The organism is Helicobacter sp. L8, assembly GCF_003660355.1.
Classification (GTDB): Bacteria; Campylobacterota; Campylobacteria; order Campylobacterales; family Helicobacteraceae; genus Helicobacter; species Helicobacter labacensis.
The window spans coordinates 56,607-114,277 of the sequence record NZ_QXQR01000004.1 but is presented as its reverse complement, the minus strand read 5'-3'; the positions used below and the strand labels follow the sequence as shown (position 1 = coordinate 114,277).

Annotated in this window: 56 protein-coding genes and 2 pseudogenes (2 of these 58 cut by a window edge); 31 read left to right on the top strand and 27 right to left on the bottom strand. The window is 47.7% G+C overall.

The window, feature by feature from the left end; translation table 11 throughout:
- The 12 genes from EAO37_RS03695 to EAO37_RS03640 form a co-directional block, all read right to left on the bottom strand.
- A protein-coding gene (locus EAO37_RS03695; protein WP_120951588.1) for a cytochrome bc complex cytochrome b subunit crosses the window boundary here: on the bottom strand, positions 1-861 show its 5' portion. The gene continues 372 nt to the left of window position 1, outside the view; the window shows 861 of its 1,233 coding nt (coding positions 1-861); the start codon lies at positions 859-861; the stop codon falls past the left edge of the window.
- A gap of 10 nt (positions 862-871) precedes the next feature.
- The gene (petA, locus tag EAO37_RS03690) at positions 872-1,375 is read right to left on the bottom strand and encodes a ubiquinol-cytochrome c reductase iron-sulfur subunit (protein WP_120951627.1); all 504 of its coding nucleotides are present in this window, start codon (positions 1,373-1,375) and stop codon (positions 872-874) included.
- A gap of 115 nt (positions 1,376-1,490) precedes the next feature.
- Positions 1,491-2,333, bottom strand: a complete 843-nt coding sequence (locus EAO37_RS03685) for an energy transducer TonB (RefSeq protein WP_120951586.1) — start codon at positions 2,331-2,333, stop codon at positions 1,491-1,493.
- On the bottom strand, positions 2,299-2,688 hold the full coding sequence (gene exbD, locus EAO37_RS03680) for a TonB system transport protein ExbD (RefSeq protein ID WP_120944274.1): 390 nt from the start codon (positions 2,686-2,688) through the stop codon (positions 2,299-2,301). The genes EAO37_RS03685 and exbD overlap by 35 nt, the downstream gene beginning before the upstream one ends.
- 2 nt (positions 2,689-2,690) lie before the next feature.
- A complete protein-coding gene (gene exbB, locus EAO37_RS03675; RefSeq protein WP_120944276.1) occupies positions 2,691-3,137 on the bottom strand; it encodes a TonB-system energizer ExbB in 447 nt (148 codons plus the stop codon).
- A gap of 83 nt (positions 3,138-3,220) precedes the next feature.
- Entirely contained in the window at positions 3,221-4,219 is a 999-nt protein-coding gene (locus EAO37_RS03670) for an outer membrane beta-barrel protein (RefSeq protein ID WP_120951624.1), read from the bottom strand.
- Positions 4,219-5,208, bottom strand: coding sequence for a tRNA-dihydrouridine synthase (locus EAO37_RS03665; protein WP_205589738.1), 990 nt, complete (start codon positions 5,206-5,208; stop codon positions 4,219-4,221). The genes EAO37_RS03670 and EAO37_RS03665 overlap by 1 nt, the downstream gene beginning before the upstream one ends.
- A gap of 73 nt (positions 5,209-5,281) precedes the next feature.
- Entirely contained in the window at positions 5,282-7,129 is a 1,848-nt protein-coding gene (dxs, locus tag EAO37_RS03660) for a 1-deoxy-D-xylulose-5-phosphate synthase (RefSeq protein ID WP_120944280.1), read from the bottom strand.
- A gap of 1 nt (position 7,130) precedes the next feature.
- Entirely contained in the window at positions 7,131-7,922 is a 792-nt protein-coding gene (fliH, locus tag EAO37_RS03655; protein WP_120944282.1) for a flagellar assembly protein FliH, read from the bottom strand.
- A complete protein-coding gene (fliG, locus tag EAO37_RS03650) occupies positions 7,915-8,943 on the bottom strand; it encodes a flagellar motor switch protein FliG (RefSeq protein ID WP_120944284.1) in 1,029 nt (342 codons plus the stop codon). The genes fliH and fliG overlap by 8 nt, the downstream gene beginning before the upstream one ends.
- Positions 8,944-10,647 carry a flagellar basal-body MS-ring/collar protein FliF gene (fliF, locus tag EAO37_RS03645; protein ID WP_120944286.1) on the bottom strand — a complete coding sequence of 568 codons (1,704 nt, stop codon included), beginning with the start codon at positions 10,645-10,647 and terminating at the stop codon, positions 8,944-8,946.
- A 12-nt stretch (positions 10,648-10,659) separates the two neighbouring features.
- Entirely contained in the window at positions 10,660-11,313 is a 654-nt protein-coding gene (locus EAO37_RS03640; RefSeq protein ID WP_120951621.1) for a phosphatase PAP2 family protein, read from the bottom strand.
- A 199-nt stretch (positions 11,314-11,512) separates the two neighbouring features.
- Between EAO37_RS03640 and napA the strand changes: the two genes are divergently transcribed.
- The 4 genes and pseudogenes from napA to EAO37_RS09560 all read left to right on the top strand — a co-directional run bounded on the left by napA (position 11,513) and on the right by EAO37_RS09560 (position 16,638).
- Positions 11,513-14,329: a periplasmic nitrate reductase subunit alpha gene (gene napA / locus EAO37_RS03635; protein ID WP_120951582.1), complete on the top strand. Its 2,817-nt coding sequence runs from the start codon at positions 11,513-11,515 to the stop codon at positions 14,327-14,329.
- 3 nt (positions 14,330-14,332) lie between these two features.
- Positions 14,333-14,973: pseudogene (gene napG / locus EAO37_RS03630) on the top strand (ferredoxin-type protein NapG); the annotation flags it as partial.
- 88 nt (positions 14,974-15,061) lie between these two features.
- Positions 15,062-15,874 carry a quinol dehydrogenase ferredoxin subunit NapH gene (gene napH / locus EAO37_RS03625; protein WP_120944292.1) on the top strand — a complete coding sequence of 271 codons (813 nt, stop codon included), beginning with the start codon at positions 15,062-15,064 and terminating at the stop codon, positions 15,872-15,874.
- On the top strand, positions 15,874-16,638 hold the full coding sequence (locus EAO37_RS09560; RefSeq protein ID WP_235852976.1) for a hypothetical protein: 765 nt from the start codon (positions 15,874-15,876) through the stop codon (positions 16,636-16,638). The genes napH and EAO37_RS09560 overlap by 1 nt, the downstream gene beginning before the upstream one ends.
- On the opposite strand, the gene EAO37_RS03615 is transcribed toward EAO37_RS09560, so the two are convergent.
- Positions 16,635-17,903: an SEL1-like repeat protein gene (locus EAO37_RS03615; RefSeq protein ID WP_120951580.1), complete on the bottom strand. Its 1,269-nt coding sequence runs from the start codon at positions 17,901-17,903 to the stop codon at positions 16,635-16,637. The genes EAO37_RS09560 and EAO37_RS03615 overlap by 4 nt on opposite strands.
- Positions 17,904-17,987: 84 nt before the next feature.
- Between EAO37_RS03615 and EAO37_RS03610 the strand changes: the two genes are divergently transcribed.
- The 12 genes from EAO37_RS03610 to EAO37_RS03560 all read left to right on the top strand — a co-directional run bounded on the left by EAO37_RS03610 (position 17,988) and on the right by EAO37_RS03560 (position 28,855).
- Positions 17,988-18,548 carry a YceI family protein gene (locus EAO37_RS03610; protein ID WP_120944296.1) on the top strand — a complete coding sequence of 187 codons (561 nt, stop codon included), beginning with the start codon at positions 17,988-17,990 and terminating at the stop codon, positions 18,546-18,548.
- Between the two features lie 12 nt (positions 18,549-18,560).
- Positions 18,561-20,540, top strand: coding sequence for an ATP-dependent helicase (locus EAO37_RS03605; RefSeq protein WP_120944298.1), 1,980 nt, complete (start codon positions 18,561-18,563; stop codon positions 20,538-20,540).
- 59 nt (positions 20,541-20,599) lie between these two features.
- Complete coding sequence (gabT, locus tag EAO37_RS03600; protein ID WP_162982951.1) at positions 20,600-21,868, top strand: 4-aminobutyrate--2-oxoglutarate transaminase; 1,269 nt, start codon at positions 20,600-20,602, stop codon at positions 21,866-21,868.
- A complete protein-coding gene (locus EAO37_RS03595) occupies positions 21,865-23,295 on the top strand; it encodes an NAD-dependent succinate-semialdehyde dehydrogenase (RefSeq protein WP_120951578.1) in 1,431 nt (476 codons plus the stop codon). Before gabT ends, EAO37_RS03595 begins: the two co-directional genes overlap by 4 nt.
- A gap of 273 nt (positions 23,296-23,568) precedes the next feature.
- Positions 23,569-24,528 carry a glutarate dioxygenase GlaH gene (gene glaH / locus EAO37_RS03590; protein ID WP_120944302.1) on the top strand — a complete coding sequence of 320 codons (960 nt, stop codon included), beginning with the start codon at positions 23,569-23,571 and terminating at the stop codon, positions 24,526-24,528.
- Positions 24,529-25,527 carry an L-2-hydroxyglutarate oxidase gene (gene lhgO, locus EAO37_RS03585; protein ID WP_240451715.1) on the top strand — a complete coding sequence of 333 codons (999 nt, stop codon included), beginning with the start codon at positions 24,529-24,531 and terminating at the stop codon, positions 25,525-25,527.
- Positions 25,484-25,729, top strand: coding sequence for a hydroxyglutarate oxidase (locus tag EAO37_RS09555; RefSeq protein ID WP_240451714.1), 246 nt, complete (start codon positions 25,484-25,486; stop codon positions 25,727-25,729). Before lhgO ends, EAO37_RS09555 begins: the two co-directional genes overlap by 44 nt.
- Before the next feature lie 68 nt (positions 25,730-25,797).
- Complete coding sequence (locus EAO37_RS03580) at positions 25,798-26,289, top strand: PAS domain-containing protein (RefSeq protein WP_120944304.1); 492 nt, start codon at positions 25,798-25,800, stop codon at positions 26,287-26,289.
- 9 nt (positions 26,290-26,298) lie between these two features.
- Positions 26,299-27,438 (top strand): methyl-accepting chemotaxis protein, encoded by a 1,140-nt coding sequence (locus tag EAO37_RS09810; RefSeq protein WP_120944306.1) that lies wholly within the window; start codon positions 26,299-26,301, stop codon positions 27,436-27,438.
- Positions 27,439-27,458: 20 nt separating this feature from the next.
- Positions 27,459-28,175, top strand: coding sequence for an SIMPL domain-containing protein (locus tag EAO37_RS03570; RefSeq protein WP_120944308.1), 717 nt, complete (start codon positions 27,459-27,461; stop codon positions 28,173-28,175).
- Between the two features lie 202 nt (positions 28,176-28,377).
- Positions 28,378-28,521, top strand: coding sequence for a hypothetical protein (locus EAO37_RS09230; RefSeq protein ID WP_162982161.1), 144 nt, complete (start codon positions 28,378-28,380; stop codon positions 28,519-28,521).
- 64 nt (positions 28,522-28,585) lie between these two features.
- Positions 28,586-28,855, top strand: coding sequence for a hypothetical protein (locus EAO37_RS03560; protein ID WP_162982162.1), 270 nt, complete (start codon positions 28,586-28,588; stop codon positions 28,853-28,855).
- 50 nt (positions 28,856-28,905) lie between these two features.
- On the opposite strand, the gene EAO37_RS03555 is transcribed toward EAO37_RS03560, so the two are convergent.
- Positions 28,906-29,802: a tetratricopeptide repeat protein gene (locus tag EAO37_RS03555; RefSeq protein ID WP_162982950.1), complete on the bottom strand. Its 897-nt coding sequence runs from the start codon at positions 29,800-29,802 to the stop codon at positions 28,906-28,908.
- Between the two features lie 101 nt (positions 29,803-29,903).
- Between EAO37_RS03555 and EAO37_RS03550 the strand changes: the two genes are divergently transcribed.
- A complete protein-coding gene (locus tag EAO37_RS03550; protein WP_240451713.1) occupies positions 29,904-31,898 on the top strand; it encodes a methyl-accepting chemotaxis protein in 1,995 nt (664 codons plus the stop codon).
- A gap of 208 nt (positions 31,899-32,106) precedes the next feature.
- Positions 32,107-32,655 carry a YtfJ family protein gene (locus EAO37_RS03545; protein WP_120944316.1) on the top strand — a complete coding sequence of 183 codons (549 nt, stop codon included), beginning with the start codon at positions 32,107-32,109 and terminating at the stop codon, positions 32,653-32,655.
- Between the two features lie 521 nt (positions 32,656-33,176).
- On the opposite strand, the gene EAO37_RS03540 is transcribed toward EAO37_RS03545, so the two are convergent.
- The 3 genes and pseudogenes from EAO37_RS03540 to EAO37_RS09225 form a co-directional block, all read right to left on the bottom strand.
- Positions 33,177-33,689, bottom strand: a complete 513-nt coding sequence (locus EAO37_RS03540; RefSeq protein ID WP_120951574.1) for a hypothetical protein — start codon at positions 33,687-33,689, stop codon at positions 33,177-33,179.
- Positions 33,668-34,267: pseudogene (locus EAO37_RS03535) on the bottom strand (hypothetical protein); the annotation flags it as partial. The gene EAO37_RS03540 and the pseudogene EAO37_RS03535, both read right to left, overlap by 22 nt.
- A 111-nt stretch (positions 34,268-34,378) precedes the next feature.
- Positions 34,379-36,277 (bottom strand): hypothetical protein, encoded by a 1,899-nt coding sequence (locus EAO37_RS09225; protein ID WP_162982949.1) that lies wholly within the window; start codon positions 36,275-36,277, stop codon positions 34,379-34,381.
- 28 nt (positions 36,278-36,305) lie between these two features.
- On the opposite strand from EAO37_RS09225, the gene EAO37_RS03525 reads away from it, so the two are divergent.
- The gene (locus tag EAO37_RS03525; RefSeq protein WP_120951570.1) at positions 36,306-37,073 is read left to right on the top strand and encodes a hypothetical protein; all 768 of its coding nucleotides are present in this window, start codon (positions 36,306-36,308) and stop codon (positions 37,071-37,073) included.
- A gap of 342 nt (positions 37,074-37,415) precedes the next feature.
- On the opposite strand, the gene EAO37_RS03520 is transcribed toward EAO37_RS03525, so the two are convergent.
- From EAO37_RS03520 to feoB, 4 genes are all read right to left on the bottom strand, one after another.
- Complete coding sequence (locus EAO37_RS03520) at positions 37,416-37,901, bottom strand: hypothetical protein (protein ID WP_120951568.1); 486 nt, start codon at positions 37,899-37,901, stop codon at positions 37,416-37,418.
- A 3-nt stretch (positions 37,902-37,904) separates the two neighbouring features.
- Positions 37,905-38,453: a hypothetical protein gene (locus tag EAO37_RS03515; protein ID WP_162982948.1), complete on the bottom strand. Its 549-nt coding sequence runs from the start codon at positions 38,451-38,453 to the stop codon at positions 37,905-37,907.
- A 210-nt stretch (positions 38,454-38,663) separates the two neighbouring features.
- Positions 38,664-38,894 (bottom strand): hypothetical protein, encoded by a 231-nt coding sequence (locus EAO37_RS09545; RefSeq protein WP_235852879.1) that lies wholly within the window; start codon positions 38,892-38,894, stop codon positions 38,664-38,666.
- Between the two features lie 11 nt (positions 38,895-38,905).
- Positions 38,906-40,807: a ferrous iron transport protein B gene (gene feoB / locus EAO37_RS03505; RefSeq protein ID WP_162982149.1), complete on the bottom strand. Its 1,902-nt coding sequence runs from the start codon at positions 40,805-40,807 to the stop codon at positions 38,906-38,908.
- 146 nt (positions 40,808-40,953) lie between these two features.
- Here feoB and EAO37_RS09895 point away from each other — a divergent pair, with 146 nt between their 5' ends.
- Genes EAO37_RS09895 through dcuC form a run of 5 tightly spaced genes read left to right on the top strand, consistent with a single transcriptional unit; the run spans position 40,954 to position 43,810 of the window.
- Positions 40,954-41,169, top strand: coding sequence for an ATP-binding cassette domain-containing protein (locus EAO37_RS09895; RefSeq protein WP_162982947.1), 216 nt, complete (start codon positions 40,954-40,956; stop codon positions 41,167-41,169).
- Positions 41,142-41,657 (top strand): hypothetical protein, encoded by a 516-nt coding sequence (locus EAO37_RS09890; RefSeq protein ID WP_162982946.1) that lies wholly within the window; start codon positions 41,142-41,144, stop codon positions 41,655-41,657. Before EAO37_RS09895 ends, EAO37_RS09890 begins: the two co-directional genes overlap by 28 nt.
- 9 nt (positions 41,658-41,666) lie before the next feature.
- A complete protein-coding gene (locus EAO37_RS03495; protein WP_120951564.1) occupies positions 41,667-42,203 on the top strand; it encodes an ABC transporter permease in 537 nt (178 codons plus the stop codon).
- A complete protein-coding gene (locus EAO37_RS03490; protein ID WP_120943893.1) occupies positions 42,172-42,420 on the top strand; it encodes a multidrug ABC transporter permease in 249 nt (82 codons plus the stop codon). Before EAO37_RS03495 ends, EAO37_RS03490 begins: the two co-directional genes overlap by 32 nt.
- Positions 42,421-42,433: 13 nt before the next feature.
- Positions 42,434-43,810: a C4-dicarboxylate transporter DcuC gene (dcuC, locus tag EAO37_RS03485; protein ID WP_120951562.1), complete on the top strand. Its 1,377-nt coding sequence runs from the start codon at positions 42,434-42,436 to the stop codon at positions 43,808-43,810.
- Here dcuC and metK read toward each other — a convergent pair.
- The 5 genes from metK to EAO37_RS03460 form a co-directional block, all read right to left on the bottom strand.
- Positions 43,807-44,961 (bottom strand): methionine adenosyltransferase, encoded by a 1,155-nt coding sequence (metK, locus tag EAO37_RS03480; protein ID WP_120951560.1) that lies wholly within the window; start codon positions 44,959-44,961, stop codon positions 43,807-43,809. The genes dcuC and metK overlap by 4 nt on opposite strands.
- Positions 44,961-46,022 (bottom strand): translation elongation factor Ts, encoded by a 1,062-nt coding sequence (gene tsf / locus EAO37_RS03475; protein WP_120951558.1) that lies wholly within the window; start codon positions 46,020-46,022, stop codon positions 44,961-44,963. Before tsf ends, metK begins: the two co-directional genes overlap by 1 nt.
- Positions 46,009-46,794 (bottom strand): 30S ribosomal protein S2, encoded by a 786-nt coding sequence (gene rpsB, locus EAO37_RS03470; protein ID WP_120951556.1) that lies wholly within the window; start codon positions 46,792-46,794, stop codon positions 46,009-46,011. Before rpsB ends, tsf begins: the two co-directional genes overlap by 14 nt.
- A 124-nt stretch (positions 46,795-46,918) precedes the next feature.
- The gene (locus EAO37_RS03465) at positions 46,919-48,496 is read right to left on the bottom strand and encodes an SLC13 family permease (RefSeq protein WP_240451712.1); all 1,578 of its coding nucleotides are present in this window, start codon (positions 48,494-48,496) and stop codon (positions 46,919-46,921) included.
- 52 nt (positions 48,497-48,548) lie between these two features.
- Entirely contained in the window at positions 48,549-49,391 is an 843-nt protein-coding gene (locus EAO37_RS03460; RefSeq protein ID WP_120951554.1) for a HugZ family heme oxygenase, read from the bottom strand.
- 81 nt (positions 49,392-49,472) lie between these two features.
- Between EAO37_RS03460 and EAO37_RS03455 the strand changes: the two genes are divergently transcribed.
- Positions 49,473-50,849: a sugar phosphate nucleotidyltransferase gene (locus EAO37_RS03455; RefSeq protein WP_120943875.1), complete on the top strand. Its 1,377-nt coding sequence runs from the start codon at positions 49,473-49,475 to the stop codon at positions 50,847-50,849.
- A gap of 9 nt (positions 50,850-50,858) precedes the next feature.
- On the top strand, positions 50,859-51,953 hold the full coding sequence (gene gmd / locus EAO37_RS03450; RefSeq protein WP_120951552.1) for a GDP-mannose 4,6-dehydratase: 1,095 nt from the start codon (positions 50,859-50,861) through the stop codon (positions 51,951-51,953).
- Here gmd and EAO37_RS03445 read toward each other — a convergent pair.
- Complete coding sequence (locus EAO37_RS03445) at positions 51,950-53,269, bottom strand: MATE family efflux transporter (RefSeq protein ID WP_120943859.1); 1,320 nt, start codon at positions 53,267-53,269, stop codon at positions 51,950-51,952. The genes gmd and EAO37_RS03445 overlap by 4 nt on opposite strands.
- A gap of 109 nt (positions 53,270-53,378) precedes the next feature.
- On the opposite strand from EAO37_RS03445, the gene EAO37_RS03440 reads away from it, so the two are divergent.
- The 5 genes in view from EAO37_RS03440 to EAO37_RS03420 are tightly spaced (at most 24 nt apart) and all read left to right on the top strand, a layout consistent with a single transcriptional unit that may run on beyond the window.
- Positions 53,379-54,404, top strand: coding sequence for a ribonucleotide-diphosphate reductase subunit beta (locus EAO37_RS03440; RefSeq protein WP_162982155.1), 1,026 nt, complete (start codon positions 53,379-53,381; stop codon positions 54,402-54,404).
- Positions 54,404-55,036, top strand: a complete 633-nt coding sequence (locus tag EAO37_RS03435) for a protein-L-isoaspartate(D-aspartate) O-methyltransferase (RefSeq protein WP_120943854.1) — start codon at positions 54,404-54,406, stop codon at positions 55,034-55,036. The genes EAO37_RS03440 and EAO37_RS03435 overlap by 1 nt, the downstream gene beginning before the upstream one ends.
- Positions 55,037-55,060: 24 nt before the next feature.
- Positions 55,061-56,086, top strand: coding sequence for an LptF/LptG family permease (locus EAO37_RS03430; protein WP_120951548.1), 1,026 nt, complete (start codon positions 55,061-55,063; stop codon positions 56,084-56,086).
- A complete protein-coding gene (gene truA / locus EAO37_RS03425; RefSeq protein WP_120943851.1) occupies positions 56,086-56,808 on the top strand; it encodes a tRNA pseudouridine(38-40) synthase TruA in 723 nt (240 codons plus the stop codon). The genes EAO37_RS03430 and truA overlap by 1 nt, the downstream gene beginning before the upstream one ends.
- Positions 56,809-56,827: 19 nt before the next feature.
- Positions 56,828-57,671 carry the 5' portion of a lipid A deacylase LpxR family protein gene (locus EAO37_RS03420; protein WP_120943847.1) on the top strand. Its footprint extends 170 nt past the window's final position, so only the first 844 of its 1,014 coding nucleotides appear in the window; its start codon is at positions 56,828-56,830; its stop codon lies beyond the right edge, outside the window.

Genomic DNA, 57,671 nt, shown 5'->3' with positions numbered 1-57,671 from the left:
GCGCTCAAAGTTAATAGGATCCATAGCAAATTCGTAATGGTAGCACACCAAGTAAAAGAAAAAGACCATGAAGGCGCACACCACAAAAATGTCCTTAGAGAGAAAGACGGGCCAAAAGGGGATGACCTTAGATTCTTTCTTTTTACCCTCTTTAAACTTCTTTTCTTCGGCTTCAAAGTCCAACACTTCGCCCTCTTGGTTATTGACATGGGGGATACGCAAAGAATAAAAGTGCATGCCCACGATGGTTAAGATCACCACAGGCAATAAAAAGACATGCAACATAAAAAAGCGCGTGAGTGTCGCGTCTGCTACGACATAATTACCCCGAATCCACACCAACAGATCAGGACCAATGACCGGGATTTTGCCAAATAACTCCGTGATGACTGAGGCTGCCCAGTAGCTCATTTGCCCCCAAGGCAACATGTAACCGCTAAAGGCTTCTGCGCTAAAGATCACAAACAAGAGCATCCCGCTAACCCAAATCATCTCACGACCCTTTTTATAAGAGCCATAGTAGATCGCCACAAACATATGGATATAAAGGATCACAAAGATCATGCTAGCAGCTGTGGCGTGGATGTGGCGCCATAGCCACCCGTAGGCGACCTCTTGCATGATGGTAAAATTCACGCTGTCATAAGCTAATTTAGCATCGGGCTTATAATACATCAAGAGGAAAATCCCCGAGATGACCAATAAGCCAAAGAGGGTGAGCAAGATCACCCCCATCGCCCATAAAAAGTTAATGTTTTTGGGAATCCAATACTCTGTCGCCAATACTTTGGTGAGTTTCTTCACCCCTAAGCGTTGATCTAGCCAGTCCACAACCCCCGTTGCTTTTTTGATTTCTGCCATTCTCTATCCTTTATGCGTGCGCGACCATATTTTTATACTCTGGACCCACTTCGCCAAAGGTGATCTTAGAGCCCTCAAGTTTAAAGGGGGGGATCTCAAAGGGGCGAGGCGGAGGGGTGCCCGGGATATTCACCCCATTGCTGGTAAAACGCCCGCCATGGCAGGGGCATAAAAAACCTTTTTGGATGGATTCAAAATTGGGAATACAACCCAAATGGGTGCAAATTTGCACCCCCACAGTGAACACCCCGCCTTGAATCTTAAAATCGCGCTTGGGATCGAAGGCATCCTTAGGGTCTTTTTTGATGATGTAGACCGGTTTACCCCGCCACTCCACACTAGAAAACTCCCCATCTTTCATATTGCTCACATCCACGCTAGTAAAACCTGCGGATACCACGCTAGGCAAGGGGTCCCAAGTCTTTTTCATAGCCACCAAGCTAGCTAGCGCACCTGCGCCCGCTACCCCAGCTAAAGCCATGCTCAAAAAGTCGCGCCGATTCATCTCCGCCATCATCACTCCTGCTTAAATTATTGCAAAAGGCGATTTTACATGAAAAAGTTTAATACTATGCTTTTGGGGGATGGCTCAAAGCCCCTCCAAAGTGGCGCGTAACCAGCGCGCCTGCTCATTCTTCTTTGATCGTGTAGGCAATGGGGATTTTCAAATGCACGGTCTGTTTGGGGGTGGGGAAGAGTCTAGCTGCTTCTTTTACTGCCTGCACCGCTGCGCGGTTGAGAATCTCTGAGCCTGAACTCTTAGCCACCCTGATGTCTGTGGTGCTACCATCGGCATTGAGAGTAAACTCCACCAAAACTTCCCCCTCAATCCCACGCACCATTGCCATTCTAGGGTATCTATTTTTTGAAGAAATCGCCATTTGGATCTTCATCAAAAATTCATTGCTCACCCCGGGGTTGTAGGCTTGCGCGCTAGCTTGCGCCCCCTCAGATTTTTGGTTGGATTCCTCGCGTTTTTGCTGTTTGGGCGTGGGTTCGCTAGGCTTGTTAGCCTCTTCTTTAGCCGGTTTAGCAGGTTCTGGTTTGGGCTCTGGTTTTACCTCTGGTTTGGGCTCTGGTTTTACCTCTGGCTTAGGCTTAGGCTCAGGTTTTGGGGTTGGCTTAGGCTCTGGTTTAGGTTTAGGTTTAGGTTTAGGCTCAGGCTTGGGCTTATGCTGGATTTTGTGGTGGACATTGTGGTGGGTTTTGGGCTCTTCTTTGGGTTTCTCTTTAGGTTTTTCTTGGGGGGGAGTTTGGGGGGCTTGTTGGGCGTGCTGGAGCTGGTTGGAGTGGGTGTTGATGCTGGCTAAACTCATGGTGAGAGTTTTGGTGCCTGATTGGGCTAGACTCTCCACTTTTTCATAGCTAGCAAAGGCTATCCACAATCCCACGGCGTAGATCACCGCCGTGATCGCGAAACTCACCCCCGTAGAAAATCTACTTTGTTTCTGTAGAGATGGAGAAGTTTTCATGGTTTTGGGCTTTGAGAATGTCCATGATCTCAACAAAAGTGCCAAATTTGGAGTCTTTGTCGCTACGCAGATCCACGAGGGTTTTAGGATCGGTTTTGGCGATCAAGGCTTTGAGATCGTCTAAACTTTGGGGCTTGTCGTTGACATAAATCCCATCGGATTTATCCACCACGATCGTAACTTTCTTTTCGGGTTGCTCCATTTTTTGCGCGCTAGCCGCGCTGGGAAGATTGACCTTGATCTTACCTTCCGCAATGAAAGTGGACACGCTTAAGACTAAAGCCAGCAATACCAACATTACATCAATGAAAGGCACAATATTCAGACCATCTCCCCGGCGTAGTCTAACTTTCATCGTTACGCCTTACGACTCAATTTGAATTGTTCAGAGAGAACATCTACTTTGCGCAAGAACATATTGTAAACCATCAAGGTGGGGATAGCGACCACCAAACCAAAGGCGGTTGCCTTCAGGGCTAAAGAGAGCCCTAAGGTGATCGCCTTAGCGTCCAGCCCAGTCGCGCTAGTGCTCATGTCGTAGAAAGTTACCATCACCCCTAAAATAGTGCCCAATAACCCCACATAAGGGGCGTTAGAAAAGATGATGTAAAGCATGGTGAGATTCTTCGTCAGGTCTAGATCCAATCTATCGGGATCGTCATAAAGTTTGAAATCAAGGCGCGCGTAAAAGATAATGCGTTCAATGGTGAACCAAAGTGCTAAAAAGCCCATCAGCCCTAACACGCTAAACACCCCAATATCCACATACTCCCCAATGAGTTTAACAGAAAAACCTTCGCCCATACCAAGCCTTTAGTGTAGTGTAAAGGGTGTTGATTGTATTGATTTTGTAATAAAAAGTCAAGCTAAAAATTTTTCGTGTATGTTTAAAATAAATAGGCATAGCCCACATAAAACTCACTATGGGGCACGATGCTAAGACTTTGTTTGAGAGTTTGCTGGGTGCCCACATTGCTGTTGCCATAATTATACCAATTTTGCGCACTGAGCTTGTAATAGGGGAATTTCCACCCCACGATCACGCGGTTGTGCTCGCCCACATACATCTGTGTCCCCACATTGACAAAAAAGCCACTTCCGGCCGCAAAAAAGCGCGTCTTACGCCCTAGGACTTGGTTGACAAAGCGATCGCTCCAAAACATCGTATACTCCACACCTCCGCCCACAAACAAGCCCACTTTGAAAAAGAACATCTTGGAGTAAATTTTCTTGATCCAAAAATCCAATGGGAGATTTAAAAACATATCTACATTAAACCCAAAACTCAAGGCATGCGCGCTGTGCCCTAAAAGACTACTCTGGGGGTTGGGTGTGGGGCAAATACCCAAGGGGTTATCAGTGCTCAAGGGCGCGCAGGGCGAGCTATAGCCACTTGGCACGGCTAAATCCCCCCCCACATTTTTAAACCCACTGGGCACATTGCCATGGCTAATGCTTTGGGGGATCACCCCCCCTGTAGAAGGGTCAATGGCTTTGATGTATTTGGGGTTGTAGTTTTGCCCCCCCTGGTTAGCGATACTGGTCAATCTGCCTAAATTAGCGCTGACATACTCTAGCGTGCCATAGACACGCAACCCGCTAATGGCAAATTTGTCAAAGAAGATTTCATCGCCCAAAGTGTAGGTAAAGGCAAAATTCGCGTTTTTATCCGTGCCATAAGTGCCCTTTAGCAAATCGCCTTGACAGAGATTTTGGGGGCATACAGGCGCGCCATTGGGCATGACACTAGGGTTATGCATGCTCACTTGCTGGCTAAAAGTGCTAGAAGACCCCTGGGCTGATCCTAGGCGCACCCCCGTATAGACATGGTTTTTTACCGCTCCTAATACCTGCGTGGCTAAGAAGATCGCAACGGCTAAGCGCATTAACAACTCTGGTTGTTTAAGGAGATAATCTGGGGGAGATCGTGCAAGACTTGCGCGTGGCTGAAAAATTCTTCGACTTGGGCGCGTGCGACTAGCGGATCACCCATGCAATTGACACACTCTTTAAATGCGCTCGCGCCCACATGTCCTTTAGCATAGGCATGTAAATTTTTGCGAAACATCACCACACCCCTAGCCCCGTAAAAATCCACCATCTTATCAAAGTGTTCTAAAACCAAGTCTTTTTTAAGCACGGGGGGTAACTCTTGTGTATCATGCTTGATTTGCCAGAAGATCCAAGGTTTAACTAAACTGGCACGCCCAATCATCACTCCTTGCGCCCCTGTGTAAGCGCGCACCTGTTTAGCCTTCTGCACGCTGTCAATCTCGCCATTGACGACCAAGGGTTTGTTTAAAATCTGGCGCATCAAGCGCACACTCTCATAGTCAATCCTCTCTTTCTTGTAGCGATCGGCACGCGTGCGCGCATGCACCACTACAAAATCCACCGGCGCATCATTGAGCGCGTGCGCGATCTCTTCTGGGATTTTGCGCTCAAAACCCAAACGCACTTTTACACTGGTGTAGGGCTTATTGGTGTGTGTGCGCACCACCCTCAAGAGCTCAACTAGGTGGTTTAAATCCTTGAGTAAGCCACTTCCATTACCATGGTTGGCTACCTTAGGGGCGGGGCAACCGCAATTAAAATCCAAAATATCGATCCCCTCTATGGCATTGAGCAATTCCACCGCCCTTTGCACGATCTCCACCTTAGAGCCTGCGATTTGCACACTAAAGGGATTTTCATCGGGGGATTTCTCCAGCATCTTGGCGTTTTTCTCAAAGGCATACACCAGCGCATGGGAGCTTATCATCTCGCTCACGGTTACATCCACCCCAAAGCGTTTCACCACACTCCTAAAAGGCAGATCGGTATAACCTGCCAAAGGGGCTAAAAATAATAAGTTATCAAATTCAAGTCTCGCCATCGCGCGCATGTTAGCTAATTTTCTCTTAACGCGCGCCATTGACAACACCCTAAAAAGATCGCCACAAAACGCTTTAAATGCTTAAATCCTCTAACACTCTTTGGGCTAGGCTGGGGGGGTCTAGCTTTAAACTTTTCTCCACTAAAGCCGTGTTGCCATGCCTGATGAAGAGATCGGGCAGTTCAAAACTCTTGAGTTTGGGAGAGTGATCTATTTGCGCTAGGTATTCTAATAGTGCGCTCCCCACCCCATTGATCTGGTAGGAATCGCTAAAGACATAAATGCGCGCATAGCGGGGTAAAATGTCTTTTAAGTGGGTGTCTAGGGGTTTTAAAAAGCATAAATCCAAGAGCGCGATTTGTAAATCCTTAAGAATCTCCAGGGTTTGGTAAGCCCGCCCCACCCCATTGCCATAGCCCACAAAGAGCACCTCCTGCCCTTCTTTTAATAGCACGCTCTTGGCATGCTCATAGGGCACAGCTTCAAATACCCCCTCAGGCAATAGCCACCCCCCCCGTGGGTATCTAAAGGCGCAGGGTCCGCTGGCATGATCTCGAGCAAAGGCGATCGCCTGCTTCAAAGTGGCGTTATCTCTAGGGGCTAGCAAGGTCATATTAGGGATGGGGCGCAAATAGGCGATGTCTAGCAAACCTTGATGGGTTTCCCCATCTTCGCCCACAATCCCGGCTCGATCGATGGCAAATTTCACAGGTAAAGTCATGATCGCTGTGTCATGCACAATCTGATCAAAGGCGCGCTGTAAAAAGGTGGAGTAAACACTCACGAAAGGTTTAAATCCCTCCTTAGCTAGAGCAGCCATGGAGGTTACCGCGTGCTGTTCGGCGATCCCCACATCCCAAAAGCGATCCGGATAGGCTTCAATGAGCTTACCTAACCCCGTGCCCCCGGGCATCGCCGCGGTTACACCCACGATTTTAACATCCTTAGTAGCGTAGTCTAAGAGGGTTTGGGAGTAGACCTCTGTGGGGCTTAGGGGTTTGTTGCGATCTTTAGCGCTTGTAGGTAAACCAGTGGCTAGATCAAAGGGTCCCACGCCATGCCATTTTTCATAAGGTCCTTCGGCAATCTTGTAGCCCTTGCCCTTAGTGGTTTGGGCGTGGATTAACAAGGGTCCCTTGGTTTCTTTAGCCAATTTAAGGGCTTGGATAATGGCTTCTATGTCATGCCCATCTATGGGACCCATGTAGCTAATCCCCAACTCCTCAAATAAAATCCCGGGGGTGATGAGTTTGAAAGATTCTTCAAAGCGGTTTGCCAAATAGCTCACCCCCTCAGGCATGGATTTTAAAATCGCCTTGATCTTATCGCGCAGGGACTGGTAAAGAGGTCCTGCCATAAGTTGGGATAGGGCATTGCTGATCGCCCCAATGGGCTTGGCAATGCTCATTTCATTGTCGTTGAGTAAAATCACTAGGGGGTATTTGCGATCCCCCAATTCGTTCAAGGCTTCATAAGCCAAGCCCGCGCTCAAACTCCCATCCCCCACCACTGCTACAGGCACATCGCCAATCCCTTTAAGCGCGTAGGCTTTAGCCACCCCCACCCCCACAGAGAGTGCCGTCGAGCTATGTCCGGCTACAAAGTAGTCATAAACCGACTCGCTAGGGCAACAAAACCCGCTCAAGCCACCAAGCTGGCGCAGGGTGCAAAAGGTTTCAAAACGCCCTGTTAAGAGTTTGTGCGCGTAGGCTTGGTGGCTGGTGTCAAAGATCAAGGGATGCTTATTCTTATCAAAGACACTGTGCAAACCCACGATCAACTCAATAGCCCCTAAAGACGAGCTCAAATGCCCACCCTTAGCGCTCACAACCTCCAAAATCCTTTCTCTTAGTAGCGCGCAAACTTTCTGTAAATGCGCGCTTGTCTGCCCGTAAACTTCCAACTCCCTGAGCGCTTCCATCTTATACCTTCAAATTGTCTAAGACACTCTCTTTGAGATTCTTGTAACGGGACATCAAACTCCCATCAATATTGCCATGGCTACTACTGATTAACACCCCACCCTTAGCGATGGCATCATTGGGTTCTAGCTTGATTTTAGGCATGTCTTTGAGGTGTTGGGATAAAAAGGGGTAGTCTAGGGTATTGACTTTCACGCAAATGTCAGTCGCGTCCATGATATTTTGCAAGAGTTGTTTAGCTAGGGCTAGAGCGACTTCTTGGCTCTTTTCCTCTACTTCTTTGATAATGACTTCTTTAGCGATCTCCACAGCGATGCTACTGAGCTCCTTTTCTAAGGTTTCTAAATGGGCTTGGGATTGTTGCATCTGCTGGTCGATCGCGCTTAGAGATTGCAAGAGATGCTTTTTTTCTGCATCCACGCTCGCGCTCAGATCGTTGCGGGCTTTTTCCTCACCCTCTTTAAAGCCCAATTTATAGCTATCCTCGCGGGCTTGTTGCAAAAGGGTTTGGTTTTCTTCTTGGCTTTTTTCAAATTGCATTTGCAACTTAGCCAAGTGGCTAGAGAGCTCATCGGTCTTTTTCAATAAGCATTCGATCAATTCGTTTTCTAGCTGGATCGAACGGGTCAAGACAGGTTCGGGGGGTTCAGGCTGGGGGGCGCGTTGGGGGGCAGGCTTTTCAGGTTCGGGCTCAGGGGCTAAATCGGCGATGGACTTGAATTCATAGCGCGCGATGGTGTGCTTGCTAAGATCGTCCTTAGCGATCAAATTCTCTTCGCCAAAATTATTCAACGATGTCTTCCTCACCGCCCATTTGGATCACGCCTTTTTCGGCTAAGGATTGCACGATCTCAATGATCTTACGCTGGGCGGATTCCACATCCTTGATTTTAACCGCGCCCAAATAAGCCATCTCTTCGATGAATTGTTCGCTAGCCCGGCTACTCATGTTGCTTAGGAATTTGGCTTTGAGCTCCTCCGTAGAGGTTTTGAGCGCTAAGGTGAGGTCTTTTTTGTCGGCAACCTTGAGGATTTCACGGATCGCAAAATTATCCAAGCCAGAGATGTCTTCAAAAGTAAACATCATCTCTTTGATGTCATTAGCCAATTTGGCATCAATGTTTTCAATGCGCGCTAGAGTGGTTTTAGCCGCTTTTTGCCCCAATCTGTTGAAAATTTCAGCCACCGCGCGCAAACCTCCCACCTCCACTTTGTAGCTAGTGAGGGCTTCTAATTTGTTCTCTAACACTGTGGAAACGCGTTTGACCACTTGGGGGGAAATATCCCCCAAACTCGCCATTCTAATGCTCACCTCCGCTTTCATGTCATCAGGGAAGAAACTCAAGGTTTCAGCCGCATTGGGGGATTCCATGTGGGCTAGAATCAAGGCGATGGTCTGAGGGTGTTCGTTGATGATGAAGTCGGCAAGCTGTTGGGGCTTAATACGCCCCAAGTAGGCGAAATTCTTTTGGGTTTGTAAAGAACGGCTGAGTTTTTCTAAAATCACCTTGGCTTGCTCGGGACCCAAGGCTTTGACTAAGAGCTCACGCGCGTATTCCAACCCCCCGCTATTGATGTATTGGTTAGATTGCAAGATCGCAAAAAATTCCTCGAGCACCGCCGCCCCCACAGCCTTATCCGTCCCGTCTAATTGCACGATCTGCTTGCTAATCTCGGTGATCGAATCCACATCTAAATGGCGCAAAATGCCCGCTGTGGCTTCCTCCCCCACTTGCATGAGTAAGATCGCCAACTTTTCAGACATGGTAAATTCGTCTAGTTGGGTTTTTTGTCTAGGAGTTAGCTTTGCCATCTAGTTTCCTTTCGTGCTCGTGATCGCCACCTCATCCTTGATGAGTAATTTAAACAAAGAAGCCACCTCTTCAGGTTTTTCCTTGAGTGCACCCCGCACCCTCTCTAGCATAATATCATACTTCACATCTTCTTCATCAAAGCTCGCGCTCAAGCCCAATTGATCTTCCACCTTTTTACGCATTTCTCCAAACCGATCCACTTCCTCATCATCGTCCTCATCTACGGCAAAAAGCGATTGCACTTGTTCCTCCTCATCGGGGTGGATTTCTAGCATGCGCTGGCTGAAAGGGGTGATGACTTTCTTGTAAAACACATAGAGCACCAAAGCGATGATGAGGTATTTAAAGAGTGAAGAGAAAGGTCCTAAATAGCGTTCGGCGGTGTGGACGAATTTCTCATAAGCGGTCATAGGCAAGTACTTGGTGGCTTTGGCGTTAAATTCAAAATTGCTCACCGCCACCGCATCGCCACGATTTTGGTTATAGCCTATGGCTTGCTTGACTAGCGCGTTGATCTTGTCCATCTCCTCTGCGCTCAAGGGGATATACTCAATGCTTTCTACCCCATCTTTATCCACCTTCTTGTAACGCCCATCTACCACCACCGCCGCGTTCAAGCGCGTCAACACCCCAAATTCTCCCTTGATCTCGCTAATCGTCTTGCCAACCTCGTAATTAGTGGTGTTGGTGGATTTTTCGTATTTCTCTCTGAGCTGATCGTTAGCCAAACCCTGAACAGGTCCGATATTGCTCACCACCCCGGGCACCCCCCCCACTTGCTTTTTAGGGTAGCCCTCCCTTTTTTCCTCCATGTTCTGTTCGCTACGCACGACATTGTTAGGATCAAAGGTTTCTTTGGTGCTTTTCTTTTGGCTAAAGTCAAATTCCGCGCTCACCTTAGCCACCACCTTATCGCGCCCCCCCACAATGGGTGTAAGGATATTGGTGATCTTGTTTTCTAATAGGTTTTCAAAATTCTGTTTGTAGTGTAATTGGGCTTGGGCTAACTCACGCGTGCTGTCCAATTCATTATCCTCGCCCAAAGGTTCGCCATTTTCATTGACTAATTTGACATTTTCCGGAGTGAGTTTAGGCACGGACGCGGCAATCAAGTTCTTGATCCCCACAATCTGTTTGGGCAATAAACGCATGTTGGGCTTGATTTTGAGCATCACCGAGGCACTAGGGGGGATCTCCTTACTCACAAAGACGCTATCTTTAGGGATGGCAATGTGCACATCAGCCCTATCTATAGGCGTGAGGCTTTCAATAGTGCGACTCAACTCTCCCTCAGTGGCGCGCACATACTTGATATTTTGATCAAAATCAGTCGCCCCAAAATCCTTGGTGTCAAAGATTTCATAACCCACCTTGCTGGTTTTAGGAATCCCTTGAGAGGCTAGGGCGATTCGTTCCTCATAAATGCGATCTTTGGGGATGAGGATTGTATCGTCTTTGGGAATCTTGTAGGGGATTTGCTTTTGTTGCAAATACTGCAACACCAACGCGTTATCGCTATTGTCCATGCCCTCAAAGAGCACCCCATAGTCTGAAAGCGCGTCTTTGCCCCGTGTGGGGTAGACAAGCAAGAAGATCAAAAAAGCCACCACCAGCACAAAAGCACTCACAATGGTGATCTTTTGGGCTTTATTGAGCCTTGAAAAGAGATCTATGATCTGTTGGAATAAACCTTTAAAATCCACGCGCTACCCCACTCATCTAGGATTTTTCAGCCATCCCACATACAGCCCCATAGACCAACAAGCCCACGCCATGCCCATCAAAAACCCCCCCAACACATCGCTAGGGTAATGCACCCCTAAATACACTCTTGTATACATCATCAGCCAAATCCACAACAATAAAATCAACCCCCAAGCCCACTTAGTGCGCGCAGGGCTAGAACCCATACACACCAGCACCAACAATGAGCCATAAAACAAACTCGCCGCTAAGGCATGCCCGCTAGGGTAGCTAAAGCCATGCGCCAAAGCCACCTCCCCATTCGTGCTAGGTCTAGGGCGCGCGATCCACAATTTCAAAGCCTTTAGCGCGCTCTCGCCCAACACAATGCTCAAGAAAAACCCCAAGCCCAACACCTTATTTTTTTTGACAAAAATATAAAAAAACCCCACCAACGCGGCTAGGCTTAGAGTGAACTTAGACTTGGCAAAAAAAGTTATGGTGTCCACGAACTTGACATAAGAGCTTTGCGCTACAGGAATGGGGTAGGCGCGCGTCCAAGCGATCACCACTTGGTCCAAATGCCCCACCCACTCTTGGTGTGTTTTGACACAAAACACCTCTAGGGCAAACAACACCCACAGCACACCCCCCAATAGCCATATAAAACCCACCCATCTACGCATGGTAGGCGATACTCTAGGCGCGTTACTCACCAGATGCTTATAGGGACTCCCCATTGACTTTGCTCCATTGATATTGTAAGCCCAACAATGCGCCAATGATAGCCAAAAAATGATAAAAAGTAAGCATAAATAGCCTATGGTTACCTACCTTAACGGATTTTAGAATATAATAACCCAAATCCACATTAAGGAGATCCTCATGGCAAATCAGCCCTATGATGACGCACAAGACACCACTAGACGCGAATTTTTAAAATCCGTAGCGATCACTTCAGCCTTAGGTAGCGCAGGGCTACTCACCCCCCCAAGTCTAGCCGCTAAAGCCCAGCACGCCCAAGCGGATTGGAAATGGGACAAGGCGGTGTGTCGTTTCTGTGGCACGGGTTGTGGGATCATGGTTGCCACCAAAGACGACAAAATTGTCGCCACAAAGGGCGATCCACTCGCCCCTGTCAACCGGGGTTTGAACTGCATCAAAGGCTACTTCAACGCCAAGATCATGTATGGGGCGGATCGTTTGGTGCAACCCTTGCTCAGAGTCAATGAACGAGGAGAATTTGACAAAAAGGGCAAGTTCCAGCAGGTCTCTTGGCAAAGAGCCTTTGATGAAATGGAAAAGCAATTCAAAAAGTATTACCAAGAGCTAGGCGTAACCGGGGTGGGGATTTTTGGGAGCGGGCAATACACGATCCAAGAGGGTTATGCAGCCAGCAAACTCATCAAAGCCGGCTTTAGGAGCAATAATATCGATCCCAACGCGCGCCATTGCATGGCTAGTGCGGTGGCTGGTTTTATGCAAACCTTTGGGATTGATGAGCCTAGCGGGTGTTATGACGATATAGAGGCTACGGACACCATCATCACTTGGGGGGCTAATATGGCTGAAATGCACCCCATTTTATGGTCTAGGGTGAGCGATCACAAATTGAATAATCCAGACAAGGTCAAAGTGGTCAACCTCACCACCTTTTCCAACCGCACCTCTAGCGTGGCAGATATGGAAATCATCTTCACCCCCAACACCGATCTAGCCATTTGGAATTACATCGCTAGAGAGATCGTCTACAACCACCCTGAGGCTATCGATCGCGACTTCATTGACAAGCACATCGTTTTTGCCACCGGGTATGCCGATATTGGCTATGGCATGCGCGAAGATCCCAGCCACCATGGCTTTAGACCCAGCGAAAAGGACACAGTCGCCAAACAGCGCGCCATCACTTTGGACGCGCAAGAAGCCACCGCGCTCAAGCACTTAGGGCTTAAGGCCGGTGATGTCTTAAAAATGCAACACAGCCACCAAGCGGGCAAACACTGGGAGATCACCTTCGCCCAATTCAAACAAGCCCTAGAACCCTACACTTTAGAGTATGTGGCGCAGGTAGCTAAGGGCGATGCGCACGAATCCCTAGAGAGTTTCAAACACAAATTGCAAAAACTTGCCAAACTTTACATAGAAAAGGATCGCAAGGTGGTGAGTTTTTGGACAATGGGCTTTAACCAACACACCAGAGGCTCATGGGTCAACGAACAGGCTTATATGGTGCATTTTTTACTAGGCAAGCAAGCCAAACCCGGAAGTGGGGCGTTTTCTCTCACCGGGCAACCTAGCGCGTGCGGAACAGCTAGAGAGGTGGGCACTTTTGCCCACCGCCTGCCTGCTGACATGGTGGTTACCAACCCTCAACATGTCAAAATTGCCGAGAAACTTTGGCATGTGCCCCATGGCACTATCAACCCCAAACCCGGCTACCACTTCGTGGCAATGATGCGCGCGCTAGAAGATGGCAAGGTCAAGTTCATTTGGGTGCAAGTGAATAACCCTTGGCAAAACACCGCCAATGCCAACCACTGGATCAAAGCCGCTAGAGAGATGGATAACTTTATCGTGGTGAGCGATTGCTATCCGGGTATTAGCGCTAAAGTGGCGGATTTGATCTTGCCCAGCGCGATGATTTATGAAAAATGGGGAGCTTATGGGAATGCTGAGCGGCGATCCCAGCACTGGAAACAACAAGTAACCCCTGTGGGGCATGCCATGAGCGACACTTGGCAGATCTTTGAATTTGCCAAACGCTTCAAGCTCAAAGATGTGTGGAAGGAACAAAGAGTCGATGACAAACTCACTCTGCCCAATGTGCTAGATCAAGCGCGCAAAATGGGCTATAAAGACAGCGACACCCTCTATGAGGTGTTGTTTGCCAATAGACATGCCAAACGCTATAAAAGCACTGATCCTATTGCCAAAGGCGCGCCCAATTCAGACATGTGGGGGGACAAGCGCGAGGTGGTGGGTAGCGATGGCAAAGTCTTTAAAGGTTATGGTTTCTTTTTGCAAAAATACCTCTGGGAGGAATACCGCAAATTTGGTATCGGGCATGGGCATGACTTGGCGTATTTTGATGATTACCACCATGTCAGGGGCTTGAGATGGCCTGTTGTCAATGGCAAAGAAACCCGCTGGCGTTTCAACACGCGTTACGACCATTACGCCAAAAAAGCCGCTCCTGATAGCGATTTTGCCTTTTATGGCAAGGCGATGAAGACGCTTGTCAGCGGGGATCTCAAAGCCCCCACCACCACCACGCCCAAGAGTCTAGAAAACAAGGCGAAGATTTTCTTTAGACCCTTTATGAAAGCCCCTGAACGCCCCGATCGAGATTACCCTTTCTGGCTAGCCACCGGGCGGGTGTTAGAGCACTGGCATAGCGGGACGATGACGATGCGCGTGCCTGAACTCTTTAGGGCGGTGCCTGAAGCTCTCTGCTACATGCATGAAAAAGACGGGGAGAAGTTGGGCGTAAACCAAGGCGATGCGGTGTGGATCGAGTCGCGCCGGGGCAAAGTCAAGGCGCGCGTGGATATGCGCGGGCGCAACACCCCCCCTGTGGGGTTAGTCTATGTGCCTTGGTTTGATGAAAATGTCTTCATCAATAAGGTTTGCCTAGATGCCACCTGCCCTATTTCCAAGCAGACCGACTACAAAAAGTGCGCGGTGAAGATCACCAAAGTTTAGGGCATGCAACGGCGCGCTTTTTTGCAAAAGGCGATCGGGGGGGCGTGTTTGTGCGCGGGGGGTGGGTTTTTCTTAGCCACCTTGCTCAAAGCTAAACGCGCCTACGCCCTTAGACCCCGGGGGCGCAAGATGAGGCGCGTTTTTTAGGCGCGTGCGTGCGTTGCGGGCTATGTGTGCGTGCCTGCCCTTATGACACGCTCAAATTAGCCAGCTTGCTAGACTCTCCTAAAGTGGGCACTCCTTTTTTCCAAGCGCGCCAAGTGCCCTGCTATCTCTGCCCAGATATTCCCTGTATTAAAGCCTGCCCCACAGACGCGCTAGATCACAAACACCTCAAACCCGATCAGGGCATAACTTCTCTCAAAATGGGGATCGCGGTGGTGGATTCACATTCTTGTGTGGCGTTTTGGGGGGTGCGTTGCGATGTGTGTTACCGGGTGTGTCCCTTGATGGACAAGGCGATCAAACTAGAACTCAAACACGATGATCGCACCAATAAACACGCCTACATGTTGCCCGTGGTGGAGCCTAGCGTGTGTGTGGGCTGTGGGTTGTGCGAGCGCGCGTGCATCACTCAAGAACCCGCCATTAGAGTGTTGCCCAGCGCGTTTGTGAGTGGCAAAGCTGATTCGCACTATCTCAAAATGGGCGCGCCCCTCCTGCTAGCCCCTCTACCCCACAAACTCCCCATAAGGACAACCCGATGGACTATCTCAACCAAGGCGATCTCTAATGCGCTATCTTGTGTCTAGGCGTATAGCCCAAGCGGGGATTTTGGCTCTGTTTGCATGGAGTGGGGCGCATGCGTTTTTAAGAGGCAATTTGAGCGCGTCCGTGCTCTTGGATCATGTGCCCTTGAGCGATCCTTTTGCGGTGCTACAGGTTTACTTGGCTAGCTTAACTTGGAGTGGGGAAGCCCTGCTAGGCGCGCTCATCATTTTAGGAGTCTATGGCTTATTTTTGGGGCGCGCCTTTTGCGCGTGGGTGTGCCCGATTAATCCCATCGTGGATGGCGCGGCATGGGTGCGCCACAAGCTCCGCCTCACGCGCGCCTATTTGCAGATGCCTAAAGCCACGCGCTATGTCTTGCTGGCTTTGAGCTTGATCCTCTCCTTTGTTTTGTCCCTGCCCGCCTTTGAGAGTGTGTCTTATATTGGGATCGTGCAAAGAGGGATCATCTTTGGCACTAGCGCGTGGGTGGGGGTGGCTTTATGGCTCTTTTGTGTGGATAGCTTGGTGGGGGATAAGCTCATCTGCGCGCATTTATGCCCTTTGGGAGCGTTTTACGCGCTAGTGGGGCGTTACGCGCTTTTAAAAGTGCAACACCACGCCACGCGTTGCACGCGCTGTAACCTGTGCTTTGAGGTGTGCCCGGAAGTGCAGGTGTTATGGATGGTGGGTTTAAAGAGCGCGGCTGTCAATTCTGGAGAGTGCACGCGCTGTGGGCGTTGCATTGAGGTGTGTGCCGATGACGCGCTTGGCTTTAGTCTCTTGGATATTAAGGGGAGTTTTGGCGCAGGACAAATTAAAGATAAAGGATTGTGATGTGGTGTTTAGGCATTGAGAATAAGGATAATGGGGGTATGGACGCGCTTGAGGGAGTGCTATGCCGTTATGGGTTTTCTAAATTAATTGGGGGGGTGTATATCTTGCACCCCATCTACGCCAATGCCTTAGCCCAAATTTGCGCCTGCTTGCATGAGATCAAGACGAGCTATGAGGGCAGACTAGAGATCAGGAGCTTTAAGATCAGCGAATTGAGCGATTTAGGGGATTATTTGGGCGCGCCTAAGAGCGCACCTAGTAAGCCCAAGAGCGCCTATATTCCTCCAAAAAGCACCTACGATCACATCGGGGAGAAGACCATCGCGCTAGAACAAACCATTTTTAAAGATTACGATTCTAAAGACTTGGAAAACGCCTACTTTCTTTACACCGATGCGGGGATTAGAGAGGATGAAGTGATGTGCGGGTTTTGCCTCTATGTGTTTAAAGATGGGTATTTTGAAGAGATCAACCGCTACAAATGCCCCCTACACTCTAGCCTCAATGAGAGTTTTAGGGCTGAAAAACAAGCCATTGTAACAGGCATGAAACACCTGCAAGCCATGCTGAGAACCCATAGATTGGAGTCTGGCTACAAGCTCTTTGTCATCGGGGATAACCAAGCGGTGATCAACAATTACCGCTTGAAAAGTGAGGGTTTCGTGTTAGAATGCGATTTTACGGACATAGAATACAAATGGTGTCGGCGCAATGAAGACGGGTGCAATAAAGTCGTAGATGCCATTGTCAATTTGCGCGCCTAGTGGCATGCGCTTTTATAACCTAGCGCACAAGCTTTTTGGTAGTGTTGGTTGGCTTTTTGTAAGTCATAGGGGGCTCCTTGGGCGCGCCTATAAGCCTCCCCTATTTCGTAATAACTCTGCGCGTTCCCCATTTGCGCGCCCTTTTGGTAATACTCTAGGGCTAACTTGGCATCTTTATTGAGTAACCAGCCATTGTAATAGAGCCCATGTTGGTAAATAAAGCCCAGCTTGGCGTAAGCGCTTGCGTCCCCATTTTTACCCTCTTCTTGGTAAAGAGCGATGGCTTGTTGGTAGCGCGCGCTAATTTGCGATCTATCTTCGCTGACACCCTGAATCTTATGGCGCAAAATCAAGGTGGCTAAGTGGTAAGCCCCATCTGCGCTTTTCAAATCTGTAGCCTTCTGGTAATACTCAAAAGCCTTTGCGTAATCCTGTGCTACCCCCTGCCCTCTTTCATACATCTGTGCCAAGCGCAAAAACGCGCGTCCATCGCCTTGTTGTCCGGCCTCTAAATAGCACTTGATCGCCTCTTGGTAGTAGGCGCGCGCCTGCTGGTAATTTAAGGGCGCGCCCTTGCCTTCAAAATACATAGAACCTAGTTGTTGCCACGCGCGCCCATCGCCCTTTTTACCCGCTTTGTGGAGATACTCTAGGGCTTTTGGGTAATCCTGCGCTACGCCCTGTCCCTTAGCATACATCATCCCCAATCTAAAATCTCTAGCCTGTCCCATTTTGGCAGCTTTTTGGTAATACTCCAGAGCCTTGGGGTAATTTTGTTCCACCCCTTGGTTTTCATTGTAATACATGTCCGCTATGGCGTTAAACCCGCGCCCATCGCCTAATTTGGCGGCTTTTTCAAAGGCTTGCATCGCCTTGTTGAAGTCCAAAGCCACCCCCTGCCCCTTGGCATAACCCTCCCCTAGGCGCATGTAGTCCTGCGCTTGTGTGGGCGTAGTGGTTATGCTCTTGGGAGAGTGTGAAGGTTTTTGGGGTTCGTGTCTGAGCTCCATCGCTTTTTTAAAATACGCGCGCGCCTTTTGGGAATCTTGTTTCACCCCCGCCCCAATGAGATACATGTTTGCCAAACCTCTATACCCCTCTGCGCTCCCCAAATTTGCAGCCTCTTGATAATACTCTAGGGCTTTAGAATAGTGGCGATCTCTATAAGCCTTCTTAGCCTCAGCCAAATAGGCATCTACCCCCTCTAGCGCGCCTAATACGCCCACACCTAGCACAATACCCCCAATCCACAACGCCATACGCATTTTCGCTCCTCATTAAAAATCCTAACCTATTCTAGCATAAAGCATGTGCTATAATGATCGCCATTTTCTAAAAAGGAGTATGGTATGTTGTTGCGTCCTCTAATGGTTTTGTGTGTATTGAGCGCGCTCTTGATGGGAAAAACTTACCAAATTGACAAAGCCCATAGCCGGGTTGGTTTTAAGATCAAACATCTCAAAATTAGCTATGTGATGGGGGATTTCAAGGATTACAGCGCGTTAATTGACTTCGATCCAGCCAGCCACATCTTTAAAAAATTAGAAGCCACGATCAAAGCCACTTCTGTAGACACCAATAACAAAAACAGGGACGATCACCTGCGCTCTGATGACTTTTTCAAAACGGGCACACACCCTAATATCACCTTTGTGATGCAAAAGTATGAAAAAGTGGACAAGGAAAAGGGGCGCGTGGTGGGCGTGTTAAACATCGCTGGAGTGGCTAAAAAAGTGGTGCTAAAAAGCCAAATTGGGGGGGTAGCTAAGATCAATGGCACAGAAAAACTTGGGTTTTCTCTAAGCGGTCAGATCAAGCGATCGGATTTCAAATTCGCCCCTGACATGTCCACTCTCAAAATAGGCGATGTGGTGACTCTCAATATTGAAGTGGAAGCTGCCCAAAAATAACGAGGTTGGTTTTTGCAACTCAATGCCGAACAACAAGAAGCCCTGCAAGCCCCCTTGGGGTATAACTTGGTGATTGCCTCTGCGGGCACAGGCAAAACCTCCACCATCATAGGGCGCATCTTACACCTCTTAGAACAAGGGGTGCGCCCCCAAGAGATTTTGCTTTTGACTTTCACTAATAAAGCCAGCTTAGAGATGAAGGCGCGCTTGGCTAATTACACTCCGCATGCCCAATCAATCCAAGCGGGCACTTTCCACGCGATTGCTTATCGCCACCTCAAAGAGATTTACCCGCATTTGGGCTTGAAGCAACCCAAGGAATTAGCCCTCTTGCTTAAAGGTGTGTTAGAGAGCACCCCGGTCGCTCTTACAGAGCAACTCTATAGCCCCGGGCATCTCTACGATTTGTATTCTCTTTACACCAACGCGCAAAGCCCAGAGAGTTTTGGGGAGTGGTTGGGTGCGCGCGCGCCCAAGCAAGAACCCTACGCGCTGATCTATGAAGAGATTCTAGAGCGTTTCAACGCTCTGAAACAAGAACACCAATATGTGGATTACAACGATCTGCTCTTGCTCTACCGCCAAGACATCGCCCCCACCCAACGCTTTGTGGAAGTGCTCTGCGATGAATACCAAGACACAAACCCCCTGCAAGATTCCATCCTAGACGCGCTCAAGCCCCCTAGCCTCTTTTGTGTGGGCGATTACGATCAAAGTATTTACGCTTTCAATGGGGCGGACATTTCTATCATCGGCAATTTCACGCGCAAACACCCCCATGCGCGCGTCTTCACCCTCAAGAAAAATTACCGCTCCTCCCAAGCAATTTTAGAATTAGCCAGCCGGGTTATCGCCCACAACCCGCGCCTCTACCCCAAAAGCCTAGAAGTGCTCAAAACCACTAGCCCCTCCTTACCCACCCTGCTAGAATACGACGAATTATTAGCCCAATATCAAGGAATCGCGCGCCATATCGCGCGCAACAAGGGAGGGTGGGAGGAAGTGGCAGTGCTCTTTAGGAATAACGCGAGCGCAGATGGTTGTGAGGCATCTTTGCGCCAGCTGGGCATCCCTTCTAAACGCAAGGGGAGTTTGAGCTTCTTTGAGAGTAAGGAGGTCAAATTAGCCCTAGATGTGTGCGCATTTTTAAGCCACCCTAAGGACATGGTCGCCACGATAGAAATTTTTAACCACGCTCCGGGGGTGGGCGTGGCTTTGGCTAAGGAGTTTTACCATGCCTTGCAAACTTTGGGCGATGGGGATAGTTTAAAGGGCTTGCTCAACCCTAATGCCCAAAAGCCTTTCCAAAATCCCCAAATGGGCTTGTTTGCAGCGCAATTTAGCGCAGAAAATAGCGCGCGTTTTGATGTGCCTGTGGCTTTTAAAACCCATGCTCTCTTAAGCCACCCTAAGATCACTCCCCCCATAGCGCGTTTTTTGGGCGCGTTCTTTGATCTTTGTGGGCGCGCGCGCGCCTTTAAGCCTAGCCAAAGCATTGCCCACATTGCTGCGTCCATGTGGTGGGAAGAGATTGTAGAAAAGTTAAGTGCCCAACGCGTTAAGAATAAAGATGGGAGTGTGGATTCCCAGCGCGCCCAAGAGGCTAGGCTCAGGATTCAAGAAAAAATCGCTCTGCTAGAAAATTTAGCCAAACCCTACCACACCCTCAAGGACTTTATGAACGCGATGATCCTAGGGGCTAGAGAGGCTTCCAGCGGAGAGGGGGTGCATTTGCTCAGCGTGCATGCCAGCAAGGGGTTAGAATTTAAAGAAGTGTATGTGATCGACTTGATGCAGGGGCGTTTCCCCAACACCAAGCTAGCCAAACAGAGCGGGAGCTTGGAGGAGGAGAGGCGGTTATTCTATGTTGCCACCACGCGGGCTAAAGATCACCTCTATCTCTCCTATGCCAAGCAAGATAGACAAAGACGCATCGATTATGAGCCCTCTTGTTTTTTGCAAGAGGCCGGACTCATCGCGCCTAAATCTTAACGCCTAGTTAGAATAATTTCTATACAATGCCAAAGGTGATTTTAAATAAAGGATTGGATATGGGAGATTTACTCAGCCGTAGGGTAGCAGCCACACCCAAGGGAATTGGCATTGTGTGCGATTGGTTTGTGCAGGAGGCGCATAACGCCACGATTAAAAGCACGGACGGACGCACTTTTATAGATTTTGCGGCCGGTATTGCGGTGCTCAATGTGGGGCACAGACACCCGCGCGTAATTGAGGCGGTTAAAAAACAGCTGGATTTATTCACCCACACCGCCTACCAAGTCAGCCCCTATGAGAGTTATGTTACATTAGCCGAAAAAATCAACGATCTAGCCCCCATTGAGGGGGCTAAAAAGACATGCTTTTTTACCACCGGAGGGGAGGCAACAGAAAACGCCATCAAGATCGCCAAAGCGCACACCAAGCGTTATGGCGTGATCGCCTTTGGGGGGTCTTTCCATGGGCGCACTGCAATGGCGGTGAGCATGACAGGCAAGGTTACCCCCTATAAAGCCGAGCTAGGCGTGGGTAATCCGGGGGTTTACCACGCCTATTACCCCAACGCCTTGCATGGGGTGAGCACACAAGATGCCCTGAGGAGTTTAGAGCACATTTGTAAGGCTTCTATTTCCCCTTTAGATGTAGCGGCTATCATCTTTGAGCCCGTGCAGGGTGAGGGAGGGTTTAACCCCGCCCCCCCTGACTTTATAGAGGGGTTGCGCGCCTTTTGTAACACGCATGGGATTGTCTTGATCGCTGATGAAGTGCAAACCGGCTTTGCGCGCACGGGCAAGACTTTTGCAATGGAGCATTTTAACACAGATGTGGACATCATTTGCATGGCTAAGAGTTTGGGGGGGGGATTTCCTATCTCTGGGATCGTGGGCAAGGCGCAGATCATGGACGCGCCTAGCCCGGGGGGATTGGGGGGGACTTACGCGGGCAACCCCTTAGCTGTCATAGCTGCTCTAGAGGTGCTAGAGATCATCAAAGAAGAAAAGCTCAATCAAAGAGCCCAACAGCTAGGCGCGCAACTCAAAGCGACTCTTCAAGAACTCAAAGAACAAGAACGCCTCAAGGAGATCGCCCAAGTGCGTGCGCTAGGTTCAATGGTGGCTGTGGAGTTTTTCAAGGACAACCACCCCAGCCCAGAGTTGACAAAGGCTGTGCAAAAAGAGGCGATGGATCAAGGGCTCTTGTTATTGACTTGCGGGAGTTATGGGAATGTGATTCGTTTTCTCTACCCCCTAACCATCCCCCAAGAACAATTTGATCGTGCCTTAAATATCATCACCCAATCCATTAGAAAGGTCATGGCATGAATTTTCAACTGTTAGATCACCCCTTTGTGAGCCAACGCCCCAAAGAGGGTTTTATCCCCGTGCTCAATCCGGCCACTCTACAAGAGATCGCCTATGTTAAAAGTGTGAATCAAGAGGAATTAGAGCAAATTATCGCCCAATCTGAGCGCGCCCAAAAGGCGTGGGCTAGCAAGTTAGCCCTAGAGAGAGCCAATATTTTACTCAAGTGGCGGGAGTTGTTGCTAGAGCACCTTGAGGATTTGGCGCGTATTCTTACTCAGGAAATGGGTAAGCCTCTCAAAGAAGCCCGCTCAGAGATTGTCTATGGGGCTAATTATCTGCGCTGGTTTGCCGAGGAAGCGCGGCGTGTGGAGGGGGATATTCTGCCTAGCGTGGTGCTTAACCAAAAAATCTTGGTGCTCAAACAGCCCATCGGGGTGTGTGGGGCGATCACCCCTTGGAATTTTCCCAGTGGCATGATCGCGCGCAAAGCCGCTCCTGCTTTGGCTTGTGGGTGTTCTATGGTTGTTAAACCGGCCACACAAACCCCATTAAGTGCCTATGCCTTGATGTTATTAGCCCATAAGGCGGGCGTGCCTGAGGGGGTGTTTAGCGTGGTGAGTGGGAAGGCGAGCCTCATCTCTAAAGTGCTGTGTGAGAGTGAGGCAGTGCGTAAAATCAGCTTCACGGGTTCTACTCAAGTGGGGCGTGTTTTAATGGCGCAAAGCGCTCAGAGCATTAAAAAACTCTCTTTAGAGTTGGGGGGCAATGCGCCCTTTATCGTCTTTGAGGACGCTAATTTAGAGCAAGCTATAGAAGGGATTTTACTCTCTAAATTCCGCAATAGCGGGCAGACTTGTGTGTGCGCCAACCGCATTTATGTGCAAAAAGGCGTGTATGAGAAAGTAGCCCACATGCTTAAAGCCAAAGTGGAGGGCTTGAAACTGGGTAATGGTCTAGAAGCCCACACCACCCAAGGTCCCCTTATTGATCTCAAAGCGGTAGAAAAGGTGCAAGAGCACATTAGCGATGCCACTGCTAAAGGCGCGCACATTCTTAGTGGGGGTAAACCTAGCGCGCTAGGAGCCAGCTTTTTTGAACCCACGATTCTAACCGGGGTGAATCAGAGCATGCTGGTGGCTAAAGAGGAAACTTTTGGTCCCCTAGCTCCCTTATTTAGTTTTGAGAGTGAGGAGGAGGTGGTCGCTAAGGCTAACGACACACAATACGGTTTAGCGGCTTATTTTTACACCCAAAATCTCGCGCGCGTCTTTAGAGTGGGTGAAGCCTTAGAATACGGCATGGTAGGGGTAAACTCCGGGCATGTATCCACAGAAACCGCGCCCTTTGGAGGGGTCAAGCAAAGCGGGCTAGGCAGAGAAGGCTCTAAATATGGTCTAGAGGATTATTTAGAGATCAAATACCTATGCGTCAATCTCAAAGAATAAGAGATGAGAGTTGGAGAACCCTAGATTGTGGGTTTTAGCCAGATCCCCAGTGTTGTTTTAAGCGCACGCATGCGCTGTGTTGGAGAGGGGTTTTAAATTTTGTGTTAAGTTTATTCCCAATGCACTCTCCAAGCCACGCTAGAATCTACACAAGAAGGGGCGTAGTGGCTTGTTTGTGCTAGAATGCCCGCAGGCTGGCTTTAAAATTCTCAACCATTACGATCGCTAGCCACTTTGGGCTTTAAAAGTTTAATCTACTATAAAGGAGAGTCCATGGCCTATCTAATCCAAACAGACGCTTTTAATGTCAAACCCACCCCCTATTCCCCACGCCTTTTGCAAGTAACTCTGTCCCAAGATACCATTGAAACCTTTCTCAAATCTGTTGAGGTTTACCCTGTGCAGGCTTTGGAGTATAAGTCTTTCTTGCGCTTCAGGGTGGCACAGATGTTGGACGCGCTTTGCGATCACCAGCTCAAACCCTTTTTGGAAAAAGCCCTAGGGGATCGCCAAACCGGAGCCCTATTAGTCGACCCTCAGGGCGTAAACCGCGCCGAACAGGGCGATGAAATGGTGAAGATCGCCACCGCGTTCGTGCATTTGATTGGGCGTTCTAACTTTGATCTAATGACCGGGCAGTTTTATGCACGCTGGGCGGTGCTCAATACCGACAATTCGGATAGCTACCTACGCAAACCAGACAAGCCCCTAGAGCTCCACAACGATGGCACCTTTGTCAATGAGGTTACCGACTATGTGCTGATGTATAAGATCGATGAGCAAAACATGGAGGGGGGCGATTCGCAACTTCTGCACCTTGATGATTGGGAGGAGCTAGACAAGTTTTACAACCACCACATGGCTAAAAGGGTGATGCGTTGGTCAGCTCCCCCTAGCAAAAATGTTACCAGCGATGTTTATCACCCGGTGTTTGAGGCGGACAGCCAAGCTAAACCCGTGATGCTTTACATTGACCAATTCGCCCAACCCAAGGATTATGAAGAGGGCGTGTATCTAGCCGATTTGGGCGATTCGCTAGAGAACTCTAAAGCCAAGCTCTCTTTTCCCGTGCCCGTAGGGCAGTTCTTGCTCATCAACAATCTCTTTTGGTTGCACGGGCGCGATAAATTCCAACCCCACAAGAATTTACGCCGCGAATTGATGCGTCAAAGGGGGTATTTCTCTTTTAGCACCAACCCTTTCAGCCGTTACAAAGACTTCAAACACTTCTAAATGGCGCGCATTTACGATTGTGTCGTGGTGGGAGGGGGGATTTTAGGGCACTCAGTGGCGATGCAATTGTTGCAAAAGTATCCAGATTTCAAGGTGGCGTTGTTAGAAAAAGAGGCTAGGAGTGCCTTGCACCAAACCGGGCGCAATAGCGGGGTGATTCACGCGGGCGTGTATTATACCCCGGGCACCCTCAAGGCGCGTTTTTGTTATGAGGGCAATAAAGCCACTAAGGCGTTTTGTAAGGATAATGGGATCGCTTATGAGGAGTGCGGCAAGTTATTGGTCGCTAGCGATGAATTAGAATTAGAGCGCATGCAAGCCCTTTTGGAGCGCACAAAGCAGAATGGTTTAGAGCGTATCTGCTTGGACGCTAAAGAGCTCCAAGAAATGGAAGCCAATATCACGGGTTTAGCCGGGATCTTCTTCCCCACTAGCGCGATCGTAAGCTACCCTGAGATCACCCAAGCGCTGGGCGCGCGTTTCCAACAACAGGGCGGGGAGATTGTCTACAATGCCAAGGTGTTTGCTTTGTGCGAACACGCTAGAGGAGTGAAGATCGAAACCACTAGCGGGGTGTTTGAGTGCAATTATCTCATCACCTGTGCGGGTTTGCATGCAGATAGATTGGTCAAAATGTTAGGGATTGTCCCGGATTTTACCATCTGCCCCTTTAGAGGAGAGTATTTCAAGCTTGCCCCACGCCATAACCACATTGTCAAGCATCTCATCTACCCCATTCCTGATCCTAGCATGCCTTTTTTAGGAGTGCATTTGACGCGCATGATCGATGGGAGCGTGAGCGTGGGACCTAATGCCGTGCTTGCCTTCAAAAGAGAGGGCTATTTGAAAAGCGATGTGAATTGGCAGGACATCAAAGAAATGATCGCCCACAAGGGGGTAAGAAGAGTGATTGCCAGATACTTTAAACCCGGGTTAGCCGAGTTCAAACACTCTTTTGCAAAAGAGTTACCTAGCCTTAGTGCAAAAGTATTGCCCTAGCTTGCGCCTAGAGGATCTAAGCCCCCACCCGGCCGGGGTGCGCGCCCAAGCGATCAGCGCGCAAGGGGAGCTCATAGAGGATTTTCTCTTTTGCAACACGCCTAGAACCCTCAATGTGTGCAACGCGCCCAGCCCAGCGGCCACTTCAGCCCTGCCCATAGGGGGCTACATTTTGCAACAATTAGAGAAAATCTTACAATGAGGCGCGCGTTTTTGACGAATTTTAGCAAAATGCGCTAGAATATCCTAACCTTGCTTTGAAGGGATGTTGTGGAAAAATTCGTGGATCGCAATTACTTTTTGGTAACCAAGACAAATACAAAGGGGGTCATCACTTATGCCAACAAGCCCTTTATAGACATTGTGGGGGGCAATGGGGAAAGGGATTTGCTACACAAGCCCCATAGTGTGGTGCGCCACCCGGACATGCCAAAGTTGATCTTCAAGATGATGTGGTCGACGATCAAGCAAAAACAAGAGATCTTCGCCTATGTCAAGAATAAAACCTTTGATGGGGATTTTTATTGGGTTTTTGCCAATGTAACCGCCTCTGTGGACGCTAATGGCATGGTGGTGGGCTACTACTCTGTGCGGCGCGCGCCCAATAGGAAAGCCGTTAGCATTGTCAGCGGGTTATACCAAAAGCTCCTAGAGGCAGAGAAGCGTGGAGGTATACAAGCCAGCACCATGCTCTTAGAAGAAACCCTCCAAGCTGAGGGTTACACTTATGACGCTTGGGTCAATAAACTACAAAGACTATAAGGATCGCGCATGCTAGGTTGGTTGACAAAGGGTAAGGATGACCTATTGCAAAAAATTGCGGAGTTTGTGGGGGCTGTGCGGGATGGGCATTTAGAGCACCGCATCATCGAGATCGATGAAAAAAGCCCTTATGCTGGCATCGCGCACGGTTTAAATGATCTTTTAGATCAGATCGAATCGGTTTTTAGGGAAATGGACGCGTGCGTGAAAGCCGCCTATGAGGGCAAGGATTACCGCAATATCTTCCATGAGGGCTATAGGGGGGTGTTTAAGCAATACGCCGTGCATGTGGATAAGAGCGTGGAGGGGATCGTGGTGGCTAATAACTCTGAGATCGTCTTTAGACTTGCGGAGATGGACGGGGGCGCGCGCGGGATTAGAGATGTGCTAGCCGATTTAGACGCTCGAGTCAAGCAATGCGCGCACAATAAGGAGTTGATGCAATCCATTGAGGACGACTCCCTGAGCACCCAAGATCAAATTGAAGCCATCCATAAGGATTTGTTGCATTTCAATGATAATTGTAACAATGTCAATGTGGTGATGGACGACTTGCGCAATAAAATGGATTTTGTCATGCAAGTTACCAATGTCATTAGCGACATCGCCGATCAAACTAACTTACTCTCTTTGAACGCCGCCATTGAAGCAGCTAGAAGCGGGGAGCATGGGAGGGGCTTTGCGGTGGTAGCCGATGAAATCCGCAAATTAGCCGAGAAAGTAACTAAAGAAGTCAGCAGTATTAAAGCCAGCTTTAGCCACTTCCAAGAGGACATCATCAAACTAGGTAAAGAGTTTGGGGAAGTGAGTTCCCTGAGTGGGGAAATTCAGGGGCATTTTGAAGAGTTTTTGAAGATTTTGAATTTGTTTGTGAGCAATAGCCACAAGAGTTCGGACAGCTCCAAAGAATTAGAAACGGGCTTGGAACATCTCAAACGCCGCATCGAATGGATTGTTTTGAAAATGAATCTTTACAGAGGTGTGGTAACCAATAAGGCGACCAATTTAGAATTAGACAAGGCAGTCGGACCAGAGAGTTTAGCGTTGATCCAAGAAGTGCTAGATCACATCAAGGGGCATTACAACGCTGAAGAAGTAGAAGCGATGGTGGCGCGTTTGGGTAGTTTAGATGCCACAGAAGTCCCTTGAGAAAAGAAAAAGGTTTAATAATGGTGTATGTGAAACTAGCTTTAGGGGTGGTGTTGGCTTTGGGGGTGTTTATAGGCGGGTTGGTCTTTGAGCGTTTTGTCTTAGGTAAGCACACAAGGGGACAAGCCACCCAAGTGATCCTAGAGCTCAAGGAAAGCCAGCAGGCTGTGCCTGAAACCTACAGCGCGCACTTGATCTTTAGTAGCGGTAACGCCTTGTTGAACACGCCAGATTTGAGTGCCGCCCAAGAGGAGAGCATTAAAGAGGCTTTTGCCCAGATCAATCTTTTAGCTAGAAAGAATCAGGTTTGCCAAGAAGCCACCTACAGCCTGCGCCCCAATTACAGCTTTGTGGAGCACAAGCAAACCCTCACGGGGCATAGACTTTATGCGAGCATGGTGTGCACCTTTGGGGTGGCTAAGATGGGTGCTTACGAGCAATTACGCGATAAGGTCGCCAAGATCGCCGCAGACAACGCCTTCTTTGTGCTAAACACCCCCGCTTTGCACCTGCATGCCAATAGCAAGGATCGCCTGCGCTTACAAGACGCTTTGCTAGCCCAAGCCCAAGCCCAGAGCGCGCTCTTTGCCAAGACTCTCAGCAAGCAGTGCTATATCAAAAACCTCAGTTTTTACACCAATGAAGACAATTTTACCCGCTTTGCCAACGCCCATGAAAGCGCGCCCCGCCACATGCAATTAAACCTAAACGCCCGCCTTACCCTGCGCTGTCTGTAGGGCTAATGGCATGGATCTGCAACACCTGCGCCCCAAAGGATAATCCCACTGCTAGCACCTTAAAGCGCGGTGTAGTGGAGCGCGTGGCTATAAGCAGTGGAGCTTACCTTTTTAAGCGTGTCCTAAGTTATCCTAAGTGGGTGGGTTCTCCCCTTGGGGTGGTTTGCGTTAGGTTAGGAAATCTACTTGGGAAAGGTTTCTCATGATTGAGGTTTCTGTAGCCCGCCAGTTTGGCGACACACAGGTAGCACTCCCTGAAAATACGGAGTTCGTAGCGACCGCTGTTATGGACAATGCCTTGAGTTTGGTTAATAGCATTGACCAAGCTCAACGCAAAGCTTGTTAGCCATTATGGCAAGAGTCAAGAGGAGGTTAATCACCTTTGTTCTCTTTATAAAGGTTGGTTGGCTTTGCAAATTTGTTATCCGGATGTGGATTTTGCGCCCAATGAAAAGTTGGATGAATATTGGCACATGCATATCCTAGACACGCGCGCTTACACCCAAGATTGTCTTTTCCTCTTTGGGGAGTATTTGCACCACTACCCTTATTTTGGGCTTGAGGGCGATGCGGATGATTTGGAACGGGCGTTTGAGAGAACCCGCAAGTTTTATGCGCACCACTTTGGAGAATCCTTAGTTGGCAACCCGGGTCCTTGCAACCCTGCAAAATGTAAATAGCCTTTATGGGGGGAGGGGGCGTATTTCTCATTTGGTGATCCCATCTTTGATCAAATCCAACACCACGCACCCGCCCGGTCGCCCTTATCGCAAGCTTTTTTGTAATATGCGCGTGCCTTTTGTTTATCCTGAGGTGCGCCTTGACCTTTATCTAACATGTCCCCTAATTTAAAAAAAGCTTGCGCATAACCCAACTTAGCGGCTTGTTGGTAGTAGTGCCATGCCTGTTTGTAATCTTGCGCCACGCCCTGTCCCTTATCATACATCTTTCCTAAACCATAATAAGCCGCATTGTATCCCATTTTTGCCGCCTTTTTAAGGATTTGCAACGCCTTATCATAATCCTTAGCGCGTTTGTAGATCATAGCGATATTGTAATAAGCCATCATATTCCCCAAATCCGCGGCTTGTTGGTAGTAGTGCATGGCTTTTTGCGCGTCTCTAGGGACACCCTGCCCCACATCATGCATATAGCCTAGTAGCAAATACACTTTAGCTACAGCGTCTTTGTCCGGCAATTTGGTGGCTTTTTGCAAATAGATCAGGGCGTTTTTATAATCTTTAGTTTCTCTATAGAGCAGAGCTATGTTAAAGCACGCTTTTAAATTCCCTAAATCTGCTACCTTTTTATAGTAATGTATGGCTTTTTGTGGGTCTTTGGGGATGTGGAAGGTGGGTGTGCGCACCTCTAGAGAATACAAATACCCTAACGCGCCATAAGCCTCCATATTCCCCAAATCCGCCGCCTTTTGTAAGTAGTCTATAGCTTTTTTATAATCGCTTTGTGTAAGTGTATTACTGGTCATCGCTTTTTGTAAGTAGTCTATGGCTTTTTGGTAATCGTTTTGTGCAAGTGCCTTATTAGCCATTTCTAGCGCATGCGCGCCCTTATCTTGGGCAACGCACAGGCTCATTAGAAGAGAGGCGATGCACAATAACTTTTTCATAGCCACATTTAAGCACAATATGTGCCCTACACCAACGCGCATTAGCATTTACCTTAATTTGCCTATTTTAATTACAATAGCATTTTTACTAGGAGTCTTTGTTGGGCTTGTTCAATAACCTGAAACTACAAAGCAAGATCATTTTGATCATTTCCATCCCAATGGTTGCCCTGTTGTCTTTCATGTTTTGGCAGTTGCGCAACACCTATGACTCCTTAGCGCGCAATAAGGATCTAGCGCGCCAGATTGAGGTGTCTAAATATCTTTCCGCATTGGTGCATGAAATGCAAAAAGAGCGCGGGATGAGCGCAGGTTTTCTCTCCAGCAATGGAGTGCAATTTGCTAAGGAATTACTGGTCCAAAGACGCAACACAGACACCAAGCTAAAAGAGCTCAAAAGTGTTTTAGCCTCTATAGCGCATTTGGACGCTAGTTATAAACAGGCTTTGCAAAGAGGGCTTGCCTCTTTGGACAACTTGTCCCAAGTGCGCAACGCGATGGAATCTAAGGACAAAAAAGCCCTTGTCAATAGCACGGTTAGCTACTTCACTACAAGCATCGATCTCTTCTTAGATAGCGTGCTGCAATCCATCAACATCATCCCCAACCCTAAAATCTCTGACGCTGTGATGGGCTATATTAGTTTTCTCTACGCCAAAGAGATGTCCGGGCTAGAGCGCGCCACGGCGAATCGAATCTTCATTGCCAACGCCCCAGCCGATCCCAATTACACTAAATTCATCGCTTTAGTGGCTAAACAAGAGATCTTTGAAAAATATTTTCTATCCTTTGGGGACGCCAAAAGCGTGGCGTTATTCAAGCAAGTTTCTAAGGATTCTAGCTTTCAAGATGTCCAAGCCATGCGCGCAAGATTGAGAGAAAAATACCTTGTGGGCGATTTTGGCATCAACCCCACCATTTGGTTTGACACCATCACAAGAAAGATCAATTTACTCAAACAGGTTGAAGATGGCATCAGCGCGGATATCACAAAGCTAACTGAGGTTGAAATCACAAAGAACACCCATTATTTTGCATTTCTGACGATCTGTGAAGTATTGCTCGTTGTCGTAACCACCATTTTATCCCTCTTAGTGGTGCGCAATATTTTTAAGAGATTGCAAAAGGTCAACAAGGCACTAGAACACATCGTAAATCATAAGACCTTCACAGATGAGATCATCATTGCAGCCCATGACGAAATAGGTTTGATGACAAAGTCGGTGAATGTTTTCATTGAATACATGCGCGATACCTTGCAAAAAATCTTTAAGGAGGTGCAAAACAATACGGCTATCTCCCAATCTTTAAGCACCATCTCTATAGATTTAGACTCCAACTCCAAGCAAATCAAGCAAATCAGCCATAGCAACACGGATTTAAGCCACTCTAGCCGCCAAATACTAGATGAAAGCATGGCGCTCTCTATTTCTACCAGAGAGCTTTTAGAGGGTGTGCTTAAAAATGTTTCTGAAACCAAGGCGGCGGTGGGCGTGATTGATGAATATGTCCAGCGCAATAAAGCCAGCGAAGAAAATGACGCTTTAGAAATGCAATCCCTATCCACAGAGGCACAGAATATCCAAAGCGTCTTAGATGCGATCACAGAGATTGCTGATCAAACCAATTTATTAGCCTTGAACGCCGCCATTGAAGCGGCACGGGCGGGCGAACATGGCAGGGGCTTTGCGGTGGTTGCCGATGAAGTGCGCGCTTTAGCAGAGCGCACCCAAAGAAATATCACAGAGAGCGAAGCCACCATTAAGCACATCTTAGAAACCATCGCCAAGATGAACCAAGAAAGAAAAGACAATCTAGTATTAATGCAAGCCCTATCCCAGCACTCCAGCCAAATGCAAGAGCATATGAATCATCTCTCTAGTGTGATTGTGAGCGCGGTGGATCAATCTCTGATCAATCTTAACAATACCCATAAAATCAACGAGCACACCACAAGCATCCTTGAAAATGGGGATAAAATCGCTATCTGTGTGCAGGATTTATTAAAGATCAACGATTCTATGCAAAAATCCTCTAACGAACTCAACCAACAAACCATCGATTTAAACGACTTTTTGCGTATGTTTAAAGTCTAATTACGCGCCCACTCTTAATTTTTTCAAGTTTTAGTGTTCATAGGGCTTTGGTGTGCGCCAAACACCGCTTTAGGATCAAGCGCTAGTAGAATGTATTTCTGTGGGCTAGTTAAACATCATGGCTACCCAAACCCCATTTGGAGTTACTTTTATGGGTTTAACAACACATAGTATAATTTCTAAATCTCAATTTGAAAGTGAGAGTGTTATGAAAAAATTATTGGGTAGTTTGTTATTGTCTTTGAGCATGGCGCATGGGGTCAATTTTACCCTCAATCAGTCCCTGCCAGATGTAGTGGTGCAAGATAAAGGTGAGTTGATCTTGAATGGAGATTCTATCCAATACAGGGTGTGGGCTAGTAAAAATTTACCCGGTAAAGTGCGTATCTTACAACACATCGCCGGGCGCAAGAGTGTCAAGGCAAAGAATCAGCCCCTAATGGATAAAATTGTCGCCCAGCATTTTGATGAGAATAAATACCAAACCACTAATATCATTAATGTAGATGATGCCATCATGGGCACAGGGCTTTTTGTGCGCGGAGAAACCAAAAAGGCTAAGAGGCAACACCCTAAGAGTCAAGTGGTGATGGACAATGAGGGGGTGGTACAAAAAGCTTGGGATTTGAAAAAACAAGAAAGCTTAGTGGTGGTACTAGACAAAGCGGGTAAAGTGCACTTTATGCATGAGGGCAAGCTAAGTGATGCTCAAATCCAAGAAGTGATTGACTTGGCTAAAAAATTACAGCAAGAATAGGGATTTCTTTGGGGGCTATTTTGAAGTCCAACATGTAGCTGGTTTTCAAAGCTATTCATTGGTAATCTGTGCTGTTACTGTTTTTCTAATGCGCAAGTCTTGCTTTGGAGATGCATGCTGTGCGCTTTGCGTATTTTCCACTATCCCCAACCAATCTCTCACAACGAGGGGGTTGAGGAATATAAGGGAAAAGGCGCATGCACACAGGAGTTTGGGGGTGGTTTAGTTGGTATGGCTTTGTAACCCTTCAACGCTTAAAGCGTTTTGCAAAAGCGAGCCTACTCACTACGGGATAAAAGAATGGATGGGATCCGCTTTTCTTTTTAGCTTGACATCGCGTATTGTCATGCTTAATCCTATTCTCCTACTTTGAATACTCCTCCATAGCTAAAATTAGGGGCTTTACGGCACGGTTGGTAATGTTTTTGGTGGTCTAAATTGTGGGCAATAGCTTTGGTATACCCTTCGCTCACGCGTCTGTTTTCATGCCTGCCTTAAGCAAAAGAACACCAGTATTGTTGTTACTCTCTTTGCATGGGGTTATCTTTGGGCCACATGGGAGGCTTGTGATCTAGTCCATTAGTTGTCTCTATGCCATTTAAAATAACATCATTGTCCTTGATCTCAAATCTAAACCATTCTGCCTTCCACACTTCATTATACTCCTTAGAATACACCCCCTTACCTATGAATAAAGTAGGCACATTCCCTACCTTAGCAATGGTGAATACATCGGGTTCTTTTAGAGTTTTGGGGATGTCCTCAAGGATTTTATACTGGTGTTTGTAAGTGTTGCTAAGATCAAACAAGCCCTGTTCTACAAAATTTTTCATATTCTGGTGGGTGAGCTTGATATTAAACTGCTTAGCCCCCAACTGGCTGGCAATCTCCTTATTTCGTAATTGCCCCAAAGTGAGCGCAAAAGCAGGATTGAGATGTGGCCATTGGTAATTAGCTGTAATGCCCTTTACTAACGCCACAAAGACATTATCTCTGCCATGCATCATATGTGTTAGTAAGGTTTTTTCCCCCATAGAGCGTCCATAATAGCAGAGTCTATGTGTTGAGTTCTTTTACCTCTGCTATACATTTTAGGCTGGTGTAACCTAGGCACGCCTTCTTTGGTGGAGACTCTTTTTCTAAATTTCGCTCTAGCCTCTTTTTCTTTTTCTTCCAGTGTTTTAAGGGGGCTTGTGCTATTCTTCACCTCCCCTTTAGGGCTAGAGTATCCCATGCCCTTGTTAAGCTGCGCTTGGTCGGACAACTGCGCAGAAGGGGTTCTAACCCTGTATGCTGTAATAACCCATGTATTCTCCCCTTTCTTATCCCAACCTTTGGACAAACCTACCTTAAACTCTCCAAAGTCATTATATAGATGGATTGTCTTAACGCCATCCTTATCCTTAATTTCTCCTTGCTCTATGATCTGCGTGATGCCATTGATGAGTTTATCCTGTGTGCTTGCCCCTTTAAAGCTCTCAAAGTCGCTCGCGTGTTTCTCTAAAATCTTGCTTAAGCCATAGGGCTTAAGGGTTTTGCCATTAACATCTTTCAAGCCTTTTAAATCCTGCGCGTTTGCTCCCCACACCAAATCAATATGCCCCAACCCCTCCCTATAAAACGCCCCAGCTACTTGCCCTCTTTGCTCTTTTAAGAGCTTTTCTACAGCTTGCGCCCCCTTGCCCTCAAACTCGCTAAAATTCTCTCCAAAAGCGGGATTAGGTTAAATATTGCTAATGGGACTATGCGTAGAATCTTCCACAACCTTAAACTCCTCTAGTATCCATCGTCTAGGCTGGCTAGGGTCGTTGTTATTGCTCCACTCAATGCGGGCGTTAAAATCCCATGTTTTGTTGTTGTAGGTGTCTCTCAAGCTTAGAGTAATGCCATCTTTGCCTTTAGTGATGTCGCCCTCTTTAATCACCTTGTCTAAATAGGTGGCAATGTGGTTATTGCGCCATTTTTTAAAGTCCCTCTTGGCTTGTTCCCCTGCTAGCCTGCCCACAGGTGTTAAAAATGCTTCTGGCTGGTTTTTAAAGGTCTCTAACCCTTTGGCTTGTGTAGCAATACGCCCTACATCTTTATACACCTCCCCGCCGTGTTGGGTGTAAATATCAATGCTCCCTAGCTCTTTATGGTAGTAAGCGGGGGCAACTTGCCCATTTCTTTGCGTGCGCTCATACATCAAGCCTAGCAGTGCGTCCTTGCCCTTGCCCCTTAACCCATTGTGGTTTTGCCCAAAGCTCTTATTAATGGGCAACTTAGTGTCCACTCTGGGCAACTCTTCTAGCCCCTCTAGGCTTTGGGGTTGTTTGTAATCTTTGGGTTTGGCTTTTTTGATGGGGGGTTTAGAGGCTTCTTGCTCTTGTTGGCGCACTTGGTCTCTAGCCTCGTATATATCCATTTGCTCGCGATTAATTTGTCGGCGACTCTTAGCTTTAATGCCATTGCCAAGCTTGGTGGCTTTTGTTTCTATAGTCTCTAATTGTAGGGGCGTGAGGACTTCAAAATATTTACTACTGAGACTATTCTCTACCCTAAAGCAATAAATCTTATCCTCAATGCGTTTGACAAGATATAAACAAAATTCATCTTGAAATAGCGCATCTGGGTGCTCTAAAGTGCTTTTCAATTGGGCTTCTAATCCATAGGGGATGCCAAAGCCAAAATCCGCGCTTTTCATGCTAAAGGGTCTTTCTTGGGTGCTCTCTATGGCTTCTAGGGCTTGCTTGTCCATAGGGGGTTTAAAAGGCTCTTGGGGGTTTTCAATGCTAAAGAGTTTCTTTAGCTCCTCTTGTTGATCTTGGTAAGTGCGTATCTTGGGTTCTTGCTCTTTGTCTTTAAGGGGGGTTGTGCTATCTTGTGTTTTAGCATCGGCTAAAGGAGTCTTTTTAGCCCCCTCTTGGGTGCTAGGCAAGTCTGTACTACGCTTAGCAATGCTCTCTTTCTTTTCAAATGCTGTTAATACCCAATTCTCAGCCTTGCCCTCAAAGTCTTTTCTAATGCTCGCCTTGTAAGTGCTATCTTCTAGTTGGTAGCGGTTAGGGGTTTCTTTAACTATGGGCAAGGTTTGTACCAACTCCTCTAACTTATCCAAAACTTCAGGGTGGTATTTGGCAATCTTGCTTAACCCCCATCCATCGCTTTTGCCACTGCCTACCTCGCCCCAAGGTAGGGTAATATACCCCAACCCCTCTTTATAAAACGCCCCTGCTACTTGCCCGCGTTTTTCTTTTAAAAGCTTTTTAACCGCCTCTGCGCCTTTACCCTCAAACTCTGCAAAGTTCTCCCCAAAAGCGGGATTGGCTTCAATTTTAAGCGGGGTTGTGCTATCTTTAACAACACTATCTAAAGGCTTGTCAATGGATTCATCAATCCCCTTACCCCCACTTAAAGATGTGGATTTTTGGTTTAATTTTGAATCTAAGCGGTTATATGCGTTGCCGGATGCTGAAGTCCCCGGGTTTGAATTTGACTTTTCTAAGGGCTCTTGGACTTCTTTTAAGTCTGTGCCTGATTTTTTTGCTAACACAGACCTTGTAGATGACGCTTGTGGCGAAGTGAGTTTAAACGAAGTGAGCAAGCTAATATCTAAGTCCGACTCTTGAGCGATCGCTTTCATCTTGCGTCTGAGTTCTTAAGTGGTTTCCATGAAAAAAATTATCATCAATGCACACCCTTTAATGGGGAAATGGACAGGCGTTGAAGTGTATATTTTGGCTTTGATCCAAGCCTTAGAAAAACATTTTGCGCACCAAGAAGTAGAAATCGTGTTGTTTGCCTACGATAAACTTTATTCCAGTCTTGAAGAACTATTAAAATTCCGTTCTCTCTCTCTCTCTGATAACTCACAACCACTAAAATCACACCCCAAAACTTTTCTCCAACGCCTTAAAAGCATCACCCCAAATAAAATCTATCTCTACTTTAAAACTAAATCAAGGCGTTTTTTAGCGCATTGCACCACCTTTGGTTTGCTTGGAGATTTTATTTTGTTCGTCAAATACCGCTTTTTGTGGAATCGCAACAAAACTTTAAGAAGTAAATCCTTTGATCTATGCATTGAAGCAGGGTGGCCTATTTATTACATCCATCCTCTTAATGCTAAGAAAACCTTAGTCTGTATCCATGATTTACCCTTGTGTGATCCTCAAAGTTGGTTTTTGTCAAAGGATAGCATAGCCCTTTGGAAACACTACATCTATCCTAAAATGGCGACTTGCACGCAAGCCATTTGTTTTTGTAAATGTGTCAAATTTGATATTCTTAAAACTTTTCACTTTTCTTCTGAGTGTGTGCATGTGATTTACCACGGGTTACGCACATACCGCGTTGGAGCTTGTGAGAGTTTGCCCTCCAACTTAGGGGAGTTTATTTTAGCAGTCGGGCAAGCCAATTCGCCCACTTCTGGGGTGTAATACGCCCCACGCATGGTGTGATAAAGGTTATCCAAATCAGCCACTTGATGGATTACAAATTTTCCATTTTTCAGGATTTTGGGCTTGTATTTTTGGGCATATTTTAAGTAGGCATCCCGTTTGCGTGGATCGCCCCCTCTTTTAAAAATATCCAAACACCCACTTTGGAGCAAAAAATCCATTCTAGCCAGTTTTATCTTAGGTAGGTTCGCTTGAATCTCCCCTAAATTAATCGCTACATGCAAATATTGGTAGCTTGAATCCTCTGTAATGGCTTGGAGTTTTTGTCGCATCTTTTGGACTTTATTTTCAAATAAGTAGGGAAAGACCCGATCTAAATCCTCAATTTTTTTTAAAATAAAGCTTCCCATCTTTTTGCCGCCAAAACACATCGGTCCGATCTTGAATGACCAACATGGGCTTATTTTCAATGTGTGACTTATTATCCACAAAATAGAGAAAGCTTTTTCTAACGATAGAGCCTTGTCTAATCGCTTGGAAGTATAATTTAATACCATCCTCTTCTGCGGCACGCACAAATAGCACTTTTGCTAAACCTTCTTGGTTTTTGTCATTGTTCTCTAAAATATCCATGCGAATGGTGTTGCTGTGAGAGGTGTCGCCACTTATAATCAGTTCATAATCTTTAAGGTCTTGGGGAGATACTTGGATAGAAAATAGCTCACCTCTCTCCAAATTTTTTCCATGTTCTCTATCATAGCTATAATCTCTCTTTAAAGAGGTTTCAGCGGCTTTAAAATCCCATATCCCCTTTAAAGGCTGGTTACTGATACAATAGACTTTCCCTTGTATCTGACAATAGAGCACACATCACTCCTTTTCTTTATCTAAAAAGACAAAGTCATTGAGTCTAATTAATTCTTTATATTGCATGGTTGTTTTAAGCTTTCTCTTTGAGATCAAAAATACCTTAAACTTTGCATAAGTGCCTTGCCCTTGTAGCTTATTGGAGTCAATGGATATTTCATAAAAGTGGTAGCCAAAAAACAAAAGATAGGGGTTAAAATAGGAAAATTTGCCCTTGAGGATTAAAAGATAAATGAGCGCAAACACCACGATAAATATTAGGCAATTCTCCAAACTGACCGCGATCACAAAATAGGCAATATACACAGGAATGTATTTAGGCTCGGCGACTTCGACCATCTCCACAGCGCGCATTTCATCGGAGGGCGGGATATGTTTTTCAACAAGGCGCATGTAAAGCCAAGACAACAGAGCGCAAACAAGTCCCCCTAGCAAAACAGAGGCAAGTTCTAAGAGCGTAAAAGTCGCGTTGTGCAAACAAAAAATGATTCCTGCAGGCGTGAGCGCTATGAGCACATAGACAAAGTAAAACAAGGATAAAAATACTCTCACGCCTCTATGCTCTCAATCATGCAAAATACACTGATACATCTAACATGTGGAGATTTAAGGCGCACATAAAACCTCTAAAACTAACAGATTGTGGCGATGTATGCGCCTAGCTTGTTCTTAGCTTTGTTGGTGAAAAAACTAACCCTATGCGCTTGGTGGTGTGGGGGATGTTGTGCTATGTGGGGGCGAGTGTTATCGCGCTTTATAGTGTTAGTTTTTTAGCCTTTTGGCTTTGTTTGGTGTTGGTGGGAGTGGGTTGGGCACTTGTTCATGTTTGTAGGCTTTTTCAAAAACTTTTGCAAGGCTTTTAAACTCGTTTCCACTTAAACAGGTGATGATTTTGATCGCGTGCGCGCATTCATCGCTAGCATAATCAAAGAGAAATAATTTCACCTGCGCGTTGGGTAATTTAATGGTTTCTAGCAACATGCTATAGGTCAAGAGAGACCCACCTAAAAGAGGTGAAGGCATATTTTAGTTGCATAATAGGCAATGCAAGAGAAGAAGTAAGCCACTGCCGTTGTAAAGACAAAGAGATAGAGCACAAATTTAATCCCCCCTGCCTCTCTCCCAAAGGTAATTGTGGCAGCAAAACAAGGGATGTAAAACATCACAAAGACAATAAAGGCGATAGCAGAGGGCACGCTCACATGGTTTTTGAGCGCGTTGCGAAACGATTTAGACTCTTGGCTAGTGTCTCCTAGAGAGTAGAGCACGCCCAAAGTGGAGACCACCACCTCCTTAGCCATAAAGCCCGTAACTAGAGAAATAGAGAGCCGCCAATCAAAATCCATGGGCTTAAACAAGCCATCAATGCTACGCCCCACACGCCCCACAAAGCTATTTTCTAAGATGTCTTGCTGTTTTTTCTCCTCTAAACTAGCTAGGGCTGTTTGTTTGGCTGTGTCGTCTAATTGGCTAGCTTCAATGCGGGCTTGCTGGGCTTGGTAGCTCTCTAGGGTTTTACTATCTCTAGGGTAGGCAGAGGCAAACCAAATAAAAATCGCGCCGGCTAAAATATAAGTGCCCGCTTTTTTGAGATAAGAGAGCGATTTTGTGTAAATGCTATACCAAATCACTTTGGGACTGGGCATGCGGTATTTGGGCATCTCCATCACAAAGGACTCTTCTTGCCCTTTAAAGACGCTAAGTTTTAAGAATTTTGCCATTAAGAGCGCGACAAGCGCGCCCAAGACATAGATCAAAAAGAGCACTAAGCTAGCGTATTTATCCGGAAAAAACGCCCCCACAAAGAGCACATAAATAGGCAGGCGCGCGCTGCAGCTCATAAAGCCGATCACAAAGAGGGTAATTAATCTTTCATGTTGGTTTTGCAGGGTGCGGGTTGCCATATAAGCGGGCACTGAGCAGCCAAAACCCGTAATCAAGGGGATAAAACTCTTGCCATGCAAGCCAAACTTATGGAAAATCCCATCGAGCAAGAACGCCACGCGACTCATATACCCGGTTGCCTCTAGCAGAGAAATCCCCAAATACAACACCACGATTAAGGGCAGAAATGAAAGCACCGCCCCCACCCCCCCAATGATCCCATCGCCTAACAGTGAGCCAATTTGGGCACTTGGTGCGTGCGCCTTAATCGTGTCGCTTAACAACGCAAATCCATCGTCCACATAGCCCTGCAAGGTGCCCCCCACTAAGAAACTCAAAAAGAAGACCACAAACATGAACGCCAAGAAAATGGGAACGCCATAAATGGGGTGCATTAAATAGCGATCGATGCGTTGGGTGTATCCGGGCGCGTTTGGTGTGTGGCGCGTTACCTTACTGGCTAATTTGTGGCAAAACTCAAAGGTTTCTTCTTTAGATAGAGGGGTGGAAGCCTTAGAAGTTTGGGCGTTGCGGTGCAGGTTGATGAGGCGATCTAAGAGTAAATTGACATTGAAATGTGCGTGCGCGGAGGTGGGGATACATGGCACGCCTAGATTTTTAGAAAGCGTGTCTACATCAATGTGCAAACCCTCTTTTTGGGCTTCATCCCACATATTGAGTGCCATGATCACCTTGTGGGGCGTGTGGAGGAGTTGGGTGCTTAGATTCAAATTGCGCTCTAAATTGGTGCAATCTAGCACATTTAAGATCAAATCAAAGCGTTCGTTCTCTAAAAACTGCCGGCTGACTTTCTCTTCAAGGGTGAAATCATTGAGGGCGTAAATGCCCGGTAAATCCACGATGGTGATTTTAGTGTTGTTATAGGTTGTGCTCACTTGGGTTTTTTCCACTGTAACCCCGGCAAAATTGCCCACTTTTAAATGCGCCCCACTGATCGCATTGATGAGCGAGCTCTTGCCCACATTGGGTTGCCCCACTAATGCCACCACAATTTCTTCCATGGACCAACTCCAAAATTTAATCTTAATTCTAAAAATCAATCGCGGATTATAGCGTGTAAGCCTAAATGTTTTATAAGTCTAAAGATACCCCGCGTTGGCACTGATCAAAGCCTAAATGTGTTAAACTCATTTAAAAAGGGTCTAGAGTGCAACTTGTCCTTCATAGTTTGTCTTATTGTGGTTCTAACGCTCTAAAACCTCTGCACCCATTGAGGGTAGAGAATTTGAGTTTCACGCAACACACCAGCACAGCGTTGATTGGGAGCAATGGGGCGGGTAAATCCACTCTCCTAAGCGCATTATTGGGCTTTCGCCTACTAAACTCTATGATAGCTTGTCAGATGGGCAAAAACAACGCTTGAAGTTGGATTTGAGTTTGGGGCATAACCCCGATCTCTTGATTTTAGATGAGCCCGAATCGAGTTTAGATGAGCCCACCACCCAGCGCGTGGCAGAGAGCATTAGCGCGCGCAATCAAGTTTCAAAGACAACTCTAGTTGCCACACATAACGCGAGTGTGTTAGAGAGTTGTGCGCGGGTTTTGTGCTTGCATCAAGGGCAAGTGATCCAGCATGGCACTTTGGCTGAAGTGATTAAGGCATTATTAGGCGATCTGGCTTTAGAAGTTTCTTATGAAAATGAAGCCGAGTGTGAGAGTATTGCACAAACTCTCAAGGATAAATACCTACTAACAACGCGCCTAGACACCCAGCACGCTGTATTCTTTGGCAACACAGCTCTAAAAGAGTGCCTAGAACTCGAGCCCCTATCACACAAGCGCATGGGGCTTAATTTGCGCCCCACAAAGGCGCAGGATTTGCTTTTGGCTTTAAATCACTGGGGAGCTTAAAGGACAAACATGCACCGTATCTATGCGATCTGTATCTTGGAGTTTAAATCCTATATCACTAACCGGGTTGCCCTTTTTTGGACTCTTGCCTACCCCATTTTGATGTTGGCTTTTTTAATCGGGGTTTTTGAGCATACCTATTCGCCCACTTACCGCTTTGCTAGCACTATCGGGCTAGTGATGCTCACCCTCATCTCCACGGCTATTTTTGGGATAGCCCAAGCCTTGTGTGACTCTAGGGCGTTTAAGGCACTCCTCTTTTACATGGCAACACCGGCAAGTTATTTAGAGATCGCGTTGGCAATTATCTTATCACGCTTAGGCATCGTGTTAGGCTTTAGCGCGCTCTTTATTGTGGGGAGTTTTGGCGTGTTGGGGATTTTGCCCCTTTTGAAGGTAGAGTTATTTTTCTTGGGCTTGTTGGCACTGGGCTTGGCGGGGGTGTTTTGTTCTGGCTTGGCTCTGTTTGTTGTCAAACACTTCAGCAACACCTGGAGCTGTTGCCATCTCCAATGTGTTAAACCTCTACATCATCATGTCCTCTAATGTCTTTGTGCCCTTGCAAAGCCTACCTAGTTGGAGTCAAATTTTCATCACTTCTTCGCCCTTTTATCATCTTAACAACATGCTCATTGCGGTGTTTTCAGGGCAAAATTTAAGCTATGCTCTAGGGGTTTGTGGCGCGCTCTTTGGGTTGGGCGTGTTTTTGATTATCTTAAGTGCCACGCGCGCTTTTCTAGTAAGCACGCCTAAATCGCGTTGAAGGAGAGTAGGGTATGCTCATTTTAAGTGTGCTAGCCGTAGGGATCACCTTTTATTATATTCTCAAGGGCTACCATCCCATTTTTGTATTCTTGTGCGCGGGGTTGATCTTGGTGATTATGGGTTTTTATCTTACGGGTGCTCCTATCCCCAAAAGCCCGCCTGCGCACAATTTCGCCCAAGTGCTTTTAAACGCCTTTGCCTTCATCGCCACCACTTTTAAAACCCAATTAAGCGGGGTGGGGCTCATTATTATGAGTGTTGCCGGTTTTGCTGCCTACATGAAACACATCCACGCCTCGGCTAAACTCGCCTACCTAAGTAACAAACCCCTAAGCAAAATTTCTAATAAATATTTGGTCTTGAGCGGAACTTTTGTCGTGGGGATGGGTTTAAAAATTGTGATCTCAAGTTATACCGGGCTTTTGCTCTTGCTACTTGCCTGCATTTATCCGGTGTTGCTCGCGCTTAAAATCCGCCCCATTAGCGCGGTGTGTGTGCTCTCTTTGATCGCCCTAGATTATGGTCCTAAAGATGGCAACACCATCAACATGGCAGACATGGTGGGGCAGAAAGAAAATATTGTCGGGTTGTTTTTACATTACCAGCTTTGGGTGGTGTTGGCTTACACCCTTGTGATGGCTATCTTGATCCCCTTTTACTTCGTGTGGGTAGATAGGCGCGATCTAGCACGCAACCAGCTTTGTGAGCAAGCCCAAATCCTAGAGATTTCTAACCCTCCCTGCCCTAATTTCTATGTCTTATTCCCGTGGTTGCCCGTGGTTTTGCTCTTTGGGGCGTATTTTGCGGGGGTAAAATTAGATGTGGTGAGCGCGAATTTTATGAGCATCGCCTTTGTCTTTGGGGTGGAGTTTGTGCGCCACAAGGATGCTAGAAAACTAGGAGAGGGCATGGGGGCGATTTTGCGCGCGATGGGGGATATTTTTGTGAGTGTAGTGAGCATCATCATTGCAGCTAGCATCTTTGCTACCGGGCTAAAGAGTTTAGGAGGGATTGGAATTTTAGCCCAAAGTTTAGGGGCATTGCAAGGCTTGGGGGGTTTAATACTCCTTATGGCGCTTTTGGGTTTTATCGTCTATGGTTTTGCTGTGATTATGGGGAGTGGGATTGCTGCATTTAATGCCTTTGGACGGCTTGGTTCTGATATTGCCACTAAAATGGGCATAGAACCCATCCATTTGGTCTTACCCCTAGAGATCGCCTCTTGTTTGGGGCGGGCTAGCTCGCCTATTGCTGGAGGGATTTTAGCCCTAGCTGGTTTTGCTAAAGTTGCGCCCCTAGAGATTATCAAGCGCACCTACCCTTTATTGCTGGTGGGTATGGGGGTTAATATTGGGGTGGGAGTGGGGTTAGCCCACTGGGCGATTTAAGACTTGGCTTTAAAATACTCCACAATCGCTTCTACTTTGTCTGTGTTTTCCCAGCTAAAGCCCTCGCGCCCAAAATGCCCATAAGTGGCAGTTTGGCGATAAATGGGGCGCAATAAGTCTAGACTTTGCATGATCCCCTTGGGTGTGAGCTTGAAAAGAGCGCGCACGCAAGATTCTAGAGCTTCTGGGCTGTGCTTGCTGGTGTTGTGGGTGTTGATATACACCGATACAGGATCGATAATCCCAATGGCATAAGCTAGTTGCACTGTGGCTCTATGGCATACTTTGCTTGCCACCAAGTTTTTAGCGATGTAGCGCGCCATGTAGGCTGCGCTGCGATCCACCTTTGAGGGGTCCTTGCCACTAAATGCCCCGCCCCCATGCGGACAACTCCCCCCATAAGTATCCACGATAATTTTGCGCCCCGTCAAGCCTGCATCGCCCTGCGGACCGCCGATCACAAATTTGCCGGTGGGGTTGATGTGGTAGGTGATATTGTCATTGAGAAACTCTTTAGGCAACACCTTATAGATAATCTCCTCAATCACGGCTTCACGCAGGCGTTTTTGATCGATCTCAGGGGAGTGCTGGGTAGAAACCACAATGGTGTTGATCCCTACAGGCTTATGCCCCTCATATTGGATAGTAACTTGTGCCTTGCCATCAGGGCGCAAAAAAGGCAAAATCGCGCTCTTTCTAGCTTGGGCTAGCGCGCGCGTGATCGCATGGGCTAAATAAATCGCTAAGGGCATGTAAGAGGGGGTTTCATCGCAGGCATAACCAAACATCAAGCCTTGATCGCCTGCCCCCACCTCCCCATCAGCGCGATCCACGCCTTGATTAATGTCTGGGCTTTGCTCGCCAATGCCATTAAGCACAGCCGCACTGCGGTAATCAAAGCCATAGAGCGCATCCGTGTAACCAATGTCGCGCACCACCCCGCGCGCGATCTCTTGCATGGGGGCATAGACGCGGGTTTTAAGCTCGCCAGTGATCACGCAAAACCCATTAGCCAGCAGAGTTTCACACGCCACGCGCGCGTGCGGGTCGCGCTCGATAATGTAATCTAAAATGGCATCACTGATCTGATCTGCCATTTTATCCGGGTGCCCCTCTGTAACCGACTCAGAGGTGAAAAGATAGCGATCCATTAGCTAATTTGTGCTGCCACTTCTGCAGCAAAATCCTCTTGTTTTTTCTCAATGCCCTCACCCACTTCAAAGCGCACAAATGCGCTAATGCTCAAAGTGTCTTGTAGCTCTGCTCCCTTTTCTTGCAACACTTGGGCGATGGTCTTTTTATCATCCATCACAAAAAACTGCCCTAGTAAAGTCAAGCGTTGATCTAAAAGGGTGTTATCCGCAATAAAGCGCTCCATCTTGCCCGGAATGATCTTATCAAAGATTTTTTCGGGTTTGCCTTGATCTCTTAACTCTTGCTTATAGGCTTCCTCTTGCTTGGCTAGAATGTCAGCACTCAGTTCAGCACGGCTTACAAAAGTGGGGATATGTTTAAGAGGCTTGCCCAAGCGTTTAGCCTCCTCATTTTCCTTTTCCAATTCAGCCACTAGGGCTAATTTTTCTTGGGCGATAAACTCGGGGCTAAAGGCGTGGTGATCGAGCACAACCGGTTTCATAGCCGCGGCATGCATAGCAATTTGGCGGGCTAATTCTTTAAGTTTATCTGCATGGGCGGGATTTGTGTGGGCGATTTTAACGATCGCGCCCACGCGGTGGTTGGCGTGCAAATAGCCATTTAGCACTTCATTTTCCTTTGCACTTTCGTGGGCTAAACGCCTCACGACAATATTTTCCCCAATTTTAGCGATCGCGCCGTGTAGGTAACTCTCATAGCTTTGCCCCTCTATCTTGGCTTGATAAAGTGCCTCTACACTCTCTACATGATGATTTTTAGCCACCTCCAAACTCTTAGCCACCAATGCTTTAAAGTGGTCGTTTTTAGCCACAAAGTCCGTTTCGCTATTGATCTCTAGCATAATAGCCTGCGTATTATCCACGCTCAAGGCGATCACGCCCTCACCAGCTATGCGATCGGCTTTTTTCACCGCTTTGCTCAAGCCCTTTTGGCGCAGATGTTCGATGGCTTTTTCTAAATCCCCCGCGCATTCTACCAACGCCTTTTTGCAATCCATCATGGGCGCGTCTGTGATCTCGCGTAATTGCTTGACCTGCGTGGCACTAATTTGACTCATTTTGTTCTCCTTCTTGATACACTTCTTCTAACACCTCTTGGTGCTCCTGCGCGCTCACATGCTCCACTTCTTCAAGGTTTTCTTGAGGTCTGCCCACCAATTCGCGCCCCTCCGTGATCGCCTCTGCCATTTCTTTACAAAAGAGGCGAATCGAGCGAATCGCATCGTCATTGCCCGGGATAGGGTAATCCACCAAATCCGGATCGCAATTAGTATCAAGGGGGGCGACAATGGGGATACCCAAACGGCGCGCCTCCGCCACCGCGATTTTTTCTTTCACCACATCCACGACAAACATCATGTCTGGCATTTGTTTCATGTGGCGCACCCCGCCTAGATACTTTTCAAGTTTCTCTTTCTTGCGCAAGATCATTAATTTCTCTTTTTTAGTGAGCAAATCAATCTGCCCGCTGGTCTCCATGTCTTCCATGATTTCTAGCTTGCGCACAGATTTTCTGATAGTGCTAAAATTGGTGAGCATGCCCCCTAACCAGCGGTAATTCACATAGGGCACATTGACCTGAGTGGCGTATTCTTTGAGCGCATCGCTTGCCTGCTTTTTAGTGCCCACAAACATGATTGTTTTGCCCTCTGCGCTGGCATCGCGCACCACATTATAGGTGTAGCGGAAGTAACGCAGGGTTTTTTGCAGGTCTATAATATGGATGTTCTTGCGCACCCCAAAGATAAAGCGCGCGGTTTTGGGATTCCAACGCCTTGTTTGGTGCCCAAAATGCACCCCACATTCTAATAAATCTTTCATGGTGATCATTCTTTACTCCTTAAAGTTTGCCTCCACGCCCCCTATGCGATCACTTTAAGGCGGGGCGTGTGTGGATTGATGAAAGGCAGGGAGATATTCTAACGCGCTTCAGATAAAGCCAAGTTTAAGAGAGTTAAAAGAGTCCTAGTAATTTAGCCACCCCCAGCAGGAGCAAGGATAGTCCCCAAAGCCAAAGGAAGCTATAGACGATGTGTTTGCCCATAGAGAGTTTGGCAAGCCCTAGACCTAGCCAAAGTGCGGGAGAAAAGGGAGAGATAAAAGTGCCCAAAGTCGCGCCCACAAGCATGGCATACCCCACGCTTTGGGCTTGTGCACCATGCAAAGCCGCTAGGTGCGCTACAATGGGGTAAAGGGTAAAATAATAACTATTGGTGTCTAGTATTAACTTAAAAGGCACGCCCAAGGCGGCAATAATCCAATACAAATGGGGTAAGATAGACGCGGGCAAATAGTCGGTTAAGTGTTTAGCAATGGCTTGCAACATGCCCGACCCGCTCAAAATCCCAATATACATCCCCGCACTCAGCAAGATCAAGACCATAGAAATCGCCTCCGGAGCGCACTGCTTGATTTTCTCCATGCGCGCTTTGGGGTTGGGGTAATTGACGAGCAAGACCACGCAAAGCGCGATCAAAAAGCAGAGTTCGGGGGGTAAAATTTTACACACAACGGCTAACAACGCCAACAACGCCACGCCTAAATTAGCTAAAAAGTGCCTTGTTGCGCCTAAGTCTACACTGGGGGTGTCTTCTGGGTTTTGGGGAGGCGTGTTTCTCAAACGCCTCTGTTCTCTCCAGCCCAAGATCACCGCCAAAAGCAGCGCGCAAACTAGCCCGATGGCTTGCAAGGGCACTAAAGAGGAATACAGCGCGCTCGTTTCTACCCCTAAGACACTTGCTACACGCCCCAAAGGTCCTCCCCAAGGCAAGAGATTAGCCAAACCCGCGCTCATCGCCACCAACAACATCAAAAGATAGGGGTTGAGATTGAGGCGTTTGTAAATGGGCAAGAGAGGGGGGATCACCACTAAAAAAGTGCTCGCTCCCGAGCCATCCAAGTGCGCGAGTGTGGCGATCACACAAGTGCCTACACAAATGGCGATGCTATTCCCTTTAGAGAGCGCGATGATGCCCTTGATCAAGGGGTTAAATAGCCCGACATCATTGAGAATCCCAAAAAAGAGAATAGCAAAGAGGAACATGAGCGCGATATTAAAGACCTTGCCCACCCCCTGTCTAAAATACGCAACCAAAACTTGGGCGTGATCTTGCAAACTATGGACAATGGAATGGGTTTGCAACATCGCTTGTAAGGCGGGTTCAAAGGGGGCTTGGATTTGCAGGGTTTTTAGACCAGCTTGGTAAGCTTGGGTAATTTGTGTGGCGTTGAGTTGCGGGTTTTTCGTCTTGAGTTTGAGGGCTTGGGTGGCTGCGCGCTTAAAGTGCCCAAGCGCATCGCTGGGCAGGGGTGCGGGGGTAACTTGGTTTAAAAAGCGTTGGATATAAGAGTCCTGCAAGAGATAGGCGTAATTACTAGGGACAACTTTAGCCCCAACAAGCCCACTCACTCCCCAAAAACCAAGCAAGCCCACTAAGGGCACAAGAGTCAAAGCGACCATGGGGGATAGGCGTTCGCGCAAGAGCGTGTAGATCAATGTAGCGATGATCACACACGCAAAAAACACCAACATTACAAGGACCTCTAGCGCGCCCCCTTAAGCGGGAGGCACGCGCCATGAAGAATTAAGAGTGGGCGTGGGCGTGGGGATGGCTTGCGTGGGGGTGAGCAGAGTGGGCATGGGGAGCCTTATCCATCGTGTGGGGATTGCCTTGCGCGCCCACATAGGTGATCCTACCATGCGCATCGATGTCATAGGCTTGACCAAAACCTTTCACAAAGCGCCCGCGCACAAACTCAAGCTTGATGAGGTGGAAATCTTGCATGTGGCGGATGGTGTCCAAACCTCTCCCTTTGCCATGCCTAGCTAGAAAATTGTCATACACTCTGTCAAACTCCGCACCCCTTTCTACGAAGTGCACACGGGTTTTATAGCGTAGGCGTTTGCGCAAAATGGGGGACTTCGCGCTGGCTTCATCTTCTAAGAACATGATTTCTACATTCTCAGGATGGGCTTTAAGACTGCTGAAATGCTCAGCCACTTCGCTCACATAAATGTAAAACTGGGTGTGATCGCCTTCTTGGCAAGAGAGCAGGGCACTATAAGAACACACCACTTCATTGTGGGGGTTGAGGCTAGCCACACACACGCTACTAACGCTCTCTCTAAACGCCTCTAAATCCGCGCGCACTTTCTCTAAGTCTGTAGTCTGGGGGACAGATTTACACAGCTCAATAATGGCGTTTTTAATGTCCTCAATCTTAGCCACCTTAGCGGGGTAGTCAATTTTTTGCACTTGCTCCTCTGCTTTGTCTTTGAGTCTGTAGGCGATCTCAATGCATTCGGTGGTGGCGTTTTTCAAGCGCACATCGATCGCGTCCTTGATTTGACCAAATTTGGCAAGCAAACCTTTCATATCCTGCACATGGTTAGCGTTCATGTGATCCAAGATAAACTTTAAATCCATTGGAAAACTCCTATGTCAAATTTTTAAGGCGGTGTATTGTAGCATAATAATCTTAAAATTGCGATCGCTTAGGAGAATATTATGGTGCATGTGATCTTGAGTGGGGGAAGTGGGAAACGCTTATGGCCTTTGAGCCGTAGCGCGTTCCCCAAACAATTCCTTAAGCTTTACCACAACCAGAGTCTATTTGGGCTGGCTTTGCAACGCCTAGCTAGCCCCCAATCGCGCTTTTTAATCGTGTGTAACCAAGCGCATTACTTCCATGCCCTAGAAGAGGTCAGCCAAGCGCATTTGGAATCGCATGCCCGCTTTTTGCTAGAAAGCGCGCCTAAGAACACTATGAACGCGCTCATTTTAGCCAGCCTAGCATGCGCTCCTGAGGAGATCCTCTGCATTAGCCCCACGGATCACCTCATGGATCACAGTGCTTTGCAAAACGCGCTTGCGCAAGCCTTACCCCTAGCCAAACAGGGCAAAATGGTGCTATTTGGGATTGCTAGCGCGCCCAGCAGTGAATACGGTCTCATTGAGTGCGCGCGCTCTGGAGAGATTGTAGGCTTTGTGGAAAAGCCCAGCGGGGCGCAAATTGCCCAATTGCAAGCCCAAGTAGATAGAGAGTTTTTCATCAATAGTGGCATGTTTGTGTTCAAGGCGGGGGCGTTTCTACAAGAGTGCGCCCTGCACGCCCCTGCCATGTTGCAAGCCTGCCAAGAAGTCTATAAACAAGCCAAACGCCTGCCTAATCTGCTCAAGTGTGATGGCATGGAGGCATTGCTAGAAGGGAGTGTGGACATATGCCTGTGGCAAAAATCCCAAAATCTAGCCCTTGTGCCCTTTGAGGGCGCGTGGCGCGATGTGGGGCATTTTTTGAGCTTGAAGCAGAGTTTAAGTGCAGATGAAGAGGGCAATGTCTGCCACCAAGGCGCGCTAGAGAGTCTTGAATCCACGCAAAACTATGTCTTTAGCGCGCCACACAAATTAGTGGGCTTGCTAGGCGTTCAAGAGTGCGTGGTGGTGGACACTAAAGACGCGCTCCTCATCGCCAAAAACAACCATTTAGATCAACTCAAGGATTTTCTCCAGCAAATCCAACAGCGCAACCCAGAGTTGTTGCAAATTTATCCGGTAGAATACCGCCCTTGGGGGAGTTTTGAAGTGCTCTTAGAGCACCCTAGCTTTAAGGTCAAACTCTTAGAGATCACCCCGCACAAACGCTTGAGTTTGCAACGCCACCAACACCGCAGTGAGCATTGGGTCGTGGTGGAGGGGGTGGCTAGCGTGGTGTTAGAACAAGAGAATTTGAGCGTGCGAGCCAATGAGAGTATTTTTATCAAACAGGGGCAATTGCATAGATTGGGTAACGCCACTGATCACCCTTTAAAGATTCTAGAAGTGCAATGCGGGCTGTGCGATGAAAATGACATCGAACGCTTAGAAGATGATTACCAACGCCCCTAAAGGAAGAGAATGAAAAAAGTTGCCTTAATCACTGGGATCACCGGTCAAGATGGGAGTTATTTAGCGCGCTATTTGTTGGATTTGGGCTATGAAGTGCATGGGATCAAAAGGCGTAGCTCCTCCTTTAATACAAGCCGTATCGATGGGATTTACCAAGATGTGCATAGCCAGCATGCGCGCTTTTTTTTACACTATGGCGATCTCACCGACTCGAGCAACATGATCAGCTTGATCGCCAAAATCCGCCCCACAGAGATTTACAACCTAGCCGCCCAAAGCCATGTGCAGGTTTCTTTTGAGATGCCTGAATACACGGCTAATGTGGATGCGCTGGGGACTTTGCGTATATTAGAAGCGATGCGCTTGCTAGGTCTTAAAGACACGCGTTTTTATCAGGCTAGCACTTCTGAACTTTATGGAGAGGTGTTGCAAACCCCCCAAAATGAAAACACCCCCTTTAACCCGCGAAGCCCTTATGGCGTGGCTAAACTCTATGCCTACTACATCACCAAAAATTACCGCGAGGCTTATGGGTTTTTTGCGCTCAATGGGATTTTATTTAACCATGAAAGCCCCGTGCGTGGAGAAACCTTTGTAACCCGTAAGATCACTATGGCGGTTGCGCGCATGCTCTATGGTTTGCAAGATTGCTTGTATTTGGGGAATTTGGACGCTAAGCGCGACTATGGGCATGCCAAAGATTATGTCGTGGCGATGCATTTGATGTTACAGCACAGCATGCCAGTTGATTATGTCGTTGCCAGTGGCAAGACTTTAAGTATCCGCGAATTTGCACGGGCTTGCTTTGAAAAAGTGGGCGTGATTGTGGCATTTCAAGGTCAGGGCTTAGATGAGGTGGGCGTGGTGGTGGATCTCAAGCCCAGCCCTCTTGTGGATTTTACCCACCCTTTAAGCCCTAATCAAATTGTGTTGCGTGTGGATGCGCGCTATTTTAGACCTACAGAGGTGGATTTATTGCTAGGCGATTCTAGCAAGATTGAGCGCGAATTAGGTTGGAAACGCCAATTTGGGGTTGATGATCTCATTTTTGACATGCTAACTAGCGATTTGCTATTGGCTAAAAAAGAAGCTCTATTGGTCTAGGGCACAAAACGCCCGGGTTTTTTCCACCAGCCTTGTTTATAAGCCCAAAAGAACACCCCCGCGCGCACATAGGTTTCTACGCAGATGATGGCAAAGAGCCACCTGACATCCAAGCCCGCCTTGAGTGAGAGATACATAGGGATAATGCGCAAACTCCACAAACTCCCGGTGTTGATGTAGAGCGAAACTTTAGCCATCCCAGCACCCCGAAACGCCCCATCTAGCACGAACAAGAAGATCAAGGGCACTTGGGAGATTCCCACAGCACCTAAATACCACGAAGCCACACGCACCACATCGGCATTGTGGGTGAAAATGGAAGCAAAGGGTTTAGCAAAGATCACCATCAACACCCCCAAAAGTCCCAGCAAAGAGCCGGCGACTTTAAGGGTGGTGCGGATATACTCTTGTGCCATTTGGACTTGGTTAGCCCCTAGATTCTGTCCCACTAACACCATGCACGCGATGGTAAAGCCTAGCCCGGGCATGAAGCTAAAGGTTTCTACGCGCAAACCCACCTGCATGCCTGCCAAGATCGCATCCCCGTAGCTAGCGACAAATTTGGACACTAATGCCATAGAAAATAAACTCAGTAGCCTTTCAAAGCCAGAGGGCCAACCCACATGCCAAGTGCGCTTGAAAAATTTCCAATCGAATTTCCAGCGGAATTTCAAGGGGGTGTTTTTACACGCGATCACCCCAAATAAAATCCCCAATTCCAAAAACGCCACGATCACATTAGCCCATGCCGCCCCTGCGATGTCTAAGCGCACAAACCCCCAATCTCCAAAAATCAATGCTTGGTTGAGTAGCAAACACACCCCACTCATCAGGGTTTTAATAAACAGGGGGGTGAGAGTATCAGAGAGACTAGCCAAAGCGGCTACCATCACATTTTTAAGAAAAATGGCCGGCATCGCAAAAATGAAAACTTCTAGGTACTGCCTAGCTAGCGCGCTGGCTTGGGCACTCAAACCCATCCAGCCCACAAAGAGACCAATCCCTCCAAAACCTAGCGCGCACGCTAACACGCAGAGCACACTTGCCCCTAACAAGATGCTAGAATAACCCAACGCCACGCTTTCTAAATCCTGCGCGCCTACTAGGCGGCTTAACACCGCGTTCGTGCCAATGAAAAAGATCGAATTGAGCGCGTAGAACAAGAGGATGTATTGCAAACCCACCCCCATCGCTACAATGTGGCTATCTGAGAGTTTTCCCATAAAAACAATGGAGATCGCCATCACAAAGATTTCTAAAAAATTATTGCTTGCAGAGGGCAGGGCTAATCCGAGAATTTTTTTGAGTTTTTCCATGTGTGTATGCTAGCACATCTTCACCCAATAACCCAATAATAAGTTTGCATGGGGTATAGTGGGAATCATCAACATCTCTTAAGGTGGATACATGCATAGAGGCACGCCTATTTCTCTTGGACGCAAGAAAATTTACAACCCCCAATCTGTAGAGCTAGCCCAAGATCGTAGCATTTTTGGGGGCAACCCTACGGGCATGTTCGATCTCAACCAGATCAAATACCAATGGGCGCACAAGGTGTGGAAGACCATGTTACACAACACTTGGTTTCCCGAAGAAGTGAGCATGCACGGGGACAAAACCCACTACCTCAAACTCAGCACGCAAGAAAAAATCGGTTATGACCGCGCCTTAGCCCAGCTCATTTTCATGGATAGTTTGCAGACTAATAACTTGATTGACAATATTAACCCCTTTATCACCAGCCCTGAAATCAACCTCTGCTTGGTGCGCCAAGCCTATGAAGAAGCCTTGCACAGCCATAGCTATGCGGTGATGGTGGAGAGTATTAGCGCTAATAGCGATGAGATTTATGAGATGTGGCGCACCGATGAGGTCTTGAAAAACAAAAACGATTGTGTGGCGCAAGTGTATATGGATTTGTCCTGTGAACAAACAGAGCGCAATTTGCTCAAGGCGTTGTTTGCTAACCAGATCTTAGAGGGCATTTACTTTTACAGCGGGTTTAGTTTTTTCTACGCGCTGGCTAGAAGCGGGAAGATGCTTGGATCCGCCCAGATGATTCGCTTTATCCAACGCGATGAGGTAACCCATCTTGCCCTTTTTCAAAATATGATCAACACCCTAAAAAAAGAGAGAAAAGACCTCTTCACTCCCGATCTCATTGAGGAAGTGCGCGCCATGTTCGCGCAAGCCGTGGAATTAGAAAGTGCATGGGGGCGCATCATCACCCAAGATGAGATTTTAGACTTAAACCCCACCAATTTGCGCGCCTATATAGAGTATTTGGCGGACACGCGTTTGCACGCCGTGGGTTTACCCAAACTTTACCATACCAAACACCCCATTAGATGGGTGGATCAGTTTGCCAGCTTCAACGATCAGAGATCGAACTTCTTTGAGGGGCGGGTGAGTAATTACGCTAAAGGCGCGTTGAATTTTGAAGGGTTTTGATGCACCGCATCCAAAACGCCCACATGTGTGCGGCCATTGCCAAACACTTCCCCCTAGAGGAGAGGATCAAGCAGGCTATTTGTGCGATCCCGCGCGAGGAGTTCGTGCCCTCTAAACAACTTGCCTATAGCCTAGATGCCTTGCCCATGGGCGCAGATCAGTTCATCAGCTCTCCTTTAACCGTGGCTAAGATGACGCAATTTTTACAGCCCTACCAAGTGGATAGCGTGCTAGAGATTGGCTGTGGGAGTGGGTATCAGGCTATGGTGCTCTCCAAACTGTTTAGGCGGGTATTTACCATTGAGCGCATTGAAAAACTCTTGCTTGAGGCAAAAGAGCGTTTTAGAAAACTCAAGGTAACCAATATCCACACCAAATTAGGAGACGGGCAGGCAGGTTGGCAGGATTATGCCCCCTATGATCGCATTCTCCTTTCAGCGTGCGCGTCTAGTATCCCTAGCGCGTTGGTGGATCAACTAGAGGAGGGTGGGATTTTGATCGCGCCCATAGGGGAGGAGCAAAGCCAAAGAATCACGCGTTTTGTCAAACAAAAGGGGCGTTTGGAAGTGCAAAGTGTGTTAGATAGCTGTCTGTTTGTCCCTATTGTCAATGGGGTTAAGCGAGGGGTGTGAGCGGTGCGCGTTGCTAAAGGCTATATGCTCAACGCCATAGCCCAAGTTTTCTTTTCTTTCTTTCTGGTGCTCTTTTTCATCGCTTCAATTGTGATGCTCATTAGTATCGCCACGGTAACTTTGGTGGTGAAACTCAGCGCGTTGGATCTCTTGCAACTCTATTTGTATCTCTTGCCCGGGACGATCTTTTTCATCATCCCCATCACTTTTTTTAGCGCATGCGTGATCGGGCTGGCTAGACTCTCTTACGATCACGAATTGCTGGTGTTCTTTTCCCTAGGAATCGCCCCTAAGGAGTTGGTGAAAGCCTTATTGCCCCTGTGCGTGGTGGTGAGCGCGATCTTATTGGTGTTTTCTCTCATTTTGGTCCCGGCTTCCAAGAGCGCTTATTACTCTTTCTTGCGGGATAAAAAAGAGCGCGTGGATGTGAATATCCAAGCGGGGGAATTTGGGCAAAAGCTAGGAGATTGGCTAGTGTATGTGGGTAAAAGCCACAATGGAGTCTTTAGCGATTTGGTGCTTTTTTCGCACAAGAGTTTGGTAACGGAGAGTTTTATCATCGCTAAAGAGGGGCGAATCCGTAACCAACAGGGGCTATTTGAATTGGAATTAGACCATGGTAACGCCTATTTTGCCACCAAAGATCAAGTGCGCAAAGTGCATTTTAAAGAGCTCATCTTAAAGAATAGACCGGTGTTTTCTAGCCGTTCCAACTCGGCTTACTTGCATGGGCATGATTACATAGGCTATTGGAAAAAAGCCTTTGGGGCGCATCCGGATCAAAACCAACAAAGGCGTTTCACCCAAGCCATCTTAGTCGCGCTCTTTCCTTTAGCTAGCTTATTTCTCATCCCCTTGTTTGGGGTTGCTAACCCGCGTTATGCTAAAAATCTCTCTTATGTCTATGTGTTGGTGGCTGTAGGGTTGTATTTTTTAAGCATGCATGTGGTGAGTCAAGATGCGCCTTTGGTGGGCACAATCACCTTGCCCATTGTGTGGTTTGTCGGGGCGTATGCGCTCTATAGGCGCGTGGTGGTGCGTTTTTATTGATGCGCCGCTTTAAAATGGTGATCGCTTATGATGGGAGCGCGTTTTGTGGTTACGCTAAGCAACCCCATCTACCCAGTGTGCAGGGGGTTTTAGAGGCTAGCTTGCACGCCTTGGGGATTGCTAGCCCCTGCTTGAGCGCGGGCAGGACAGATAAAGGTGTGCATGCTCTAGCCCAAGTGATCTCCTTTTGCGCTAGCCTGCCCCTAGAGACTTTGCAAAGACACCTCCCTTCTAAACTCGCTCCCCACATCACTTGCAGATGCCTGCAGATCGTGCCTCTAGAGTTTCACCCGCGTTTTTGCGCGCTCAAGCGCACCTATGTTTATGTCTTCACTCAAAAACTGCATAATCCTTTCTTAAGCCGTTACATCGCTTGCTGTGAACATGGGGATTTAACGCGCCTACAACAGGCTTTAAACGCGTTTATAGGCGTGCATGATTTCAAATATTTTAGCAAGCAAGAATCGCGCAACACCCAAAGGCAGATTTATAAAGCCAAGTGTGTTGCGCGTTCGTTTTTAGGCGTGCCCTGCGGGGTGATTTACATCAGCGCGCCCAGCTTCTTACGCGCCCAAGTTCGCTTGATGGTGGGCGCAGCGTTGGCACACTCCTTGGGACATCTAAGTTTAGCGCAACTACAAGATCAAATTGCTACCCAACAACGCCACCACAACACCCCCGCTCCCCCCCAAGGGCTTTATCTAGCGCGCGTGGACTATTAACCCCCCTAAAAGGATTGCTGTGTTTGTATGGCTGTTGTTGCTTCTATGTGGCGTGGGTGAGGCGCGCTCTTTATTGCAAACCCCTACCACTTTAGTGCCCTATAAAAAGCAGTCTATCACGCTTCTAAGCGAAAATGACGCGTATTTACACCCCATCGATCGCTACTACACGGCGGGTAACCGCGTGGGTTATGTGAGTAAAGAATACAATTTCTGGGGGGCGGCTTACGCCAAATCTTGGCTGGCATGGAGTCGTTACGCCAGTCTGCTCTACAAATCCCCTAAAATGACGCGTTTTGCTCTCTTGGTGAGTCAAAGCATTTACACCCCCTTGCTAGAGCATTACCGCCAACAAGCTATAGTGCCCGGGGATCACCTCTATGCCGGCTGGCTTAAGGCAGATTTGGGGGTTTTTCAGCGTAGCGCGCACAGCTTAGAGAGTTTATTTATTTCCTTTGGCACCGTAGGACCCCATGCCTTTGCGCAAGAAATTCAAGATTGGGTGCATAACAAACTGGGCGACAAGCGTTTTTTAGGTTGGCAACACCAAATCCGCAATGAATTTACCTTTGAGATCGCCTACCAATGGTTGCGTAAAATCCCCCTGCTACAAACGCGCTTTCTTAGCATAGACTTAATCCCGGGCATAGACATCACTCTGGGCAACGCCATCACGCACGCACGCTTAGGCTCTCTATTGCGTGTGGGTTATAATTTAGATGTGGATTTTGGACCCAACAAGATCAACTCCAATCTAAGCGGGGGATTCCCCTATAGCAACAAATTATCTTTTTATATCTTTGCGGGGGTGTCAGGGAGCTACCAACCCATTGACATTTTTATCCAAGGCAATAGCCCCCAAA

What these genes read in the sequence shown, in the direction of transcription:
- petA (WP_120951627.1), bottom strand. Translation starts at nt 1,375, where the DNA reads ATGGCGGAGATGAATCGGCGCGACTTTTTGAGCATGGCTTTAGCTGGG.
- EAO37_RS03685 (WP_120951586.1), bottom strand. Translation starts at nt 2,333, where the DNA reads ATGAAAACTTCTCCATCTCTACAGAAACAAAGTAGATTTTCTACGGGG.
- exbD (WP_120944274.1), bottom strand. Translation starts at nt 2,688, where the DNA reads ATGAAAGTTAGACTACGCCGGGGAGATGGTCTGAATATTGTGCCTTTC.
- exbB (WP_120944276.1), bottom strand. Translation starts at nt 3,137, where the DNA reads ATGGGCGAAGGTTTTTCTGTTAAACTCATTGGGGAGTATGTGGATATT.
- EAO37_RS03670 (WP_120951624.1), bottom strand. Translation starts at nt 4,219, where the DNA reads ATGCGCTTAGCCGTTGCGATCTTCTTAGCCACGCAGGTATTAGGAGCG.
- EAO37_RS03665 (WP_205589738.1), bottom strand. Translation starts at nt 5,208, where the DNA reads ATGGCGAGACTTGAATTTGATAACTTATTATTTTTAGCCCCTTTGGCA.
- dxs (WP_120944280.1), bottom strand. Translation starts at nt 7,129, where the DNA reads ATGGAAGCGCTCAGGGAGTTGGAAGTTTACGGGCAGACAAGCGCGCAT.
- fliG (WP_120944284.1), bottom strand. Translation starts at nt 8,943, where the DNA reads ATGGCAAAGCTAACTCCTAGACAAAAAACCCAACTAGACGAATTTACC.
- EAO37_RS03640 (WP_120951621.1), bottom strand. Translation starts at nt 11,313, where the DNA reads ATGCGTAGATGGGTGGGTTTTATATGGCTATTGGGGGGTGTGCTGTGG.
- napA (WP_120951582.1), top strand. Translation starts at nt 11,513, where the DNA reads ATGGCAAATCAGCCCTATGATGACGCACAAGACACCACTAGACGCGAA.
- napH (WP_120944292.1), top strand. Translation starts at nt 15,062, where the DNA reads ATGCGCTATCTTGTGTCTAGGCGTATAGCCCAAGCGGGGATTTTGGCT.
- EAO37_RS09560 (WP_235852976.1), top strand. Translation starts at nt 15,874, where the DNA reads ATGTGGTGTTTAGGCATTGAGAATAAGGATAATGGGGGTATGGACGCG.
- EAO37_RS03615 (WP_120951580.1), bottom strand. Translation starts at nt 17,903, where the DNA reads ATGCGTATGGCGTTGTGGATTGGGGGTATTGTGCTAGGTGTGGGCGTA.
- EAO37_RS03610 (WP_120944296.1), top strand. Translation starts at nt 17,988, where the DNA reads ATGTTGTTGCGTCCTCTAATGGTTTTGTGTGTATTGAGCGCGCTCTTG.
- gabT (WP_162982951.1), top strand. Translation starts at nt 20,600, where the DNA reads ATGGGAGATTTACTCAGCCGTAGGGTAGCAGCCACACCCAAGGGAATT.
- EAO37_RS03595 (WP_120951578.1), top strand. Translation starts at nt 21,865, where the DNA reads ATGAATTTTCAACTGTTAGATCACCCCTTTGTGAGCCAACGCCCCAAA.
- glaH (WP_120944302.1), top strand. Translation starts at nt 23,569, where the DNA reads ATGGCCTATCTAATCCAAACAGACGCTTTTAATGTCAAACCCACCCCC.
- lhgO (WP_240451715.1), top strand. Translation starts at nt 24,529, where the DNA reads ATGGCGCGCATTTACGATTGTGTCGTGGTGGGAGGGGGGATTTTAGGG.
- EAO37_RS09810 (WP_120944306.1), top strand. Translation starts at nt 26,299, where the DNA reads ATGCTAGGTTGGTTGACAAAGGGTAAGGATGACCTATTGCAAAAAATT.
- EAO37_RS03570 (WP_120944308.1), top strand. Translation starts at nt 27,459, where the DNA reads ATGGTGTATGTGAAACTAGCTTTAGGGGTGGTGTTGGCTTTGGGGGTG.
- EAO37_RS09230 (WP_162982161.1), top strand. Translation starts at nt 28,378, where the DNA reads ATGATTGAGGTTTCTGTAGCCCGCCAGTTTGGCGACACACAGGTAGCA.
- EAO37_RS03555 (WP_162982950.1), bottom strand. Translation starts at nt 29,802, where the DNA reads ATGAAAAAGTTATTGTGCATCGCCTCTCTTCTAATGAGCCTGTGCGTT.
- EAO37_RS03545 (WP_120944316.1), top strand. Translation starts at nt 32,107, where the DNA reads ATGAAAAAATTATTGGGTAGTTTGTTATTGTCTTTGAGCATGGCGCAT.
- EAO37_RS03540 (WP_120951574.1), bottom strand. Translation starts at nt 33,689, where the DNA reads ATGGGGGAAAAAACCTTACTAACACATATGATGCATGGCAGAGATAAT.
- EAO37_RS09225 (WP_162982949.1), bottom strand. Translation starts at nt 36,277, where the DNA reads ATGAAAGCGATCGCTCAAGAGTCGGACTTAGATATTAGCTTGCTCACT.
- EAO37_RS03525 (WP_120951570.1), top strand. Translation starts at nt 36,306, where the DNA reads ATGAAAAAAATTATCATCAATGCACACCCTTTAATGGGGAAATGGACA.
- feoB (WP_162982149.1), bottom strand. Translation starts at nt 40,807, where the DNA reads ATGGAAGAAATTGTGGTGGCATTAGTGGGGCAACCCAATGTGGGCAAG.
- EAO37_RS03495 (WP_120951564.1), top strand. Translation starts at nt 41,667, where the DNA reads ATGCACCGTATCTATGCGATCTGTATCTTGGAGTTTAAATCCTATATC.
- dcuC (WP_120951562.1), top strand. Translation starts at nt 42,434, where the DNA reads ATGCTCATTTTAAGTGTGCTAGCCGTAGGGATCACCTTTTATTATATT.
- metK (WP_120951560.1), bottom strand. Translation starts at nt 44,961, where the DNA reads ATGGATCGCTATCTTTTCACCTCTGAGTCGGTTACAGAGGGGCACCCG.
- tsf (WP_120951558.1), bottom strand. Translation starts at nt 46,022, where the DNA reads ATGAGTCAAATTAGTGCCACGCAGGTCAAGCAATTACGCGAGATCACA.
- rpsB (WP_120951556.1), bottom strand. Translation starts at nt 46,794, where the DNA reads ATGATCACCATGAAAGATTTATTAGAATGTGGGGTGCATTTTGGGCAC.
- EAO37_RS03465 (WP_240451712.1), bottom strand. Translation starts at nt 48,496, where the DNA reads ATGTTGGTGTTTTTTGCGTGTGTGATCATCGCTACATTGATCTACACG.
- EAO37_RS03460 (WP_120951554.1), bottom strand. Translation starts at nt 49,391, where the DNA reads ATGGATTTAAAGTTTATCTTGGATCACATGAACGCTAACCATGTGCAG.
- EAO37_RS03455 (WP_120943875.1), top strand. Translation starts at nt 49,473, where the DNA reads ATGGTGCATGTGATCTTGAGTGGGGGAAGTGGGAAACGCTTATGGCCT.
- gmd (WP_120951552.1), top strand. Translation starts at nt 50,859, where the DNA reads ATGAAAAAAGTTGCCTTAATCACTGGGATCACCGGTCAAGATGGGAGT.
- EAO37_RS03445 (WP_120943859.1), bottom strand. Translation starts at nt 53,269, where the DNA reads ATGGAAAAACTCAAAAAAATTCTCGGATTAGCCCTGCCCTCTGCAAGC.
- EAO37_RS03435 (WP_120943854.1), top strand. Translation starts at nt 54,404, where the DNA reads ATGCACCGCATCCAAAACGCCCACATGTGTGCGGCCATTGCCAAACAC.
- EAO37_RS03430 (WP_120951548.1), top strand. Translation starts at nt 55,061, where the DNA reads ATGCTCAACGCCATAGCCCAAGTTTTCTTTTCTTTCTTTCTGGTGCTC.
- truA (WP_120943851.1), top strand. Translation starts at nt 56,086, where the DNA reads ATGCGCCGCTTTAAAATGGTGATCGCTTATGATGGGAGCGCGTTTTGT.